Annotated in this window: 51 protein-coding genes (2 of these 51 only partly in view); 39 read left to right on the top strand and 12 right to left on the bottom strand. The window is 62.9% G+C overall.

The window, feature by feature from the left end; translation table 11 throughout:
* The 5 genes from EWH10_RS18050 to EWH10_RS18030 form a co-directional block, all read right to left on the bottom strand.
* Positions 1–846 carry the 5' portion of a copper resistance protein B gene (locus EWH10_RS18050; protein WP_030541627.1) on the bottom strand. Its footprint begins 273 nt before the window's first position, so the window shows 846 of its 1,119 coding nt (coding positions 1–846); its start codon is at positions 844–846; its stop codon lies beyond the left edge, outside the window.
* Positions 846–2,771, bottom strand: a complete 1,926-nt coding sequence (locus EWH10_RS18045; protein ID WP_007683365.1) for a copper resistance system multicopper oxidase — start codon at positions 2,769–2,771, stop codon at positions 846–848. The genes EWH10_RS18050 and EWH10_RS18045 overlap by 1 nt, the downstream gene beginning before the upstream one ends.
* Before the next feature lie 66 nt (positions 2,772–2,837).
* The gene (locus EWH10_RS18040; protein ID WP_007683367.1) at positions 2,838–3,404 is read right to left on the bottom strand and encodes an RNA polymerase sigma factor; all 567 of its coding nucleotides are present in this window, start codon (positions 3,402–3,404) and stop codon (positions 2,838–2,840) included.
* The gene (locus EWH10_RS18035; protein WP_007683368.1) at positions 3,401–3,841 is read right to left on the bottom strand and encodes a periplasmic heavy metal sensor; all 441 of its coding nucleotides are present in this window, start codon (positions 3,839–3,841) and stop codon (positions 3,401–3,403) included. The genes EWH10_RS18040 and EWH10_RS18035 overlap by 4 nt, the downstream gene beginning before the upstream one ends.
* Positions 3,841–4,113: a hypothetical protein gene (locus EWH10_RS18030; protein ID WP_007683370.1), complete on the bottom strand. Its 273-nt coding sequence runs from the start codon at positions 4,111–4,113 to the stop codon at positions 3,841–3,843. The genes EWH10_RS18035 and EWH10_RS18030 overlap by 1 nt, the downstream gene beginning before the upstream one ends.
* Positions 4,114–4,246: 133 nt before the next feature.
* On the opposite strand from EWH10_RS18030, the gene copC reads away from it, so the two are divergent.
* The 4 genes from copC to cueR all read left to right on the top strand — a co-directional run bounded on the left by copC (position 4,247) and on the right by cueR (position 8,720).
* A complete protein-coding gene (gene copC / locus EWH10_RS18025) occupies positions 4,247–4,624 on the top strand; it encodes a copper homeostasis periplasmic binding protein CopC (RefSeq protein ID WP_007683372.1) in 378 nt (125 codons plus the stop codon).
* A gap of 4 nt (positions 4,625–4,628) precedes the next feature.
* Positions 4,629–5,573, top strand: a complete 945-nt coding sequence (gene copD / locus EWH10_RS18020) for a copper homeostasis membrane protein CopD (protein WP_007683373.1) — start codon at positions 4,629–4,631, stop codon at positions 5,571–5,573.
* A gap of 394 nt (positions 5,574–5,967) precedes the next feature.
* Entirely contained in the window at positions 5,968–8,325 is a 2,358-nt protein-coding gene (locus EWH10_RS18010) for a heavy metal translocating P-type ATPase (RefSeq protein ID WP_007683374.1), read from the top strand.
* On the top strand, positions 8,322–8,720 hold the full coding sequence (cueR, locus tag EWH10_RS18005; RefSeq protein ID WP_004212744.1) for a Cu(I)-responsive transcriptional regulator: 399 nt from the start codon (positions 8,322–8,324) through the stop codon (positions 8,718–8,720). The genes EWH10_RS18010 and cueR overlap by 4 nt, the downstream gene beginning before the upstream one ends.
* A gap of 26 nt (positions 8,721–8,746) precedes the next feature.
* Here cueR and EWH10_RS18000 read toward each other — a convergent pair whose 3' ends face one another.
* From EWH10_RS18000 to EWH10_RS17980, 4 genes are all read right to left on the bottom strand, one after another.
* A complete protein-coding gene (locus EWH10_RS18000) occupies positions 8,747–9,382 on the bottom strand; it encodes a response regulator transcription factor (protein WP_007683376.1) in 636 nt (211 codons plus the stop codon).
* A 562-nt stretch (positions 9,383–9,944) separates the two neighbouring features.
* Entirely contained in the window at positions 9,945–10,853 is a 909-nt protein-coding gene (locus EWH10_RS17990) for a ribose-phosphate pyrophosphokinase (protein ID WP_009823969.1), read from the bottom strand.
* Positions 10,850–12,388, bottom strand: coding sequence for a thymidine phosphorylase family protein (locus EWH10_RS17985; protein WP_007683378.1), 1,539 nt, complete (start codon positions 12,386–12,388; stop codon positions 10,850–10,852). Before EWH10_RS17985 ends, EWH10_RS17990 begins: the two co-directional genes overlap by 4 nt.
* A complete protein-coding gene (locus EWH10_RS17980) occupies positions 12,385–13,833 on the bottom strand; it encodes an MBL fold/beta-CASP domain-containing RNA metallo-hydrolase (RefSeq protein WP_013849921.1) in 1,449 nt (482 codons plus the stop codon). Before EWH10_RS17980 ends, EWH10_RS17985 begins: the two co-directional genes overlap by 4 nt.
* 252 nt (positions 13,834–14,085) lie before the next feature.
* Between EWH10_RS17980 and EWH10_RS17975 the strand changes: the two genes are divergently transcribed.
* A complete protein-coding gene (locus EWH10_RS17975; protein WP_007683380.1) occupies positions 14,086–14,349 on the top strand; it encodes a DUF2933 domain-containing protein in 264 nt (87 codons plus the stop codon).
* Entirely contained in the window at positions 14,346–15,200 is an 855-nt protein-coding gene (locus EWH10_RS17970) for a methyltransferase family protein (RefSeq protein WP_007683381.1), read from the top strand. Before EWH10_RS17975 ends, EWH10_RS17970 begins: the two co-directional genes overlap by 4 nt.
* Here EWH10_RS17970 and EWH10_RS17965 read toward each other — a convergent pair.
* Complete coding sequence (locus EWH10_RS17965) at positions 15,135–15,704, bottom strand: hypothetical protein (protein WP_013039076.1); 570 nt, start codon at positions 15,702–15,704, stop codon at positions 15,135–15,137. The two genes, EWH10_RS17970 and EWH10_RS17965, sit on opposite strands and share 66 nt — an antisense overlap.
* Before the next feature lie 221 nt (positions 15,705–15,925).
* On the opposite strand from EWH10_RS17965, the gene EWH10_RS17960 reads away from it, so the two are divergent.
* The 33 genes from EWH10_RS17960 (at position 15,926) to dpdD (ending at position 56,054) form a co-directional block, all read left to right on the top strand.
* Positions 15,926–16,687, top strand: a complete 762-nt coding sequence (locus tag EWH10_RS17960; RefSeq protein ID WP_007683383.1) for a helix-turn-helix transcriptional regulator — start codon at positions 15,926–15,928, stop codon at positions 16,685–16,687.
* Between the two features lie 82 nt (positions 16,688–16,769).
* Entirely contained in the window at positions 16,770–17,447 is a 678-nt protein-coding gene (locus EWH10_RS17955) for a LuxR family transcriptional regulator (RefSeq protein WP_229742691.1), read from the top strand.
* 74 nt (positions 17,448–17,521) lie between these two features.
* Entirely contained in the window at positions 17,522–18,133 is a 612-nt protein-coding gene (locus tag EWH10_RS17950) for an acyl-homoserine-lactone synthase (RefSeq protein ID WP_007683387.1), read from the top strand.
* A gap of 11 nt (positions 18,134–18,144) precedes the next feature.
* Positions 18,145–19,077, top strand: a complete 933-nt coding sequence (locus EWH10_RS17945) for a phytanoyl-CoA dioxygenase family protein (RefSeq protein WP_007683389.1) — start codon at positions 18,145–18,147, stop codon at positions 19,075–19,077.
* Between the two features lie 63 nt (positions 19,078–19,140).
* Positions 19,141–19,479, top strand: coding sequence for a hypothetical protein (locus EWH10_RS17940; RefSeq protein WP_009823965.1), 339 nt, complete (start codon positions 19,141–19,143; stop codon positions 19,477–19,479).
* Entirely contained in the window at positions 19,476–20,141 is a 666-nt protein-coding gene (locus tag EWH10_RS17935) for a lytic transglycosylase domain-containing protein (RefSeq protein WP_056383899.1), read from the top strand. The genes EWH10_RS17940 and EWH10_RS17935 overlap by 4 nt, the downstream gene beginning before the upstream one ends.
* A complete protein-coding gene (locus tag EWH10_RS17930) occupies positions 20,138–20,476 on the top strand; it encodes a TrbC/VirB2 family protein (protein WP_009823963.1) in 339 nt (112 codons plus the stop codon). Before EWH10_RS17935 ends, EWH10_RS17930 begins: the two co-directional genes overlap by 4 nt.
* Positions 20,473–20,823, top strand: a complete 351-nt coding sequence (locus EWH10_RS17925) for a VirB3 family type IV secretion system protein (protein ID WP_009823962.1) — start codon at positions 20,473–20,475, stop codon at positions 20,821–20,823. The genes EWH10_RS17930 and EWH10_RS17925 overlap by 4 nt, the downstream gene beginning before the upstream one ends.
* A complete protein-coding gene (locus tag EWH10_RS17920; protein WP_371873094.1) occupies positions 20,816–23,227 on the top strand; it encodes a VirB4 family type IV secretion/conjugal transfer ATPase in 2,412 nt (803 codons plus the stop codon). Before EWH10_RS17925 ends, EWH10_RS17920 begins: the two co-directional genes overlap by 8 nt.
* A gap of 3 nt (positions 23,228–23,230) precedes the next feature.
* Positions 23,231–23,947 carry a TrbJ/VirB5 family protein gene (locus EWH10_RS17915; protein ID WP_013849915.1) on the top strand — a complete coding sequence of 239 codons (717 nt, stop codon included), beginning with the start codon at positions 23,231–23,233 and terminating at the stop codon, positions 23,945–23,947.
* Positions 23,947–24,153 carry an EexN family lipoprotein gene (locus EWH10_RS22260; protein WP_150104476.1) on the top strand — a complete coding sequence of 69 codons (207 nt, stop codon included), beginning with the start codon at positions 23,947–23,949 and terminating at the stop codon, positions 24,151–24,153. The genes EWH10_RS17915 and EWH10_RS22260 overlap by 1 nt, the downstream gene beginning before the upstream one ends.
* A gap of 17 nt (positions 24,154–24,170) precedes the next feature.
* Positions 24,171–25,115, top strand: coding sequence for a TrbL/VirB6 family protein (locus EWH10_RS17910; protein ID WP_130030144.1), 945 nt, complete (start codon positions 24,171–24,173; stop codon positions 25,113–25,115).
* Between the two features lie 340 nt (positions 25,116–25,455).
* Positions 25,456–26,154, top strand: a complete 699-nt coding sequence (locus tag EWH10_RS17900) for a VirB8 family type IV secretion system protein (protein ID WP_130030143.1) — start codon at positions 25,456–25,458, stop codon at positions 26,152–26,154.
* Positions 26,151–27,008 (top strand): P-type conjugative transfer protein VirB9, encoded by an 858-nt coding sequence (gene virB9, locus EWH10_RS17895; protein WP_013039064.1) that lies wholly within the window; start codon positions 26,151–26,153, stop codon positions 27,006–27,008. Before EWH10_RS17900 ends, virB9 begins: the two co-directional genes overlap by 4 nt.
* A 3-nt stretch (positions 27,009–27,011) precedes the next feature.
* On the top strand, positions 27,012–28,238 hold the full coding sequence (virB10, locus tag EWH10_RS17890) for a type IV secretion system protein VirB10 (protein WP_013849913.1): 1,227 nt from the start codon (positions 27,012–27,014) through the stop codon (positions 28,236–28,238).
* Positions 28,239–28,241: 3 nt separating this feature from the next.
* A complete protein-coding gene (gene virB11 / locus EWH10_RS17885) occupies positions 28,242–29,246 on the top strand; it encodes a P-type DNA transfer ATPase VirB11 (RefSeq protein WP_130030142.1) in 1,005 nt (334 codons plus the stop codon).
* Positions 29,230–31,194, top strand: a complete 1,965-nt coding sequence (locus tag EWH10_RS17880; RefSeq protein ID WP_130030141.1) for a type IV secretory system conjugative DNA transfer family protein — start codon at positions 29,230–29,232, stop codon at positions 31,192–31,194. The genes virB11 and EWH10_RS17880 overlap by 17 nt, the downstream gene beginning before the upstream one ends.
* Positions 31,184–32,068: an LPD7 domain-containing protein gene (locus tag EWH10_RS17875; protein ID WP_021224370.1), complete on the top strand. Its 885-nt coding sequence runs from the start codon at positions 31,184–31,186 to the stop codon at positions 32,066–32,068. Before EWH10_RS17880 ends, EWH10_RS17875 begins: the two co-directional genes overlap by 11 nt.
* 232 nt (positions 32,069–32,300) lie before the next feature.
* A complete protein-coding gene (locus EWH10_RS17870) occupies positions 32,301–33,221 on the top strand; it encodes a hypothetical protein (protein ID WP_130030140.1) in 921 nt (306 codons plus the stop codon).
* Positions 33,218–34,339: a DGQHR domain-containing protein DpdB gene (gene dbpB, locus EWH10_RS17865; protein WP_130030139.1), complete on the top strand. Its 1,122-nt coding sequence runs from the start codon at positions 33,218–33,220 to the stop codon at positions 34,337–34,339. The genes EWH10_RS17870 and dbpB (EWH10_RS17865) overlap by 4 nt, the downstream gene beginning before the upstream one ends.
* Positions 34,336–35,625, top strand: a complete 1,290-nt coding sequence (dpdA, locus tag EWH10_RS17860) for a tRNA-guanine transglycosylase DpdA (protein ID WP_130030138.1) — start codon at positions 34,336–34,338, stop codon at positions 35,623–35,625. Before dbpB (EWH10_RS17865) ends, dpdA begins: the two co-directional genes overlap by 4 nt.
* Entirely contained in the window at positions 35,612–36,715 is a 1,104-nt protein-coding gene (gene dbpB / locus EWH10_RS17855) for a DGQHR domain-containing protein DpdB (RefSeq protein WP_130030137.1), read from the top strand. Before dpdA ends, dbpB (EWH10_RS17855) begins: the two co-directional genes overlap by 14 nt.
* Positions 36,715–37,347, top strand: coding sequence for a 7-carboxy-7-deazaguanine synthase (gene queE, locus EWH10_RS17850; RefSeq protein WP_130030136.1), 633 nt, complete (start codon positions 36,715–36,717; stop codon positions 37,345–37,347). Before dbpB (EWH10_RS17855) ends, queE begins: the two co-directional genes overlap by 1 nt.
* A complete protein-coding gene (locus EWH10_RS17845; protein ID WP_130030135.1) occupies positions 37,347–37,721 on the top strand; it encodes a 6-pyruvoyl trahydropterin synthase family protein in 375 nt (124 codons plus the stop codon). The genes queE and EWH10_RS17845 overlap by 1 nt, the downstream gene beginning before the upstream one ends.
* On the top strand, positions 37,718–38,431 hold the full coding sequence (gene queC, locus EWH10_RS17840) for a 7-cyano-7-deazaguanine synthase QueC (RefSeq protein ID WP_130030134.1): 714 nt from the start codon (positions 37,718–37,720) through the stop codon (positions 38,429–38,431). The genes EWH10_RS17845 and queC overlap by 4 nt, the downstream gene beginning before the upstream one ends.
* A gap of 100 nt (positions 38,432–38,531) precedes the next feature.
* The gene (gene dpdE, locus EWH10_RS17835) at positions 38,532–41,666 is read left to right on the top strand and encodes a protein DpdE (RefSeq protein WP_130030133.1); all 3,135 of its coding nucleotides are present in this window, start codon (positions 38,532–38,534) and stop codon (positions 41,664–41,666) included.
* Positions 41,659–44,154, top strand: a complete 2,496-nt coding sequence (gene dpdF / locus EWH10_RS17830; RefSeq protein WP_130030132.1) for a protein DpdF — start codon at positions 41,659–41,661, stop codon at positions 44,152–44,154. The genes dpdE and dpdF overlap by 8 nt, the downstream gene beginning before the upstream one ends.
* A 35-nt stretch (positions 44,155–44,189) precedes the next feature.
* Positions 44,190–45,068, top strand: a complete 879-nt coding sequence (dpdG, locus tag EWH10_RS17825) for a protein DpdG (RefSeq protein ID WP_130030131.1) — start codon at positions 44,190–44,192, stop codon at positions 45,066–45,068.
* Positions 45,068–48,106 carry a protein DpdH gene (gene dpdH / locus EWH10_RS17820; protein ID WP_130030130.1) on the top strand — a complete coding sequence of 1,013 codons (3,039 nt, stop codon included), beginning with the start codon at positions 45,068–45,070 and terminating at the stop codon, positions 48,104–48,106. The genes dpdG and dpdH overlap by 1 nt, the downstream gene beginning before the upstream one ends.
* Positions 48,096–48,809: a hypothetical protein gene (locus EWH10_RS17815; RefSeq protein WP_130030129.1), complete on the top strand. Its 714-nt coding sequence runs from the start codon at positions 48,096–48,098 to the stop codon at positions 48,807–48,809. The genes dpdH and EWH10_RS17815 overlap by 11 nt, the downstream gene beginning before the upstream one ends.
* Before the next feature lie 8 nt (positions 48,810–48,817).
* Positions 48,818–53,398 (top strand): protein DpdJ, encoded by a 4,581-nt coding sequence (gene dpdJ, locus EWH10_RS17810; RefSeq protein ID WP_130030128.1) that lies wholly within the window; start codon positions 48,818–48,820, stop codon positions 53,396–53,398.
* Complete coding sequence (dpdK, locus tag EWH10_RS17805; protein ID WP_021224356.1) at positions 53,398–53,925, top strand: phospholipase D-like domain-containing protein DpdK; 528 nt, start codon at positions 53,398–53,400, stop codon at positions 53,923–53,925. The genes dpdJ and dpdK overlap by 1 nt, the downstream gene beginning before the upstream one ends.
* On the top strand, positions 53,922–56,054 hold the full coding sequence (gene dpdD, locus EWH10_RS17800; RefSeq protein ID WP_130030127.1) for a protein DpdD: 2,133 nt from the start codon (positions 53,922–53,924) through the stop codon (positions 56,052–56,054). The genes dpdK and dpdD overlap by 4 nt, the downstream gene beginning before the upstream one ends.
* 134 nt (positions 56,055–56,188) lie before the next feature.
* Here the strand turns inward: dpdD and EWH10_RS17795 are convergent, their stop codons facing one another.
* Together EWH10_RS17795 and EWH10_RS17790 are read right to left on the bottom strand one after the other, a co-directional pair.
* Positions 56,189–57,364, bottom strand: a complete 1,176-nt coding sequence (locus tag EWH10_RS17795; protein WP_031297237.1) for an AAA family ATPase — start codon at positions 57,362–57,364, stop codon at positions 56,189–56,191.
* Positions 57,365–57,446: 82 nt separating this feature from the next.
* Positions 57,447–57,671, bottom strand: the 3' portion of a protein-coding gene (locus EWH10_RS17790) for a DUF6088 family protein (protein WP_130030126.1). 384 nt of this gene lie beyond the right edge of the window; only the last 225 of its 609 coding nucleotides appear in the window; its start codon lies beyond the right edge, outside the window; it ends in the stop codon at positions 57,447–57,449.

The following is a 57,671-nucleotide window of genomic DNA, read 5'->3' as shown; positions in this document are numbered from 1 at the left end:
GCCCTCGACCCGGCCCAGAACATCGCCCTTGGTCGAGAGGAACAGCGCGCCTTCGACCTCGAACATGCCAGGAGCCAGGCCCTCGACGCCGATCGTCGCGTAGGTGCGGTCGGGCCCGCGGCCGAAGTCCTGGCGGATACCGCCCTGAAGATTGAAATAGGGGTCGATGGCCCGGCTGTAGAGCACCTGCACCTCGGCGCTGTCGATGCCGCGGCCGAACTCGCCTTCGCCCTCGCTCTTGAGCCAGAGCCGGTTGATGTCGCCGCCGTAAAAGCCTTCGCCATCCCAGCGATAGCCATCGCGGCCGCTATGCGCCTGATACTCGAACAGGTTGAGCAGCATTTGCCCGAAATTGTTGCCGCCGCTATCCTTCATCATGATGTCGCGCGAGCGCGCCATCTCGCCGCCGGGAAAATCACGATCGGCGAAGTGGTCGCTTGGGGGAGGCGGCGGGGGCGCATTGCCGGCCGGAAGCGCCGTGCCGGTCATTTGCATGCCGGGCATGGCGGGCATTCCCGGCATCGTTGTCTGGCCATGCTGCGAATGGTCCATACCCGGCATCTCCGGCATCGCGGGAGACGCGGGTTGCGGCTGACCGGCCGCATCTCCCTGCGGCGCAGGACTGGCCTGGTGCTGCGAATGGTCCATCGCCGAGGTGGCGTCCGGCGCTGGTGTCTGAGCGCGCGGCCTGGCGGCGGCCTTGTCCTTCTTCTTCTCCTGCGCCGGCGCCACTTCGCCCGGCGGCGCCATGCCGGGCATGCCGTGCATCGAATGATCCTGGGCAAAGGCGGGCGCGGCAGCGAAAAGGGCGATCGCGCTCACCAGCGGCGTGAGGATGCGGGTCATTACGCGTCTCCCTTCGGACGGACGCTCACGACCCGCATCATCCCTGCATGCATGTGGTAGAGGAGATGACAGTGGAAGGCCCAGTCGCCGACCGCGTCGGCGGTGAAGTCCCAGGTCACCTTGCCGCCGGGCTGGACGATCACCGTATGCTTGCGCGGCGCATGATCGCCATGCCCCGTCACCAGCTCGAAAAAATGCCCGTGAATATGGATCGGATGCCCCATCATCGTGTCGTTGATGAGATTGACGCGCACCCGCTCGCCTTCGATGAAGGGGATCGGCTCGTGATGGTCCGACATTTTTTCGCCGTCGAACGACCACATGAACCGCTCCATGTTGCCGGTGAGGTGAATGTCGATGCTGCGGCTCGGCGCGCGCACGTCCGGATTGCGATCGAGCGCCATCAGGTCCCTGTAGACAAGCACCTTGTGGCCGACGTCGGCGAGGCCCTGGCCGGGCTCGCCGGTGCGGTCGACGGGCATCGGCGAGATGGTCTGGACGCTCGGGTCGCGCTTCACCTGCGGCGCGTTCGAGAAGTCTCGCATCTTCATCGACCCCATCGCGTGCCCGCCATGGTCCATGCCCGCCATCTGGCCATCGGCGCCCATCGCGCCGTGGTCCATCCCGCTCATCGCGGAATGATCCATCCCCGAATGATCCATGCCTGCCATGGCGCTATTGTCCATGGTCGCCATCGCTGCCGCCGCGCCGGTCGCGAGGCGCGCGGACGCGTTCTTCTCGGCCGTCGGATCGACGCCCCGCATAGCGCCGCCCGACATGTCCATGCCTTCCATGCCCGGCATCGAGGACATGTCCATGCCCATGTCCTTCATGTCGGCGAGCGGCCGTTTGCGTAAGGGGGGAACCTCGCCGGCCATGCCGGCGCGCGGCGCGAGCGTGGCACGCGCCATGCCCGAGCGGTCGATCGCCTCGCCGACAAGGGTGTAGGCCTTGTCATCGCCTGGGCTGACAACGACGTCGTAGGTCTCGGCAACACCAACCTGGAACTCGTCGACGGTGACCGGCACCACATTCTGCCCGTCGGCCTGGACGATGGTCAGCGGCAGGCCGGGGATGCGGACGTTGAAGGTGGTCATCGCCGACGCATTGATGACCCGCAGCCGCACCCGTTCGCCCGGGGTGAAGAGCGCGGTCCAGTTGTCCATCGGACCATGGCCGTTGACGAGATAGGTGTAGGTGGATCCGGTCACATCGGAGATGTCGGCCGGGTCCATCCGCATCTGGCCCCAGTCGAGCCGGTCCTTGAGCGGCTGATCCTTGCCCGACAGGAGCCCGGCCAGGGTCTGGCGCTGGAAATTGAAATGGCCGGGGTTGACCTTGAGGCGCCGGAAGATCGCCTGCGGCGAGAGCGCGCTGTGATCGGCGAGCACGATGACATGCTCGCGGTCATAGGCGACCGGATCGGCACCGGCGGGATCGATGATGATCGGGCCGTAATGGCCTTCCTGTTCCTGCAGGCCTGAATGGCTGTGGTACCAGTAGGTGCCGCTTTGCACGACGGAGAACTGGTAGAGGTAGTTCGAGCCCGGCTTGATGCCCGGAAAAGACACGCCCGGCACACCGTCCATATTGGCCGGCAGGATCAGCCCGTGCCAGTGGATCGAGCTGTCCTCCTCCAGCTGATTGATGACGTTGAGCCGCACGCGCTGGCCCTCGCGCAGCCGGATCAGCGGGGCGGGGACCGTGCCGTTGAGGCCGATTGCCCGGAACTTGCGCCCGTCGATGGTCATCGACTGCCGGGCGATGGTGAGCGTAATGTCTTCGCCCGACACGGTCGGCAGCGTCGGTCGCATCCCCGGCGAGATCGTCTGCGCCCAGGCCGGCAGCCAGGCTGACAATGCTGCGCCGCCGCCGGCGAGGGCCGCGCCGCGGAGGAACTGGCGGCGGTCGAGAGCAGAAATCATTCGGTTGTCTCAGCTTTAAGAAAGAGGGCGTACCTATTGGGAATACGCAGCATGGCCTCATCCCCCTCAAACTTTCTTTAATATTTCCGAAAGGCGTGCCCTAGCTCGATAGAGGCGCGTTTCGACCGCCTTCTGGCTGATCCCGAGAATTTCGGCGGTTTCAGCTTCCGATTTCTCGTCGATCGTACGCAAAATAAGCGTGTCCTTGAGGGAAGACGGCAGGGCAGCAATCGCTTTCATTGCTTGCGCGAGCTGCTGTTCGGCCCCGATCGCCTGATCGGGCAGCGGTGCGTCGTCGGCGACGCCGTCCGCCTCGCCGAGCGGTAGGGCTAGGGCAAAGAAATTTCGAACCGCTCGCCGACGCCGCCAGTCATGGCATTTGTTGATGACAATCCGGGACATCCAGACCTGGAAGGGTCGGGTTACGTCATAGCGGTTGAGTGCGGCAAAGGCCGCGACGAAGCTCGCCTGGGTGACATCCAATGCCTCATCCATAGATCCGACATGGCTGCGCACGAGCCGGTGAACCCAACCTTGATGCCGGCGGACCAGCTCGCCATAGGCCGCTTGCCGGCCTCCAAGCGCCAGAGCCGCGAGCTCCCCGTCCGAGCAGTCGGGGAGGCACGCGGTCATTCGGATTTGGCCGTCAGCGCTTTCACCACGGCGTCGTCGAATTTGTCCGTCTGATCCGGGCGCAGCACGGCCCGCATCGCGAAGATATGCTCAAGTGTTTCTTTCTGCAGCGCGCCCATGGCCTGGTGCGAGCGATCCACCGCAGTTGCGACTTGCGGGCCATAGCCATGCTCCGCTTCGATCGCTTCCGCGAGACGCGCATTGTCGGCGCGCAATTCGGCCTCCAGCGCTTGACGCCGGATCGCGTAGTTCTTCTCGATTGTCTCGAGTCGGCTGTGTTGCGCTGAATTCAGCTTCAGATCGCGATGGAGCAGCTCGTGCAGCTCATTTTCGACCGGGCGCACTGGAACCACATAGACGCGGCCAATGACAACGCCAGCGATCGCCGCGGCGAAGGTCACCAGGACGAGGAGCAGGAGCCGGCGGCGGTCGCGCATCACTGCGAGCTCAGCAGCGTCGAGGGCGCAAGCGCGAGCCGAGCATCGAAGGGCGATAGCGGTTTGGCATCAGCAGACCGTGTCGAAACTGCCGAGCCGGCAATTCCGATGAACAGCGCGGTTGCGGCCGCGATGCCGAACGTCATAGCGCCAAGGCTTGGTATGGCCCGGATGCGCGCTATTTCCGCCATGACCCGGCTTTCCAGGCCGCCGAGCCTGGGATCGAGAGGCGCATCGCGCAACCGCGAGAGCAGGTGGTCAAGTTCATCCATGGTGCTTCTCCGTCTTCATCCATCAATACGCACGATGGTCCAGGAACCCTTGCTGTAGATTGAAAAGAATAATTGCGAGGGGTGGGGGCTCGGGCTGCGTATTGTCTCATGGGATCTACAGGAGAATGTTCCAATGCGTTTCTTTTCGCCTCTCGCAGTTATCGCCGCCGTCGGCCTGAGTGTTTCTGCTCCGGCCTACGCGCATCCCAAGCTTGTGTCCTCGACGCCCGCCGCGAACGCCAGCGTCTCGGCGCCGTCGCGTATAACGCTCACCTTCAGTGAAGGTCTGATGCCGAAGCTGTCGGGCGCCGAGATCGTGATGACCGGCATGCCCGGCATGCCCAACCACCGCATGGCGGTAACCGGCTTCAAGACGTCCGTCGAAGGCGACAAGACGCTCGTGCTGACGCTCGCCAAGCCGCTCATGGCGGGCAGCTATCAGGTCGCCTGGCACGTCGTCTCGACCGACACGCACCGCATCCAGGGCAATCTCGCCTTTACCGTCAAGTGACGCCATGAACGACGTGGCACTCGTCGCCGTCCGCTGGGCGCTCTACGTCGATCTCGGCCTGTTGTTCGGCCTGCCGCTGTTCGCGCTCTATGCGCCCGGCGGCGGCCGGATGGTACAGCGGCATCTGCCGATGGTAGCAATGGTGGCCGGTCTCGCCTGTCTCGCCCTCCTGCTGTCGGCGCTGGGGTTCGCGTTGCAGGCAGCGGCCATGACCGGGCTGCCGCTCACCCAGCCTGATCTTTCCATGGTCGCAGAGCTGTTCAACGGCACGTCCATGGGAACGGCGCTGAAGGCGCGCCTCGTCGCGCTCCTCGTTCTTCTGCTCTCCATCCCCTTCTATCGCCGGCAATCCCGTCCTGCCTTCATCGCCTCCACTCTGGCAGGCGCGGTCGCACTCGCGACCCTCGCCTGGAGCGGGCATGGCGCGGCCGGCGAAGGCGAGGCGGGCTGGCTGCAACTGGGGGCCGATCTCATCCATCTGCTCGCCGCGGGCGCCTGGGTCGGCGCGCTTGCCGCATTCCTTGCGCTGGTTCTTACCAGGCTCGCAACCGATGATCTCGCCACTGAAGACATGGACCGGGTCATGCTCGCCGAGGAAGCGCTGCGGGGCTTCTCCTTCGTCGGCACGATCATCGTCGCCCTGCTGATCCTGACCGGGACGGTGAACGGCTGGTTCCTGGTCGGCCCGGGCAACATCGCGTCTCTCGGGCAGTCGACCTACGGCCTGCTGCTCATCGCCAAGCTGCTGCTCTTCGCCGGCATGCTGGGCCTGGCCGCGCTCAACCGTTATCGCCTGACCCCGGCACTTGCGCAGGCGATCGAGGAAGAGGACGCGCCACGGGCGCAGGCGCTGCTGCGCGCGAGCCTCGTCGTCGAAGGCGGTCTTGCGATCGTCATTCTCGGGCTGGTCGCCTGGCTGGGGACACTGTCGCCACCCATGTCGATGTAGTTTATCGTTTCGAACGCCTCGCGTTGGGAGAAGCCAATGCAATCGTACACCCCGCCGCGCGGGACTGGATCGACGAAAGACTATGATCGCGCGATCCGCCTGTGGGCGCGGGAGAAGCGGTGGCGTGCCGCCATGCTTGCCATGCTGCGCCCGGATTGGCGCCTGGTAATCGCCGATTATGGCCGCCAGCACGGGTCTCATGCGGCTCGCCTTCCGCCTGACCGTGCAGCGGCTCGATGGCATCGACGATACCCAGCCCAATGCCGACGGCGTGCTCCCCGGCCTGATGGCGGCCAAGCGAACGGGCCCGCCGATTTGGCCACTTAGGCGATTACGTATTGACCCTGACACGGTGTCAGACCCTAGATCGTCAGGCGTCGAAAGGAGCGAGGCGATGAACGAGACACATGGAGCGGCGCATGGCGGCGGTTGCTGCGGCGGCCACGGCACCGCTAAAGCGGCGACCGGCGTCAAGGACCCGGTCTGCGGCATGACCGTCGACCCGGCGACCACGGCGCATCACGCCGAGCATAGCGGTGAAAGCTATCATTTCTGCAGCGCGGGCTGCCGGACCAAATTCATCGCCGATCCCGAGCGCTATCTCGGCCCGCCGACGCCGCCGGTCGCGGCGCCCGAAGGCACGATCTGGACCTGCCCGATGCATCCCGAGATCCGCCAGGACCATCCCGGGTCCTGTCCGATCTGCGGCATGGCGCTCGAACCCGCGACCGTGACCGCCGACAGCGGCCCCAGCCACGAGCTAGTCGATTTCACGCGGCGCTTCTGGGTCGGCCTCGTGCTGGCTCTCCCGGTGCTGATCCTCGAGATGGGCGCGCATGTCTTTCCCGCGATCCATCGCCTCGTGCCGATGTCTATCTCGGTATGGATCCAGTTCGTGCTGGCGACACCCGTCGTGCTGTGGGCGGGCTGGCCGTTCTTCGAGCGTGGCTGGGCCTCGCTCAAGACCCGCAACTTCAACATGTTCACCCTGATCGCGATGGGGACCGGGGTCGCCTGGATCTACAGCGTCATCGCGACGCTCGCGCCTCAGCTGTTCCCGCCGGCCTTCCGCGGCGAGGACGGCATGGTTGCCGTCTATTTCGAGGCGGCTGCGGTGATCACCGTCCTCGTGCTGCTCGGCCAGATGCTCGAACTGCGCGCGCGGGAACGCACCTCGGGCGCGATCAAGGCGCTGCTCAACCTTGCACCAAAGACCGCGCGCCGGATCGGTTCTGATGGGAACGAAGAGGAAATCAGCCTTGATCTGGTTGCGGTGGGCGACCGCCTGCGGGTGCGGCCGGGCGAGAAGGTGCCGGTCGACGGCGTAGTCGAGGACGGCCGCTCCTCGCTCGACGAGTCGATGGTCACCGGCGAATCCATGCCCGTCACCAAGGCAAAGGCCGACACAGTGATCGGCGGCACGCTCAACCAGACCGGTGCGCTGGTGATCGTCGCCGACAAGGTCGGCCGCGATACCATGCTCGCACGCATCGTCCAGATGGTCGCTGAGGCGCAGCGCTCGCGCGCGCCGATCCAGCGCATGGCCGATCAGGTGTCGGGCTGGTTTGTGCCCGTGGTCATCGCGGTCGCGGCCGTCGCGTTCATCGCCTGGGGCATCTGGGGTCCCGAGCCGCGCTTCGCCTATGGGCTGGTGGCGGCGGTCGCCGTGCTGATCATCGCCTGTCCCTGCGCACTGGGGCTGGCAACGCCGATGTCGATCATGGTCGGGGTCGGCCGCGGCGCCGGGCTCGGTGTCCTCATCAAAAATGCCGAAGCACTCGAGCATATGGAGAAGGTCGACACTCTCGTCGTCGACAAGACAGGCACGCTGACCGAAGGCCGGCCTGCCGTCACCCAGGTCGTGCCGGCGCCCGGCTTCGACGAAGCCGAGCTGCTGCGTCTTGCCGCCTCGGTCGAGCGGGCGTCCGAGCATCCGCTCGCGTTGGCAATCGTCGAGGCCGCGAAGGATCGCGGCATCGTCACGAGCGACGTCATCGACTTCGACTCGCCGACCGGGCGCGGCGCGCTCGGCACGGTCGAAGGGCGGCGCATCGTCCTCGGCAATGCGCAGTTCCTTGCCGACGAAGGGGTTGCGACCGATGCGCTCGCCAGCCAGGCCGACGCGCTGCGCCGGGATGGCGCCACCGCGATCTTCATCGGGGTCGACGGCACAGTCGGCGGCGCCTTCGCGATCGCCGATCCGGTGAAGGCCACGACACCAGAAGCGCTCGCCGCGCTCAAGGCGGAGGGCATTCGCGTGGTCATGCTGACCGGCGACAACCGCACGACCGCGGAAGCGGTCGCCCGACGCCTGGGCATCGACGAGGTCGAAGCCGAGGTGCTGCCCGATCAGAAGAGCGCCGTGGTCGCCAGGTTCAAGCGCGAGGGGCGGGTCGTCGCCATGGCCGGCGACGGTGTCAACGACGCCCCCGCGTTGGCCGCCGCCGACGTCGGCATCGCCATGGGTTCCGGCACCGACGTCGCGATCGAGAGCGCTGGCGTCACGCTGCTCAAGGGCGACCTGACTGGCATCGTCCGGGCGCGGCGGCTCAGCCAAGCGACCATGTCGAACATCCGCCAGAATCTCGTCTTCGCCTTCATCTACAATGTCGCGGGCGTGCCCGTAGCGGCGGGTGCGCTCTATCCGCTGTTCGGTATTCTGCTCTCGCCCATTATCGCGGCGGCGGCGATGGCGCTCTCTTCGGTGAGCGTGGTCACCAACGCGCTGCGCCTCAACCGGAAAGCACTGTGAACATCGGCGAGACGTCACGGCAGAGCGGCGTCTCTGAGCGGATGATCCGCCATTATGAAAAGATCGGCCTCATCCCGGCGCCGGCGCGTCGGGGTGCTGGCTATCGTGACTATGGCGAGCGCGACCTCCATCGCCTCCGGTTTATCGCCAATGCCCGCGATCTCGGCTTCCCGATCGAGGAGATCCGCACGTTGCTCAGCCTTTGGGCCAATACCGGCCGTGCCAGCGCGGAGGTGAAGCGGCTTGCCCTTGCCCGCGCCGATGAGTTTCAGCGCAAAGCCGAGGCGTTGACGGCGCTGCGCGACACGCTAATCGACCTGGCTGAGCGCTGCCAAGGCGACGAGCGGCCGGATTGTCCGATCATCGCCGAACTGGCCGCGGCCCGATCCGCATAGCATCCGGCATCGCACGGCCGAGAATTTTAGGGGTGCCCGTTTTCGGTCGATTCGTGCAGGTCGACGGCGAAAGCGATCCGCAACAGGTCGGGCAGGCTTTGCGCGTTGAGTTTGATCATCAGACTGGCCCGATGCAGCTCGACCGTGCGCGACGTGACGCCGAGTTCATCTGCGATAAGGCTATTTGGATAGCCTCGCGAAATTCCTCTCAGAACGGCCCGTTCGCGCTGCGTCAGTCTCGCGGCTTTCGAAAGAGCGTCGGCCTGTTCGGAGGCACGACGGGCTATACTCTCAAGCCAGCTGAAGCCGCGGTCGATCGCGCCGAGCAATGCGGCCTTCTCGACCGGTTTGGCGAGAAAGTCGGCAGCGCCCGCCTTCATCGCCTGTACGGCGAGCGTAGGATCGCCATTGCCCGTCAGCACCACGACGGGCATGTCGATACCGCGTCGCGTCAGCTCCGCCTGAACCTGCAGGCCGTCCATGTCGGGCATGTGCATGTCGAGAACCACGCAGCCTTTCTCGGCGTCCTCTGCGCTCAACAGAAACTCCGGCCCCGAAGCGTAGGCTTCTACGGCAAACCCTGCGGTCCGCAACGTGAAACTTAGTGCTTTTCGTATTGTCTCTTCGTCATCGACGATATGCACGACGCGCTTGTTCCCCATAGCCCCCGAGATCGATCAATACGCAGTGCCGCGAGGGCAGCGCTTCAAGGGATACTTCTCTGCACGTTGGACTATGGTCCCAGGTCAAGAGTAAAAATTTGGCGAGGCAAAACGGCGAAGGACAGCGAAACTGTGAGGGTTCGGCTACTCCGCTCACACCAATGCCGCGGTCGCTGCGGCTCATTGCCGGGTCTCTGCTCCGGACGATGCATGCGAGTTGCCCGCGCCGCCCTCGGCGCGATCGAGCCATCGCTACGCTTCCATCACATCGTCGACCGGCAGCGGGTTACTGGCGCCCGGCGGGCGAGGGGGGCGGGTTGGCCCTTGACGGCTGCGCGATCGGACGCCCAGGATAGCAGGGTGGCGCGCTTTACTTCGGGCTCAAGCTTCAGGTGCCCAGCAACGTCGAGGGGATCGATGAACGAGCGTGTGTGCGACACGACATATCCTCCTTCCCTGCCGCGATTTTCTCCGAAAGGGAGATCTCAGGAGATTGGTTCGGACTCGTTTAGGGTCAATGGATGAGGACGCGCACAGCGTTTGCCGGGCGTTCATTTCCGTCTTAGAACTGACGCGCAGCACGCCATTCAATCCGGTGGCGAACGGCCTCCGCGATCGCTGGCATGACGTCTATATCATTCGACGCATGTGCAACCGCGTTCGTGCTGACGATCCTTTCGACAAGCCCACCCAGAACCTGCGCTGCATCGCCGGCAAAAAGCGGATGCACGACCACGCAATCCGGTCGCGCGAACCCCATGCCGACCAGTTGGCGCGCCGCCTCGGTGAGGGTCCGACCGGATGAGGCGATATCGTCGACCAGCACCGGCTGGCGATCGAGAAACGCTGGGGCATTCGGAATCGAGATGGTGACGTGACGGTCGCCGGATCGGATTTTCTCGCACACGAGAAACGGAGCATCGGCATCGGCCGCCACCTGCGAGACCCACTGTTCGCTTTCCAGGTCCGGACCGATGATCAGCGGGCGAGCGACATTGCGCTTGATCCACGAGGCCAAAAACGGCGCGGCATGAACAACCTGGGTTGGGATGCGGTAGATTTCCGACAATTCATGGTAGCGATGGAGATGCGGATCGACCGTCACCAGCCAGTCGAGATGGCGAGACAGGATCGCAGCAAAGGTTCGCGACGTCACCGCCTCGCCGGCATGGAAGCGTATGTCCTGGCGCATGTAAGCGAGGTAAGGGGCGACGAGCCCGATCCTGCGAGCGCCAAGATCGCGCGCGGTGTCGGCTGCGAACAGCAGCGGCAACAGCTTGGCGTCCGGATGATCGAGACTGGACAGCAGGATGACCTCGCGGTCGCTGACGTCGTTTCCGACCCTGAGATAGGTTTCCCCGTCAGGAAACTGACGATGCTCGATCGTGCCGACCTCTGCATCGAGCGCGGCGGATAGCGGCTGTGCCAGGGCCTCGCTGCCAGACAGCGCGAACAGCACGGGACGGTTCATAGCGCTTCAATCCCGAAGATCGGCCCGTCGCTCACCGCATAGGCCGCCGCATAGTCGAGCTCGCCCGGGCTCTCGGCATGAATGCTACACAAGGGAGCCCCGGCATCCACCATCTGGTTCAGCCGACACTGCAGCGCGACGCCGGCGGCCTTGGCCATCGGCGCGCCGGCAAGCTTCGCGACCGTCGCGAGCTTGCGATTGTCGATACTCACCAGGCGGCCGCTATAGGGAGCGATCATATCCTGTTGGAACCGGGCGACCGGTGGAGCCCGCATGCCGCCCTGCGCTTCGCAGATACGTTGGAACTTGGCCCAGGCCCGGCCGCTTTCGAGGCACGCCCGCGCACGCGCATAACCTTCGCGGGCCGGGGCTGCGTCCGCGAGCTCAAGCAGTCCTCCCGCCAGCTCGCAGGCCCGGTGGGCGAGATCCTCGGCGCCCGGCTGCCCCTGGAGCACGGCAAGGATATCCTGCGCCTCGAGCGCCGGACCGATGCCCCGTCCGATCGGCTCGGCGCCGGGGCCGCGCATCACGCGCGTGCGAAGCCCGAAGGCTTGGGCGACAGAGCTCAGCGCCCGCTCGAGCGTGTCGGCGGCATCGGCGCCGCGTACCTTGGCGGTCGGCCCGACCGGGATGTCGATGACCAGATGGGTCGCACCGGCCGCGATTTTCTTGGACAGCACCGAGGCGACCATCTGCCCGACGGCATCGATATCGAGCACCCGTTCCACGCCGATGATCACATCGTCGGCAGGGCTGAGGTTGACGGCGCCGCCCCAGGCGATGCAGCCGCCTTCGCGCTCGACCACCTTGCGGATTGCGGAAACGTCGAGGTCGACAGGTGCCAGCACCTCCATCGTGTCCGCCGTGCCGGCCGGTGAGGTGATCGCCCGCGACGATGTCTTGGGCATGATCAGGCCCTCCGCGGCCATGATCGAGACGATGATCGGCGTGGTGCGATTGCCCGGCAAGCCACCGACGCTATGCTTGTCGACGATGACCGTTCCGGGCCACTGCAATCGCTCGCCGACATCGACCATCGCCCTGGTCAGGCTGATCGTTTCGTCCGTATCGAGCGGGACCGCTGAGCAGGCCGTGACGAACGCCGAGAGATGGACATCGCTATAGCGTCGCTCGGCGATGTCGGTGATGATCGCTGAAAAAGCCCCGTCACTGAGACGATTGCCATAGATGCGCCGACGCACTTCGGCGAGCGAGGCGAGAGGCTGGGCGTGCGCGATCTCGACCGGATCGCCATCGCTGACGCCGAGCCGCTGCCATGCGGATTCGGAGAGGCCGATCTCGCCGGGCGCTGGAGTCTCCGCGGAGCTGTGCAGCAGCGAGACGACGATTTCCCGCCCGCCGGCGCGCAGCGCGACCTGCGCGCGGGACGCAAGACCTTCCGAGCGGCAGACGGGACAGTCGTGGCGCATGACCGCGATCAGATCGCTTCCGGCAGCCGACAGGCCGATGCGGCGTGCCCGCAGCGTCGTCGCGACAGGCTCTGCTTCGGCGTCCTCGATGATCCCGGGCTTCACGCGAGCATGCCCCAGCTACCCAGCGCCGGTACGCTGCATGCCCAACCCAGTTCCTCCGAGACACGCTTCGCCAGGACCTGGGCGCCGGTCGGCTCGCCATGGGTGACATAGACGTGGCGCGGGGCCTCGTGCAGCGACCCGAGCCAGCGCATGAGTTCGTCGCTGTCGGCATGCGCCGAGAGCATCGTCAGGTTGGCGACCTCGGCTTCGACCGGGATATACTCGCCGTGGATCTTGATCGTCCGGGCGCCGCCGATCATGGCGGCGCCGCGGGTGCCCGCCGCCTGGAAGCCCGAGAAGAGGATGAGGTTCTTCCCATCCGGCGCGAAGCGCTTGAGATGGTGGAGCACGCGGCCGCCCGTTGCCATTCCACTGGCCGAGATGATGACCTTGGGGGTGGGGTTGGCGGTGAGTTCCTTGGATTCCTCCACTTCGCGCACATAGTGCGCGACGCTGCACGCCGCTTCGCACTCGGCGCGAGCCAGGCGATGCTCGTCCATGAAATCGCACATCAGCCCGCTCGCGTTGATCGCCATCGGGCTGTCGAGGAAGATCGGGATGTCGCGGAGGCGTCCCTGCGCGCGCAGACGCGAGAAATGATAGAGAAGCGACTGAACCCGTCCCACGGCGAAGGCCGGGATCACCACCGTCCCGCCTCTCTCGACGCATCGCTCGACATGATCTCCAAGCGTCTTTGTCGGATCGACCTGCTCGTGGCGCCGATCGCCATAGGTCGATTCCACTAGGACATAGTCGGCGCGCGCGGGCGGCTCGGGATCCTTCATCACCGCATCGCCGTAACGGCCGATATCGCCTGAGAAGAGGATTGTCCGCCCCTTCCAGTCGATCTCGATCGACGCCGCGCCGAGGATGTGGCCGGCGCGATGGTAGCGCACCCTGATGCCGTCCGTGACTGCATGCCACGCTCCGAACTCGATCGGGCGGAAGAGCTGCAATGCCAGACGCGCGTCGGCCTGGGTGTAGAGGGGCAGCGCCGGCTGGTGCCTGGAGAAGCCGTGCTGGTTGGCGAACTCCGCATCCTTTTCCTGCAGATGGCCGCTGTCGGGAAGAAGGAGCTCGCACAGGGCCGCGGTCGCCCGCGTGGCAAGGACGGTCCCGTCCCAGCCCAGGCGCGCCATGCGCGGTAGTGCGCCCGAGTGATCGAGATGGGCGTGGGTCAGCAGCACCTGGCCGACATCCGCGACTTCGGGTGGGATCGATGCCCAATTAAGGCGGCGCAGATCCCTGGGTCCCTGAAACAGGCCGGAATCGACCACGATCTGAGTTTCACCATCGTCCACCAGATAACGCGACCCTGTGACCGTTCCCGATGCGCCGAGAAAGGCAACGCCGAGACCATCGGCCGGGCGCTTGGCCAGATCGATCCTTGCTTCACGCTCGAAGATGGTCACGCGGGAATGGTGCCGTTTCTTTCTCTTTTGCATGGACGCGGGCCTGCCTCTCACGATTATGTTCGTGAGCGCAGCATTGGTTCGCGGACGCCGCACGCCTATACGCAAAATCCGCAGCACGACTGCTGCTCCCCGACAGCTGCGTCGCCCGAACGCCGATGGCCGATCCCATCGATCGCCTTACCCATGCCTGCGCGATGCCCGGGGGACTTCGGTCTCTACTTATACCTTGCTCCTTGGACTCGAGCCTATGCTGCCCGGACGTTGACCAGAAGAGGACGGCATATGGGCGAACATGACCATCGCATGCGCAAGCGCGGCAAGATCGTTCTGATCGGCTTCCTGCTCGTCGCTAGCTTCTTCCTCCTCACCGAGCATACCGCGCACTTCCTGGGTGTGCTGCCCTATCTCATCCTGCTCGCCTGCCCGCTCATGCACCTGTTCATGCACCGCGGCCATGGTGGGCATCAGCATGGCCATGAGCCCGGTCAGGCACCCGCCGGCTTACCGGCCAATCCCAACGGCCGCATCGAAGGAGAGTCGCGATGACGCACGCCGACTATGGCTATGGTCTGTGGGGGCTCGCGCTGGTTAACGCCGCCGTTTTCATCCTCTTTGCGTTCAGCTTCTTCAAGCCGGCAACTAAACGAGACTGGCGCAGTTTGGGGGCGTTCAGCGCTTTCATCATAGCGCTCTTCGCGGAAATGTATGGCTTCCCGCTCACGATCTTCGTGCTTTCGGGGTGGCTCCAGTCGTATTTCCCCGCTGTCGACTGGTGGAGCCACGATGCTGGACATCTCCTGGAGATGATGTTCGGCTGGCGAGTTAATCCCCATTACGGTCCATTCCACATCGCCAGCTTTGTGCTGATCGGCGTGGGTTACTGGCTGATCTCGGTTGCATGGACGGCCCTTCACTTGAGTCAGCGCAAACACCAATTGGCCCTTACTGGGATTTATGCCCGGATCCGGCACCCGCAATATGTCGGCTTCATTCTCGTCATGCTCGGCTTTTTGCTACAATGGCCGACCCTTTTGACCCTTGCTATGTTTCCGGTGCTCGTCGTGATGTATATTCGGCTGGCTCGGCATGAGGAAAAGGAGGCGCTAGCCAACTTCGGCGAGGTTTACCGCGATTATATGGCTCGCGTGCCCGGCTTCATTCCGAATCTGACAATCCATTCGCGTCGAAGAAGGCCATGGCGATCCTTGACGGGAATGGCTGATGTAATTGCCGGCAAGGTCAATGCTGACGTTCTGACTGGCCTTATTATTCGGACATCGTTACCCGACCTCACAGCACACTACTGCAGCAATCCCGGTTCGACTGCGCAATCATCTTGGGAGGGCAAGTTCGCCTTGCACGGGCAGATTCGGTGTGGAGCTGATGCCCGGCACTAGACGCAGAGCATCGCCGATCAAGGTATAGACGGCGTGGCGCTGGCCGCCACGGTTCCGATGGTCGACGCGATAGCCCTGATAATGTCGGCGGAGCAGGCCTGCATTCACCAGTTCGGAAACGGCGCGACTGAGATTACTCTTGCCGGCTGTGCGAATGCGTGCCCGCATTTCCTCCGCGATCACGCCGCGCCTTTTCTCCGGATCGCCGGGGAGCAGTCCGTTTCTAGCGAGGTCGCTCTCGACCCGCTCGGCCAGCGTAATGCTGCGCGGACCACGCTGGGCCATCGGGGTCAATGCGTCGCATAGCCAATCGCGCAGGGAAACGAGCCCATCGTTCCGCCTGACCCAGGGACCGGCGCTTCCATCTGGCCCCGCCACCTGGGCGATCAGGTTGAGCAGCATGAAGGCATAACGGGGCCGGCTCGATACGGTCGCCAGCGTCTCGAGCACGGCCGCGACATCACAGCCAATGGAGGGTTCAAGAGGCTTGCCTGCATGAAACATAACATGATGGAATCAAGCACAAAGCAGGATCAATGTGAATCCCAAATCGGCGGCCACAGACGGGTTGTCAGCTATGACACTTTGCCGGCGGATAAAGTGTCATAGGCGATCCATTCTAATCGTAGATTGTTGCGAATCGTTCTCAACTCATCCTGATAATCATGGCGCTCGCCGCTTAGGTGTGGACGAGCCGTCTCCTCGCGAACGAGCTTCCGTCGCCTATGGCGAACAGGATAAAAGACTGCGGCCGCCTTGATGATCTCACGCGCTTTGCGACGGACTGTCAGCGTGCTGAAACCCTTGGCGATCTGCATGGCACGATCGATGCCGCCGTGCGCGATCTTGGCTTCCGCTGGTTCACGCTGCTTCACAATATCGACCTTCGGCGCGGCGACGAGCAAAGCCTGTTCCTCACAACCTATCCGTCGGCCTGGCTCGAGGAAGTGCTCGAAGAGCGCCATTATCTCGAAGATCCCATCCATGCGGCCTGCGCACGTACGCCCTCTGGACTGGCCTGGGACCGTGTCGGCGACGTGCTGGAGCTCACGCCGCGCCAGCGAGGCATCCTTGACCGCGCCCGGGATCATGACCTTGCATCGGGCTACAGTTTGCCGATCCGGACCCCGGGCGAGCCCGAGGCGATCTTCACTGCGGCCCGATCACGCGACGAGCCGCTGAGTGCAGAAGAGGTTCTGACCGCCCGTCTGCTCGGCTCGGTCGCTTATGATCGGGCGCGCGAGCTGCTTGGCGAAAGGGCAGGGCCATTGGCCTGCGTCCCTCTCAGTCCTCGCCAGGTCGAATGCATCGCGCTCGTCGCGCAAGGCAAAAGCGACTGGGAGATCGGCCAGATCCTCGGCCTCAGCCGCGATACCGTGCACGAATATGTTGAATCGGCCCGCAGGCGTTATGGCGTGCGACGACGCACGCAGCTGGTGCTGCGCGCGGTTCGCGATGGTCATCTCAACATGGAAGCGCTGCTCTGATCTCGCCGGCCATATGATGATCGGGCTTGGGCAAGTTCAGGATTTCTGCGCTGTCGCTGGCGCGATCAAGGACGCTACGGCCTTGTCTGACCTGATGGCCGAAATCACGAAGGCCATGGGCTTTCGGCACTATGCCCTGGTCCATCATGTCGACCTGAAGCCTGCGGTTCGCTCGGTCCACATCGTCGACTATCCGCAAGACTGGGTGGAGCGCTTCCAGGCGAGACGCCTCTATGCGAGCGACCCGATCCACCGCGCCAGCCATCGCACCAATGTGGGCTTTGCCTGGTCGGCGGTTCAGTCGATCATCTCTCTGACGGCCGCCGATCGCTCGATCCTGGCAGAAGCCTACGAGGCCGGGCTGGGCGACGGCTTCACCGTTCCGGCCCATATTCCTGGCGAGCTCAATGGATCCTGTTCCTTCGCGATGGCGGCGGGCGAGATGCTCGACCATCGGCAGCTGCCGTTCGTGCAGCTCGTCGGCAGCTTCGCGTTCGAAGCGGCACGCAAGATTTCCCGGATCCACGCGCCGCAATCCGAATGCCCGAGCCTGACCGAAAGGCAGGCCGAATGCGTGGCGCTGGTCGCGCGGGGCAAGACCGATTGGGAGATCAGCCAGATCCTCGGCATCGGCCAGGAAACGGTGATCCAGCATGTGAAGGATGCGCGCGACCGCTATGGCGTCACCAAGCGCACCCTCCTCGCCATTCGCGCCTTGTTCGAAGGGCAAATCAGCTTTGCCGATGTGTTCGGCCGATGATCTCCCCAGAACTGGGGATAACGCAAAAAAGCCGCCTCTGATCGACTGACAGGCCTCACCAAAAGGAGGCTGTCATGCACATCGGGACCGGCTTTTCGCAAGCCATGGAACACCGCCTGTTTCGCTCCATGTTCGAGGAGCGCAAGCGGGTCTTCGTCGATCTTCTTCGCTGGGACGTTCCGGTCATCGCCGGTCGCTACGAGATCGATCAGTTCGACAATGATCGCGCCGTCTACATCGTTGTTACCGGGGACGACGGGGAACACCGGGCCTCCGCACGGCTTCTGCCGACCACGCACGAGCATATTCTCGGCACGATCTTCCCGGATCTTTGCGAGGAAGCGCCGCCGCGCGGCAGTGCTATCCTGGAAATCACCCGCTTTTGCCTTGCGCGAAAATTGCGCGCCCGGGAGCGTCTCGAGCTGCGCAATCAGCTGGTCACCGCGCTCGTCGAATATGCCCTCGCCAACCAGATCCACAGCTTCACCGGGGTCGCCGAGTGGCCGTGGTTCCAGCAGATCCTGGGTTTCGGCTGGACTTGCCGACCATTGGGTCTTCCCACGTCCGAGCAAGGGCGAAGTCTCGTCGCCTTGCAAATCGATGTGGACGACCGAACGCGCGAGCAGCTGCGCGCGAGCGGCATTTTCCGCCCTGTCGGCCTTGCCGATCTTCCCGCCGCAGCATGAGGAGGGCGATCATGGCCACGATCGCACGGCGCGGCGTCTCCGCCGCGACCAAAGCCGACGAAAATCTGCGGCAGCACGGCTTCTGCATCCTGCGGGATGTCGAGTCTCGGTCACGCATCGAGGAGATCAATCGATCCCTCCATCCGCGTTTTGCCGCCACGCCTTTCTGCCAGGGCGGATTCTACGGCCCTCGGACAAAACGCTTCGGTGGCCTGCTGAAGCGCGCGCCGACGGTTGAAAGTCTTGTCCAAAACCCTGCCGTCATGCGCCTCGTCCACGCTATCCTCGAGCCCTGGTGCGACACGGTCCAGCTCAACCTCACGCAAGCGCTCGAGCTGCACCCGGGGGCGCCAGCGCAATTTCCGCACCGGGATCAGGACATGTGGCGCGGTCCGACCGGCGAGCTCGAATATCTCGTCAACGTCATGTGGCCGATTTCGCCGTTCAAGGCCGAAAATGGGGCGACGCTGGTCTGGCCGGGGAGCCACAATGGGGGGCAGGGCGACGACGGCGCGGAGCCGGTCGCCATCGAAGCGGATCCGGGATCGGCGATCATATTCCTGGGATCGACCCTCCATGGCGCCGGCGCGAATCGTTCAAACGCGGTGCGCCGAGGCATCATCGTCAGCTACTGCCTCGGCTGGCTGAAGCCCTATGAGAACCAGTGGCTGACCTATCCGCCCGAGGTGGCCAGCGCATTCTATCCCGAGCTTGCCGCGCTGGTCGGCTACCAGCAGCACCGCCCCAATCTCGGCAATTATGACGGGCAGTGCCCGTCCATCCTGCTCGGCGGCGATCCGCCAGACCATCTCGCCGCAATCGATGCTCTCCGGCCCGACCAGGAAGGCGCTCTGTCCGAATTCCTGCGGCAGCAAACCGATCAACTCCCCCCCCGGCTAGGGGGATTGCCGAAATCGAGCGCGGTCGGAACAAAAGAGAGGTGAAATCCAACGGATAGCTGACGGCATTTCCCGACGCGGGAGCTGTCTCTCGCGGGGGAAGACCCGATGCAACGTGCAATATTCGGCATGGCGATGCTCGCCCTCGCCACAGCCCTTCCAAGCGCACCGGCAGCGGCGAATGACCTGGGCTGCCAGGTTCTCCTGTGTCTTTCCAATCCCGGTGGCGCGACCCAATACGCGCAATGCGTGTCGCCGATGACCAAGCTATGGCAACGCTTGGCCACCGGCGGCGCCTTTCCCGGCTGTAGCGGCGGCGTCGCCCGCACGAAGGTCTATGATCGCGATTCCACAACTCGCCGCCGGGTGGTCATCACGTTCAACGACGGCCGCAGCCAGACCTTCTCGCTGGCCGGCATCGAGCGTTTGGACGGCGGCCGCCGATGATCCTCGATGTCGCCACCCTTCTTTCGCTTGCAGGAGCTTGCGCACCGACGGTGGCGCCTGAGACGCTCATTTCGATCGTCCACACGGAGAGCCGGTTCAACAGTCTCGCAATCGGGGTCAATAGTCCCGGCGTGCGCGCGCCAAAGCCCGCGACCAAGGCGCAGGCAATCGCTGCGGCGCGCAGCCTGATTGGTCGAGGCTACAACATCGATCTCGGCCTGGGACAGATTAACAGCGCCAATCTCGGCTGGCTGGGGCTTTCGGTCGAAAATGCGTTCGAACCCTGCTCCAATTTGGCCGCCGCCGCCCGCGTCATCGCGACCAACTACCAGGCGGTCGCGCGCCTTGCCCCGAGCCGCGATCACGCGATCGCGACCGCCCTTTCGCTGTACAATACCGGCGACCGGCGGCGCGGCTTTCGCAACGGCTATGTCGCCAGGGTCTATGCCAGTGCGTCAGCCGTCATTCCGTTGATCCGGAGTACGGCGCCGGCGACCAGAAACTCGGTCGTTGCCCCAGCGGCTCCGGCCTTCGCTCCGCCACCCGACACCCCTGTTTCGCCACCGGCCGCAGCCGGGTGGAACACAGCGGCGAGGGCGAGCCAGGCCTCGCTCATGGTGTTTGGCGACGGGGCCGCATCTCAGAAAGGACAGCATCCATGACAGCAATCACCGCCCATCAGGGCGGACGGCGCCAATGGGCGCGACTTCTTCTGCGCGTCATCGGCGTGATGGCATTGGCGCTGCTTGTCTCGATGCTGCTGAGCGATCCTGCGCACGCGCAGGGGGCTGACGGCATCACGTCGATGGCGGAGAACATCAAGACCTGGCTCACCGGGACTTTCGCCAAGACCATCGCGGTGATCGCGGTCGTGATCGTCGGGTTCATGTTTTTCACCGGGCGCGCCAGCCTCGGCCTTCTGGTGACGGTCATCGTTGGCATCTTCATCGTCTTCAGTGCGCAGTGGATCGTCGACACCATCACGGGTGGCGCGTGAAGGAGAGCGCCGCCCTGGACGAGCGGCTGCGCGAGGAGACGTTGTTTCTGGCGGTCACGCGCCCGACGATGTGGCTCGGCGTGCCGCTCGAAGCCTCGTTGCCGATCGCGCTTGCCGCCTGTCTCACTTTGATCGTCAGCGGCAACCCGCTCTATGCCGGCGCCATCGGAGGCGCCTGTCTCGCCGTCGCACGGCTCATCGTGCGGCACGATGCCAACGCCTTCCGGCTGCTGTGGCTCTGGACCATGACCAAGGCGCGAAGCCGGAACCGCGTCTGGTGGGGCGGCAGTTCCTATTCGCCGCTCCCGGTCGCGGGGCTGAAACGCAAGGGCTTTGCGCGTGGCTAGCGCGGCTGCCCAGCTCCCGCCGCGCAAGACGCCGTGGCGCATATTGCGGCAAGAGGCCGAGCCGGGTCGCTATCTGCCCTATGCGCGCCACGTGACATCGGAGGTGATCGCGCTCGATAGCGGCGACCTCATGATGATGTTCCGCCTTGAAGGGCTTGCGTTCGAGACCGCGGATCCGATCCACCTCAATGACTGGCACGAGAAGCTCAACGGCACCTGGCGCAACATTGCCGACGATCGGCTCGCGCTCTGGACCCACATCGTTCGCCGCCCGGTCGATGACTATCCCGAAGGCCAATTCCGCTCGGACTTCGCGGCCGATCTGGACGAAAAATATCGCGCGCGGGTGACTGCCAAGCGCATGTTCGTCAACGAGCATTATCTGACGCTGATCATGCGACCGGCGGTCGGCTCGGCCGATCGGACCGGGCTTCTCCTCAAGCGCATCGCCAAAGCCAGGGCGGCCGATGAGGAGGTCGACCCCGACGAACTGGCCCGCTTCGAGGAGAAGGCGCGCGATATCGAAAAGCTCCTCCGGCGGTGCAGCCCCGCGCGGCTCGGCCTCTATGAGCAAAATGGCCTCCTATTCTCCAGGCCGCTCGAAGTGCTCGAGCAGGTCATGATGGGCGCAAAGGCCAAGGTGCCGCTGGTCCGAGGCCATCTTGGATCCGCACTCTACGGCGAGCGGGTGATCTTCGGACGCGAGACGGTCGAGATCCGCGCCCATGATGCGAGCCGCTGGCTGGGCATTTTCGGCATCCGGGAATATCCCGCGCTCACCCGTCCCGGTCAGATGAACGCTCTGCTCGGCCAGGATTTCTCGTTCGTCGTGTCGCAATCCTTCACCTTCATGGGGAAGGCGCGCGCGGCCGAAAGGCTGCGGCGCCGGCAGAACCAGATGGCTTCGACCGAGGACGCGGCAGCAAGCCAGGCGCTCGACCTTGAAGACGCCGCCGACGATCTTCAAAGCAATCGGTTCGTCCTTGGCGAACATCACTTCTCGCTTGGGGTGTTTGCCGAGAGCCAGAGGCGACTCGCCGATAATCTGTCGGCCGCGCGGGCCGCGCTCGCGGATGCTGGCCTGGTATCAGCGAGGGAAGGGCCGGCGCTCGAGGCGGCCTTCTGGGCTCAGCTTCCCGGAAATTTCGCGTGGCGGGCGCGGCCGGCGGCAATCACATCGCGGAATTTCGCCGCATTGGCGCCTTTTCATACCTATCCCGCGGGCCGGCCGAGCGGAAATCATTGGGGTCCGGCGATCGCGCTGATGAAAACGGCCGCGCAATCGCCCTACTATTTCAACTTCCATGTCGGGGATCTCGGCCACACGCTCATTATCGGTCCCTCGGGCGCGGGCAAAACGGTCGTTCAGAACTTCCTGATGGCGCAGCTCGAGAAGACGGGCGCGCAGCAGATCTTCATCGACAAGGATCGCGGCGCCGAGATCTACGTGCGGTCTGTTGGCGGGATCTATCTGACGCTGAAGAACGGGGAGCCAACCGGCTTCGCGCCGCTGCGGGCGCTCGAATATGGACCGCGCAACCTCGTCTTTCTCGGTCGTCTGATCCGGCAGCTGGTGACGCCGCCGGGCGGCCCGCTGGGCGTCACCCAGGAGCGCATGATCGACGAAGGCTTGGCGTCGCTCGGGCGGCTCGCACCGGAGAACCGATCCATTCTGGCCCTGCGCCAGCTGCTCGGCCAGCGCGACCCGGAAGGCATCGGCGCTCGACTTGAGAAATGGTCGCGGGGCGGATCGCTGGGTTGGGTGTTCGACAACGAGATCGATGCTTTGTCGCTCGATGCGCCGTTCCTCGGCTTCGACATGACCGACTTCCTCGACAATCCGGAAGTTCGCACGCCGATCATGATGTACATGTTCCATCGCATCGACGGCCTTCTGGATGGCCGCCGACTGGTGATCGACATCGATGAGTTCTGGAAGGCGCTGGGTGATGACGCTTTCCGCGCCTTTGCCCAGGATGGCCTGAAGACCTACCGCAAGCAGAACGCCTTCTTGGTTTTCGGCACGCAGAGCCCGGCCGATGCGCTGCGCTCGGATATCTCACACAGTATCATGGAGCAGGTCGCGACCAAGATCCTGCTGCCCAACCCCTATGGGCGTGAAACGGATTATATCGACGGGCTGGGCCTGACCCAGGCGGAATTCAAGCTCATCCGTCACGACCTGAACCCCGAATCTCGCCGCTTCCTCATCAAGCAGGGTCATGACTCGATCGTGGTGGAACTGGACCTGGGCGGCCTCACCGACGAGCTCGCGGTGCTCTCGGGCACCACGGAAACCGTGACGCTCCTCGATGCCATTCGCGCTGATGTCGGCGACGACCCGGCGAAATGGCTGCCTCTTTTTCACCAGCAGCGTCGGTCTGCATCGGCCAGGAAAGGATGAGCTATGGGTAAGGGCATATACGCAGCACTTGGCGCCATCGCCCTAGGAATGGCGGGGCCTGCAGTCGCGCAAGGCATCCCCGTCTACGACAGCTCCGGTTATCTGCAGGCGCTGGCCACGGTGAAGAACACCCTGTCGATGATCGATCAGGGGAAGGAGCAGATCGCAGAAGCGAAGCAGCTCTATGGCAGCTTCAACCAGGTCACCGACGTCAACGGCATCGCATCATCTCTTTCCACCGATGCCATGCGCCACCTTCTGCCGCGGGAGGCCCGTGACATCAGCCGGCTGATGTCGTCGGACAATGCCAGCCTGGGCTCGCTCGGGAGCTCCGCGACCCGTATCCGGGACGCCAACCGTATCGCTTTGCCGGAATTGCGACCAGGTGCGTCGGCGTATGAGCGCGCTTCCCGCGACAACCTCTTGCGGAACGGCGACCTCGCAGCGCGCGATGCCGCGATCGCGGAGGCGGCCTATGGCGTGTCGGCCCAGCGTACCGCCGGGCTCGAAGAACTGAGAACCTCGCTGGATACGGCTTCGGACGCCAAGCAGGTCATGGATATCCAGGCGAGGGTAGGGGTCGAGAATGCCCATATCCAGAACGACGCCTTGCAATTGCAGGCGCTGCGGATGCGGCAAGAGTCGCAACGTCGGCTTCGGATTCAACGTGACGACGAACAGGACCTGGCCGACCTGACGACAAGTTTGGGTGGCGAGTGATGCTCCGCACGATCGTCGCCAGCGCTATTTTGGCGTCCGCATTAGTGGGTTGCAAACAGCCGACCGGGAAGGATGAGTATCGCCGTGATACTAACCTGAGGAACGAAACCCTCCGGAACTGCGCGAACGGCACCCATCTGAGCTCCCGAGAGTGCACAAATGCGCAAGATGTAAAAGATCTTGATGACCTCAAACGGTCTCTTTGACGTCTGGCGAATTCTCGATGGCTTCTACTCTCTTCAATGATTTCTATCTGCAGGTCGACAATCAGCTCGACCTGTTCCTGAACGAGCGTCTCCAAAATGTCGTTGAGGTTGTTCGCGGCCCACTTGCGGTCGGGCTGGTCATCTACATTGCCCTGTTCGGCTACATGGTGATGCGGGGTATCATCAGCGAACCTTGGGGCGAGCTTTTCTATCGGATGGTGAAGCTCTGTCTGCTGTATGTTGCTGCGACGACGGTCGCCTATTCCGATTGGATCACGACGCCGCTCTTCCATGGGATGCCGGATGCTCTTTCTCAAGCGCTTTCCGGTAGGACGATCACAAGCGTCGGCGCTGCGTTCGACGACTATTTCAATCAAGCGGATAGTATAGTTCTCATAATCCGCGCTAAGGCCGCTACATACATCGAGATAAACCCGATGCGCTTGGTGCTAATCGCGCTAGCCGTTGGAATCTATGCGTTGGCTGGCTTGTCAGCTGCAATCGGCTTCGCAATTACCATTTTCGCAAAAATTGCCCTCGCAATCATCATTGCGTTGGGTCCGATCTTCATAGCGCTCTCATTGTTTGAGCCGACGCGTCGCTTCTTCCATGGATGGCTGGGTCAAGCCTTCAACTACATCGTCCTCATGGGCGTTATCATTGCGATCACGACGCTCATCTCGGATCTGGGCACCATCGCAATCGCCGCTGCTGAATCAAAGGCCGATGTGACGATCGGTGCGGTTCTGTTCGCAGTTTACCTCTTTCTAGGAACTATCTTCTTCTTCCAAGCGCCCGCCATCGCGACGGGAATAGCCGGGGGCGCCGCTGCAGGTGTGGGCGCTTTCGCCGGAACGGCCTGGGGCACAATGGCATCTCCCTTCCGACAGCGTCGCGTCATGCGCAACAGCCGCAACTTGGAGCGCGCCGCTCGTCGCGGCGGCACCATCGAAGCGGCGTAGTGAGGCATCATCATGACTTTCCTTTTTCCGCGAATTTCCGCCTCGAGCTTCCGCCGCAGCGTCGCTTGCCTGGTCGGTGGCTTAGCTGTGCTCGGCGTCGCGGGCTGTGCTTCCGGACCCAAGAAGCTCGCGGTTTGCAATGGTCATCGCCTGCGAGACGTGAACATCTACGGAAGCGTCCTGCCTGGCTCGCCAGTGCCTGCCACCACGGCACCAAGAGCTGCGCCGCCCATACCACCCCTGTCCCACCCACGAGACGGCGATCCGCCCCCGCCGCCCGCCGTGCCGTCGCCGTCTACCTCGGACGACAAGATCTCGTTCGCACCAAGGGGACCGCACTATGCGAGCTGCTGATGACCGCTCGGAGGCGGTGCCGGCGTCGGGGCTGCAGCGCTATTTCCGGGACGCACGAAGCTGGGATCAGGACAGGATCCGGAACGCGCTGCGCTCGACCCGCATCGCTTGGAGCATCGCGGCCATCGCCTCACTCCTGGCCGCAGCATCGATCTTTGCAGTTGTGGCTCTGACGCCTCTCAAGACTGTCGTCCCCTATGTTATTCGCGTCAACCAGACCACCGGCGCAGTAGATGTCCAGACCGCGCTCACCCAGCGGCCGATGCGCTACGATGAGGCGGTCACCAAATACTTCCTCGCCCAGTATGTGAGAACCCGCGAAAGCTGGATCCCGGCAGCGGCCGAAGAAAATTTTCGGTTCGTGACGATCCTCTCGCAACCGACTGAACAGCAGCGCTGGGCGCGTTTCTATAGCAGCAACAATGGTGCAAGTCCCCAAAATGTCTGGGGCAAGAATGCGGTCGTGCAAGCGCGCGTGCGCAACATCGCCTTCATCAATGATCGCGTCGCCAATGTGCGGTTCACGCGGACGGTCCAGACCGAGACCGACGTTCAGAACAGCGATTGGATCGCCACAATCACGTTCGCCTACGCCAACGCGCCCATGGCGGAAGGCGATCGCTACCGGAACCCGCTGGGATTCCAGGTCGAAAACTATCGTGCCGATCCGGAGGTGATCCGATGAGGGCGCTCTCCGCCGCCATCATTTGCGCGCTGGTGCCTGTAACGGCGGCGCACGCGGTCGAAGTTCCGCGAGGTGGTCCGTCCGACCCGCGCGTCAAGTTCGTCGAATATGAAGAGACCGAGGTCTATCGGATCGTCGGCACGTTCCGGACCGCAACGCAGATTGTCCTGAGCGACGATGAGACGATCCAGCACGTCGCGCTGGGCGACACCGTATCTTGGGAGGTCGCCGTCGCCGGGCACATCCTGTTCCTCAAGCCGCGTGAGCGTGCCGGACCGACCAATCTCATCGTCACCACGTCGCGCGGAGGCGAATTGCGCAGCTATGCGTTCGAGTTGACCGCTCGCAGCGGTCCGATCACGGGCCGCAACGGCCAAGCCTATTTTCAGGTGCGGTTCCGATATCCCAGGGACGACGCCGACCGCGCCGCGCGTCTCAGGGCCGCGCAGATTGCCATGCAGGCCGCTGCCCTAGAGGGCCGCGCCGTTCGCGGCGCTCTCGATCATGCGGTCGTCGAAGGGCCTCGCAACATGAACTACAAGGTGCAGGGCTCCAGCGAGCTTCAGCCGTCGGAGGTCTCCGATAACGGGCAGTTCACGGTGTTGCGTTTCCCCGCGAACCGCGAGGTGCCGGCGATATATCTGGTGCGACCGGACGGATCTGAGACGCTGGTCCCCTTCGACGTCCGCGACGAATTCGTCGTCGTCCATTTGGTGGCGCGTCAGCTGCGCCTTCGGCGAGGCGGCGAGGTGCTGTGCATCTATAATCAGGCGCCAGAACCCTATGGGGTCGATCATGGGACGAACACCGGGTCGCCCCATGTCGAGCGCACCATCACACATCCGCAGGAATGAGCCATGGCCGAAGATCCATCCTCCGTTTCGCGCCTTCTGCCGAGCGCCGATCTCACGCCGGAGAAAGACGAGATCCTGCACGAGCGCGGTATCGAGCCGATCGGGGGGATGACGCCTTCCAAGCGCAATACCGCCCTCATCTTTGCCGGCACGGCGATGGTACTGGGCATCCTGTGGGTTAATTCCGGGACGAGCCAACAGGGCTCCAATCGTGACCTCACTGCACCGGGCGGGGCGGCCCAAGAGCGGCGCGATATCGTGGCGCGGGAAACCGTCGATTACGCGGCGGTCGCTCCGCAGCCGAGACCGCTGGGCGCAGGCGGGAGCGATCCCAACGCACCTGTGCTCAATCCCGCAGCAGGGGTTCCTGGCCCCGACGGTCAGATCGTCCCTGCCATGCAGCCCGGTGCGGCGCCAGGACCGACAGGAGGGACGGGCGCCCGGCCCAACCTCGCCGACCGGGCGCGACGGTCGACACTCATCGCCTATGGCGGGCGCGATCTCGGTGGGGAGACCTCGCAAGGTCCGGCGGCGGCCTCGGGCGCGCAACCGACCGAAAATTCAGGAACGCCAGGGAGCGCTGAGGGCGGGGCGCCCAATGCGCTGGATCTTCTGCGGCAAAGTTCGGCCGTAGGCGAAGCGCGAGCCTCGATGCTCCCCAATCGCAATTTTCTGATCACTGCGGGGACATTGATTCCCTGCACCCTTCAGACGGCCATCAATTCCGCGCAGCCTGGATACACGTCCTGCATGATCCCGCGCGATGTCTACTCCGAGAATGGCCGGGTCGTGCTCATGGAAAAGGGCACGCGCGTGCTCGGCGAGTATCGCGGAGGTATCCAACAGGGTCAGAACCGCCTCTTTGTGCTTTGGACCCGGGCGGTGACGCCACAAGGCGTCCGCATCGACCTTGCCTCGCCTGGGTCAGACGCGCTCGGCCGCGCCGGGCTTGCTGGGGCAGTCGACAGCTTCTTTTGGGCACGGTTCGGCGGCGCGCTCCTGCTCTCGCTCGTCGATGACGCCGCCTATATTGCCGGGCAGGCCGCATCGAGCGGCAACGGCAATTTCAACAATGTCACGCGTGCGCCGAGCGAAGGGGCCGCGATCGCGCTCCAGAACAACATCAATATCCGGCCGGTGCTGAAAAAGAACCAGGGCGAGGAGGTCGGTATCTTCGTCGCCAAGGACTTCAACTTCGCCGATGTCTACAATCTAGAGCTGCGGCGGTAAGCCATGCGCGACACCGCCGTCCTTCGTCACTACCTCGAACCGCTTCTTCCGTTGCTGGAGCCAGATGATGTGACCGAGCTCGTCATCAACCGTCCGGGCGAGGCGGGAATCGAGGACCGGCAGGGGTGGCGATGGCATGAGCTGTCCGAACTCGACAGCGAGTGGCTTGGAACGCTCGCCGTCGCCGCGGCAAGCTTCACGCACCAGGACATCGATGGGCAGACCCCGATCTGTTCGACCGTCCTCCCAGGCGGCGAGCGCTGCCAGATCGTAATCCCGTCGGTGACGCCGAGCGGCTGCCCGTCCTTTACGATACGCAAGCCCTCGACCGTAACCCTGCCGATCGACCAGCTCGCACGCGCTGGCCTCTTTGACACGACGCGCGCGAGCGCCCGGGGCCTTACCGAAACCGACGCCGAGTTGGTGGCACTTCGCGATGCGGGCGACTGGCCGGCCTTCTTCAAGGTCGCGGTCGCCGCGCGCAAGAATATCCTGGTCAGCGGTGCAACCGGGTCCGGCAAGACGACCTTGGCGAAAGCGCTCATCCAGCTCATCCCGCCCGACGAGCGACTGCTTACGATCGAGGACACACGCGAACTCATCGTGCCCCATCGCAATGTCGTTCATATGGTCTATTCGAGCGAGGGGCAGGGCCTTGCAAAGGTCGGTCCCAAGCAACTTCTCGAGAGCGCGCTGCGCATGCGCCCGGATCGGATCCTGCTGCAGGAGCTGCGCGACGGCACCGCGTTCTTCTACCTGCGCAATGTCAATTCGGGGCACCCTGGGTCGATCACCACGGTGCATGCCGGCTCTGCGGCGGGTGCCTTCGAGCAGCTGACGCTACTGGTCAAGGAATCCGAGGGCGGCCGAGATCTCGCGCGCGATGATATCCGCGGACTTTTGCGAATGCTCATCGATGTGGTCGTCCAGACCCGGCGCCATGGCGGCCGCTTCGAGGTCGAAGAGGTCTACTTCAACCCGAAGGTGGGCGATGCCGGTGCAGCGTAGCTTCTGGATGATCGGCCTGTCCGTTGCCGGCGGCACCTTATTGTGCTGCGCCATCGCCGTGCTGGTTGCCCTCTTTGGGCTGGGCCAGATCGGCTCTCACACCGACCTCACGGCCTTGCCCGCATGGCTGTGGTACTATCGGGCGGACCCACTGCTTATTCTTTGGCTAAAGCGCGGGGCGCTGGCGGGCGCAGTTGTGGTCGGGCTCCTCGCGATTGGGATTCTGCGCCGCGGGCCGGCATTGCACGGCACCGCCCGGTTTGCGCGCGAAGGCGAGATCCGGCGGGAGGGCCTTCGCGCCGCGTCCGGCATCGTTGTCGGCCGCAAGGCTGGACGTTTCCTGATATTCGGCGGGAGCGAGCATGTTCTGCTCGAGGCACCCACACGAGCGGGCAAGGGCGTGGGCGTCGTCATTCCCAATCTGCTGACCTGGCCAGATTCGGTGGTCGTGCTCGACGTGAAACGGGAGAACTGGGGCGCAAGCGCGGGGTATCGTGCACGGGCCGGCCAGGCCGTGCATCTGTTCGATCCGCTCGACGCGGAGGGGCGGACGGCGCGGTACAACCCCCTGGCGCACATCAGACGGACTGATGACATAGAGGTCGTCAACGAGCTGCAGAAGATCGCGGGCATGCTTTTCCCCGCGCCCGAGCGATCCGATCCCTTCTGGGCGGAGGCCGCGCGAGCGGCCTTTGTCGGCGTCGGCGCCCTGGTCGCATCCAACCCGGGCCTGCCCTTCACCATCGGCGAGATATACCGCCGCCTCACGAGCGGGGATCCCAAGAGCGACCTTCCCGCAACGCTTCAGGAAGCCCGCAGGGTGGGCCAGCGCCTCAGCCAAGCCTGCGTGTCCGCGATCCAGGATTTCACCTCGGCCTCGGACAACACCTTTTCCGGGATCAAGCAGACCATCACCGCGCGGCTCAATCTCTGGCTCAACCCCATGGTGGATGCCGCCACCTCGGAAAGCGACTTCGACCTGCGCGAGGTGCGGCGTCGGCGTATGTCGATTTACCTTGGCGTGTCGCCCGACAATATCGACCGCATCGCGCCGATCTACAGCCTGTTCCTACAGCAACTCGTGGATCTCAACACCCGCGATCTTCCTGAGGGCGCGACCAATGTCCCGGTCCTGGTCCTGCTCGACGAGTTCGCCAGGCTCGGCAAAGCCTCGGTGATTGCGAGCGGCTTCTCCTATGTCGCCGGCTATGGCCTACGCCTGGTCCCGGTCATTCAGAGCCGATCCCAGCTTCGCGCAATCTATGGTCCCGATGTCACCGACGAGATCATCGCCAATTGCGGCCTTGAGGTGGTCTTCACGCCCAAGGAGCTAAAGGTCGCGAACGAACTTTCCGAACGGCTCGGTTTTTTCACGATGAACGTGAAATCCCGCAGCCGTACCATCCACGGGCTGCTGGCGAACCGGAGCATCTCGGAATCTGATCAGCGCCGCGCGCTCCTGCTGCCACAAGAGCTCATGCAGCTGCCGAAGAACGAACTCCTGCTCCTTCGCGCCGGCATCCCACCAATTCGAGGGCGCAAGATCGCCTACTACCGGATGCCACGCTTCACGCGACGGGTGGTTGCTCCGCCTGTGCTGTCCGCCCGTCCAATCGCGGCAATGCTTTCCCCACCTACGTCGGCTTCAGCGCTGTGGGGCGCTGGCACATCCGGTCTGAGCGGCGCCCCACAGCAACCGGTGACAAGCTCGGGCGGGACCATACAGGAGGAAATTGCGATGCGGGAAATGACCGACGCCGAGCTGGCAGGTGCGGCCAAGATCACGGATGACATGCTGGTTCTGGGCGACCTGGCCGACCTGCCGCCCCCGGGCGACGAGGCCGCCGCGATCGCCTTCGTGTCGGCGATGGTCGAGCGGGCACTTTTGCCACCGGTCGGGCAGCCATCCACATCCATTATCCAGGAAAGGACAGCTCATGTCCGCTGAGAAGCCCGAGAATTCGCGGGGCGCCAGGAAGCGCGCCAATGCCATTTCGATTGGTGAAGGTCAGTCCGTACCGCGTTCTGGGAAAGACACGCGTGACGACATTCCCAAGGATCCCGGCACCTCTAACAAAGGCAAGGAGCGGGCGGGGGTTCAGCCACGATCAATTTCTGCCGGCGACATACCGGAGCCCCTGCAAAAGCGCTACTTTTCGTCGACCGGCAAATGGTCGGGGGAACCGGCTTACTTCACGACGGCCCAGGCGAAGGAGCCTGCATTTCGGGACCAAGGACGGCGTCTTGTCACCTCGAGCGAAAGTGAGGAGGTCGTGCGCGATCTCGTTGCCATCGCTCGCTACCGCGGGTGGTCGCACGTTCATGTCACGGGCAGCGAGACGTTCCGAAGGGCCGCGTGGCTCGAAGCCGGTCGCCAGGGTTTGGAAGTACGGGGATATCGGCCGAGCGAACGGGATTTGCAGGAGCTGGACCGCATCCGGCGCGAGGCTAGCCGCAACAGCATCGCGCCCACCGTCACTGCGCCGGCCTCGCGCGAACCCGATCGCAGCCGCCGTCAGGCGCCGGAAGGATTGAGGCGACCGTCTTCAGCACAAGCCCGTGAGAAGAATTCGCGCGCGGCCCAGAGCCAGCTCCGTGTGATCGAGGCAGTGGTGCGCACGGCGCTGTTCGACAATCCGGAAGCGGTCGCCAGGGTCATGAAGGTCGCGAACGACAAGGTACAAACGCATCTGCAGGCGGGGCGGCAGTTTCAGGCCGCGAAAGTGCGGGACACATCCGTCCGGACAGTTGAGCCATCCGGCCGCAAGCGGCAGGACGTAGGCAAGGAACGGCCGCCGCTGCAACGATCGCGCGGCCGCTGATCGAGAAGCACCGAGCCTGGCAATGCGCAGCGCGGCGTGCCGCATAAACGGCATCGCCTAACCGGGTGCAACGACCTTATATGCTCGCCTTTGTGGCCATGTAGGGCCATAAACAGATATTCATTTGCCCCGCAGGTTCATCATTTATTGCCATTTATTCGGCAGTGACTGGTGAATTAAATGTGGAAAAGATCTCCTCGCTGATATAGCGATAAATGCGAAGGAGACGCGCGTGGCTGTGGCCGTGATCATCACCACTTGTACGAACCGGAAACGAAAAGAGGTCGCTCCCGACCTCCGCGTGTGTGCGCTGGAATCAGCATCGCTTCCGGAAGTGGTCGGGCAATGGGCAAAGCGACTGGCGGCGGCGGAAGAGTGCTATTTGCCTGCCGCGATCTACGGCGGAAGAGGCTTCCAAGAGGCTCGGAGTGTCGCTGGCGTGCTCGATGCGCGTCTGCTTATCGTTTCGGCTGGCCTTGGATTGGTGGACGCCGCGACGAAGGTGCCTCCCTATGCTTGCACGATCGCACCTGGCTCGGCCGATAGTGTAGCATCGAGAGTGCGCGGGGCGTTTTCCTCACCACAGTGGTGGTCTGCGCTCAGCAAGGTCTCGCCGTTCGGGACGAGCCTTCCTGAGGCTCTGCGAGATACCAAGGGCCTTATTCTTGCGGCTCTCTCGGACGCCTATATCGAGATGATCGCGGACGACATGTTGGCGTTACCCGAAGCGGTTCGCGATCGCGTCCGGTTGTTTACGCGCGCTCCGTTAGACCGGATAAACCCAGGCCTTCGCGCGTCAGTAATGCCTTACGATGAGAGATTGGACGGCCCAGACAGTTCGATCCCCGGCACAATAAGCGACTTCTCTAGCCGCGCCGCGCGGCATTTCGCGGACGTAATTTTATTGCCGAACGACACCCGTTCGCTGGCGGAGCATGCGCGCGAGGTGCGGAATGCCGTCGCCTCTTGGCGAAAACCCGAACGTCCAGCGCGCTTGCGCCTGGAAGATACTGCGATCCTCGAAATCCTGCGGGCCCATTGGAACGACGCCAAGGGGATGTCTCTTCGCCGACTTCGGGGTGAATTCAATGTCGCATGCGAGCAAGGCCGCTATGCCGGCCTGGCTCGCATCATTCGGAGTGAGCGAGCATGACTGCCCGCGAATATCTCAAAGTTCGAGCCGTGAAGGCGGAGCAGGGTCAGGGTACGGGCATCTTCGCGTTCTTCCTCTATGGCGCCGATATAGACCGCATCGCGGATATCAGCCGTGTTCGTCGAGAAGATCAGGAGTTAAAGGGGTTTCAACGCCGCGAGATCCGCGAGCACGTCAAGGAAATCACGAGCTTCCTCGACAGCGGCCCGGTCCTGTTCCCCAACGCCATCATCCTAGCCCTTTCGCGAGAAGTCGATTTCGCGTCAGCGCGTGGTCGTGCGCCGGGGAACATGTGCGAAGTTGGCGACGCTGGCACACTCAGCATCCCCCTTTATCCCGAGGGAAGCAGGGCGGCCTGGATTGTCGATGGGCAACAGCGCTCGCTTGCTCTGGCTGCGGCCAAGAACCGGCAGATTGCCGTGCCGGTTATCGGCTTCGTCTCGGATGAGGTTGCCACGCAACGAGAGCAGTTCATCCTCGTCAATAAGTCGAAGAAACTGCCCACGGGCCTCATCGACGAATTGCTGCCAGAGGTCTCGGTTCAGCTTCCCAGAAATCTCGCGGCACGCCAACTCCCGAGCGAGCTCTGCAATGCGTTGAACAGCGATCCGAAGTCGCCGTTCCATGGCCTCATCAAGCGGGAATCCGATCCCAAGAATGGCACAGGGATCGTGAGCGATAACGCTCTGATCGAGGCGATGAAGGCAAGCCTGCGCACGACCGCCGGCGCTTTGGGCCAGTTCAAGCAGAATGGTGACGGCAACGACACAACCGCCATGTACGAAACGCTTATCACGTTCTGGACGGCGGTTCGGGACACCTTCCCCGATGCATGGGGTAAGCCACCAAAAGAGAGTCGTCTCATGCACTCCGTGGGAATCAGGGCAATGGGGGCCTTGATGGACATGATCATGTTTCGCGCCGACGGCATTGCTGACAAGGCGTCCGTTGTGCGGGACATCCTCGGGCGCCTTGCGCCGCAATGCCGCTGGACTGCAGGGCGCTGGGAGGGCCTCGGCCTTGCGTGGAATGAATTGCAGTCCACACCGCAGCATATCAACAAACTGAGCGAGCATCTCATCCGGATGGAGCGGGAATTGGCGAGGATGCCGGCATGAAGTTTATCTTCGCCGACAGCCTGGACTATGTTGACCCAGCGTTCGACTTTATCGCCGACCGTAGCCCAGCCGAGCGTCAACCCTATTGGGATGACGCATATCCCCATGAGATCCTGGGTTATGCGCCATATGACGGGGTTCTCGTGTCCCGTGGCATCGTGGGCGATCATCGCGTGAAGGGGAAGTACACAGCGAGCCAGGCTCGGCGTTTTCATCTGGTCGGCGTTCGGAAATTTTTGCGCCTAGATAAGCCAGAGTTTGCCCATCTCGATATATTCGGTGACTGCGGCGCATTCACCTATGTTCAGGAAGAGCGACCACCCTATTCGCCGGCTGAAATGGTTGAGTTTTATGATGAGTGCGGCTTCACGCACGGCTGCTCCGTCGACCATATCATTTTCGATTTCGATCCGGCCGGGAAGGCGCGCGAGGGTGGCTCCGATCATGCCAAGACCCGGTTCGATATCACCCTTGAGAACGCGGATGCCTTCTTTCGCGAGGCGAGGGCAATCGATGCTGGCTTCACCCCGCTTGGCGTGATTCAGGGATGGTCTCCTGGAAGCATGGCAGAAGCAGCTAGGCGCCTTGTCGCAATGGGCTACGATTACCTAGCGCTAGGTGGCATGGTGCCGCTCAAATCGCCGGAGATCAAACTCTGCCTAGAGGCAATTCGAGCAGCCGTGCCTTCGGCCACCCGCCTGCATATCCTAGGCTTCGCGAAGGCGGACGATATCGATAGCTTCCACGGCTATGATATTGCCAGTTTCGATACAACTTCTCCGTTGATACGTGCTTTCAAGGACGCCAAGCAAAACTATTATCTGCCCGGCGAGGGCCTGGGCCTGCGCTACTTCACTTCGATCCGGGTGCCGCAGGCGATCGAGAATCCAAAATTACAGCGGGGCGTGAAGAAGGGCATGTTCCGGGCGGAAGAACTCATTCGCCTCGAGGCTCTGGCGCTGGACTCGTTGCGGGCTTTCGACCGGGGCGAAGCGGAACTCGAAGACACGTTGCACAATGTCCTCGTCTACAGCGCTCCTCTCGTAGAGGAGAAGCCCTACGAGGACTGCAAGGGCAGCGTATCGTTAACACGGCTTGCCCAGCGTTACCGCGCGACCCTCGCCGAGCAGCCGTGGAAGCAATGCTCCTGCAAGATCTGTCGGGACGCTGCGATCGACGTGATCATCTTCCGCGGTAGCAACCGCAACAAGCGGCGGGGAATCCATAACCTCGCTGTCTATCAGGACCACATTGAACGATTGGATCTAAAGCGTGCCGTCGACTGACTCTCTTTCCTTCTTCGCAGTCCAGGCAAAGCAAAGCAGCGAGCACACCGTGCTGACGTTCGCGGCCCGAGCGGCTGACGTCTTGCGCTTTGCATTGATCGATCGTATCGGTCGCGATGCCCAGGGTGAACTGAGCGGCTTCCAGCGGCCGCAGGTCGCGGCGCATATCCGTGAAATCCGGGACTATCTCGAAAAGCCTGACGCGGTGCTCCCAAACCCCATCGTGGTGGCTTTCACCGAACAAACGAAGGTCGAGGACCTCGGGAACGGGACGGTACGCCTGACGATCGACATGAGCCAAGGTGTCCCCGGCCTTGTGGTTGACGGCCAGCAACGTCTCACCGCTCTGTCGGAGGTCGATCGGGATTTCCAGGTCTTCGTCTCGGCCCTTATTTGCCGCGACGAAGCTGAACTCCGGCGGCAGTTCGTTCTGATAAACAACACCAAACCGTTGCCGAAGTCGCTCATTTACGAGCTCCTGCCGTCGGTCAATGATCTGCCCCCGCGGCTGAGCCGCAGGTCGGTTGCCGCCGACTTAACTGCTCGTCTGAACTTTGAGCACACAGCGCTGCAGGGCTACATCAAGCAGCATACCCAGCCGGACGGCATTATCGCCGACACCGTCGTGCAAAAGATTATCATGGAATCGCTGACCAATGGGGTGATGCGCGAACTCATCGACACGCCACGCGGTCGCGATCGGTGTGTTCGGCTGGTCTCGAACTTCTTCGAGGCCGTGAAGAAGGTGTTCCCCGAAGCGTGGCACGGGCAGAAGCCCGCTACCTCGCGCCTTCTCCATGGGGCGGGCATCCAGGCGATGGGCGATGTTATGGAAGTGCTTGCCGCTCGCATGGACGCAAAGTCGGTGGAGGATTTCCGTGAAGGTCTCGAGTGCCTGAAGGGACGAACGGCCTGGACCGGCGGCGAGTGGGAGATCGGCGGCGAGATTCGCCGTTGGAATAGCTTGCAGAACGTCAATCGCGATATCGCGTTGCTGAAGCACTATCTCGTTTCGATCGTGAAAGCGGACCTACGGAAGCGCGCGCGCATCGCCCCCACACCTCTGTTCGAACAAGCGGAGGGAGCTTGATGGCCTACGCCGTCAAGGAGATATTCAAAACGCTTCAAGGGGAGGGGGCGCAGTCCGGCCGCGCGGCGGTCTTCTGCCGCTTCGCTGGCTGCAACCTTTGGTCGGGACGCAAAGAGGACCGGGCGGGTGCCGCTTGCAATTTCTGCGACACTGACTTCGTCGGAATGGACGGGATGGGCGGCGGGCGATTTGCTGACGCGGAGGCGCTTGCGGCAGCAATCGAACGAGAGTGGGCTGGCCCCGCTCACAGGCGGTATGTCGTGTTGACGGGTGGGGAACCTCTTTTGCAGGTCGATGACGCCCTCGTTGCCGCGCTTCATGGGCGTAGTTTCCAGATCGGCGTCGAGACCAACGGCACGCAACCCGCGCCCGAAGGGATCGATTGGATTTGTGTCAGCCCAAAAGGGCGGGCTGAACTTGTTCTGCGGACGGGTCATGAGCTGAAGCTGGTTTATCCTCAGGCCGAGGCGAGGCCCGAGCACTTTGCTGGCCTCGAATTCGAGCATTTTTTTCTTCAGCCCATGGATTCACCGATGGCATCGGCCAACCTCGAAGCCGCCATCGGCTTCTGCACCGAAAACCCACAATGGCGCCTCTCCATCCAGTCTCACAAGATGATCGGAATTCGCTGATGTTCGAACTGAGCAAGCAGTTTCGCTTCGACGCGGCCCATACGCTCGACCGCGTGATCGAGACCGAGACCAGCCGGCGGATCCATGGCCACAGCTATCGGGCGGAGGTGTTTGTAAGGGGGCTGCCCGACCCGACGACAGGCATGGTCGTGGACCTGGGCCTACTTCAGCGGACGATGGAGGGCGCACGCGACGCTCTTGATCATCGCTTCCTGGACGAGATCAACGACCTTGGTCCGGCGACCATGGAGAATCTTAGCCGGTGGATCTGGAATCGACTGTCGCCGGTGATCGGCAACCTCCACAAGGTCACTGTCTATCGCGACAGCAGCGGGGAGGCATGTTCCTACTGGGGTGAGGAGGTGGTAGCATGAGCAGTGCAGACGGCAGCGCACTGGTCTTGTTCTCCGGCGGGCAGGACAGCGCTACGTGTTTGGCTTGGGCCCTCGACCGCTTCAACCACGTCGAAACAATCGGCTTTGACTACGGCCAGCGCCACCGTGTCGAACTCGAAGTCCGAGACCGGTTGCGCGCGGGTATGATGGAGCTACAGGCTGACTGGCGAACCAAGCTCGGGACCGATCACATGATCGCACTCGCTGCGCTTGGGCAGATCAGCGACACTTCACTCACGACCGGCGTCGAGATTGCAATGGCAGCGAGCGGTCTGCCGAACACCTTCGTTCCTGGCCGAAACCTGCTGTTCCTTACATTTGCGGCTGCGGTCGCATATCGCCGCGGCATCAAGCACATCGTCACAGGGGTCTGCGAAACCGACTACTCTGGGTATCCGGATTGCCGCGATGATACGATCAAGGCTCTCCAAGTGGCTCTCAACCTGGGCATGGAACAGCGTTTCGTGCTTCATACGCCGCTCATGTGGATCGACAAGGCGGCGACTTGGTCGCTTGCCCACGCGCTGGGTGGACCGGACTTGGTCAATCTTGTGCGTGTAGAATCGCACACCTGCTATCTCGGCGATCGGGGAACGACGCATGAGTGGGGTGCGGGCTGCGGCCACTGCCCGGCTTGCGAATTACGGCGGGCTGGTTGGCAGGAATTTTCCGCCAGATTGGACACTTAGGACGGCAGATTTGAGCTTGGCAGCCAGTGCGACCTTATTAGAGTAACCTCGAGAGCGATAAGGGGGATTCGCTCACGGGGGATCTAATCTGTTTCAGGGGATGTTAGTAGGGCTACCTGGGCACAAGGGTGTCGGGAAATTAGAAGCGGCGACTGATGGTTGCTGCTCCATCTCTGTTTTCTACTCGCTCAATCGAAGAGAAACGATCGAATGCTATGCTTCTGAGATAGGACGTGCTTACCTAAGTCCGCAAACCCGAGCCTATGTCCTTGATGGCGATCACATGCGGGTTGGTCGCGTCAGGGATTATCTCCAGCATGAAAACGGGCTCGTCACCTATGAAATCCGCTTTCCCAACGGAAAGCAGGATGATTTCAGTGAACTCGATTTGTTCGTCCGCCCATGGAATGCCCCCGAAGATCCAGCTGAGATGCTGGCGGCGGGCGGCGCTGAAAGCCAGTTTCTTCACGACCGGCGCCAAGCGGCGTTGACGCCGCTGCGCGGGTTGACCAGCGCTGCACAAGGCCTGACCGCACTGCTGTCAGCCGGGATCGACTTCGTACCACACCAAGTTGCTGCCGTTCGCCGTGTCTTAAGCGACCCTGTGCAGCGTTATCTGCTAGCTGATGAGGTAGGGCTTGGCAAAACGATCGAGGCCGGCCTGATCATCCGACAGCATCTTATCGACAATCCCGATACGGAAGTGCTCATCGCTACCCCGTCGGCGCTATGTGAGCAGTGGCGGCATGAACTTTCCGATAAGCTCCGCCTCGATCAGTTCGGCGAACCCTTCGAATGCTGCTCGCATGCCGATATCGCGCAGATCTCGCGGACACCCGATGTTCTGGTAATCGATGAAGCGCATCACCTGGTCGGACTTGACGATGGCCCGCTGGCTGCTTCGGCGGCACGGCTGCGTGAACTCGCCCGCGATGTGCCAGTGCTGCTGCTGCTGTCCGCCACGCCGCCGCTGGGGGAAGAGGCCCGGTTGTTAGCGCTGCTCAACCTGCTCGATCCGCTGACCCATCCGCTCGACGACCTCGACGGATTCCGCCTGAAACTCGAGCAGCGCCGTGCGATCGGCCGCTTGCTGCTCAGTCTAGATCCCGACGCTTCCGGGATCGTTCTGCGCCAGCGCGGTGCCGAGCTTGTCCGCAGCTTTCCCGACGATCCCGTCGTCCAGGACCTGGCGCCACAGATGATTGCTGCGACGCGAGAAGCTCCCGACCGACTTGTCGACCTGTGCGGCGCGCTCAAAGAGCACGTCGCCGACAGCTATCGCATTCACCAGCGCCTGATCCGTTCACGCCGGGCTGATGCCCAGGGATGGGAGTTTCGACCGCGCGGCCCCGATGGCGGCGCCATGTCCCACGTGCGCACCGAAGGCGATCCGAGCGACGACCTGGCGGTGCTGCTCGGCACGCTCGAGGATTGGCGATCGGCCGCCGTCGATTCACTGGTCGATGGCGGTGACGGGGCGCCACTGCTCTCAACGCGCTACCGTGACCTGCTGGGCGCGTTGTCCGAAGGTGCCGACGCGTTTCGTGCCTGGCTGGCAGCCGCCACGCCGATCTTTGCCGGCGAAGCCGAAATCCTCAATGCGCTGCGCGACCAGGCAGAGGAGTATGACGATGCCGATCGCATCGAGACCATGGTCGAAAGCGTGCGGCGACTGATCAAGACGCTGCGGACCGACGTCGATCATCCCAAAATCGTGGTGTTCGCGACCACGACTGCGCTGGCGGTCGCGTTTCACGAAGCCCTCGAAAACGGGCTCAATGACACGCCGTGTCTGCTGCTCGTCGAAGGCGGCAAAGCAGGGGAGGATGACGAAGACGGCCTCGGGGCGTTCGCGCAAACGCCCGATACAGCCGTTCTCATCGTTGATCGTTCGGCCGAAGAGGGCCTCAACCTCAGCTTCGCCGACGCGATCGTGCATCTCGATCTCCCGATGAGCGCTGCTCGGATCGAACAACGTATCGGCCGTCTCGATCGCTATGGCCGACGGCAGGGGATCATCCGTCACCGGATCCTGCTGCCCTCGGACGAAGACGAAAGCCCCTTTGCCGCGTGGCAAACCTTGCTTGCTGATGGTCTTTCGATCTTCCACCGCTCGATAAGCGATGTGCAGTTCCTCCTTGAGGATTTCGAGACCCGCGCACTCCATGCGCTACTGTTGACCGGACCCCATGCATTGGTCTCGTTGGCCGAGGAAATCCGCAGCCAGATCGCCGACGAACGCAAGTCGCAGGACGAACAATATGCGCTTGATCGGATCGCGCTCGCGGAGGAACCCGTCGAGACCTTCATCCAGGCGTTAGACGACGCCGAAGCCGATGAGGCGGCCCTCGAAGCCGGCGTCGACCAATGGCTGATTGGCACGCTACAACTCAAGAAGCGGCCCTTCGCCTGGCCGGTAGAAGATCCGTTCAAACTCGCCATCACCAAAGAGACCTTGATCCCGCGCTTGCCGTGGCAGCAGCAACTCGAACTGGACGATAGCCAGCCGCTGAGTTGGAAACGCCGGATCGCGACACGACGCACCGCTGTAACTTTGCTGCGTCCGGGCACGCCGCTTATCGACGTGCTGACGCGATTCACCCGCTGGGACGATCGCGGGACCGCCTTTGTTACTTATCGCCCCGTTTCAGACTGGCAGGGCGATGCGTGGATCGGGTTCAAGCTCTGCTTTACGATCGAGCCCAGTCTCGACATGGCCGATCTGCTCGCGCCGTCACGCGCCGAGCTTGCCGCGTCACGCCGCGCACAGCGCTATTTCGCGCAAAGCGAGCAGACCTTGTTCCTCGACATCAATGGCGAGGCGGTCACCGATCCTGCCCTGCTCGCCGTGCTGTCCAAACCCTATAACAGCCATGGGAAAGGCCCGAGCGCCGACATCAATCTAGGGAGTCGGCCGCACATCCTCGCCGACTACATCGATCCCTCTGTGTTCCCAGTGGTATGCCGCCGCGTGCGGGACGGTGCACGGCAAACCCTATCCGAGCAACCCGCGGTACTTGACGCGATCACCGCGGCCACGACCCTTGCCGCAAGCGACCTGCAGCGACGCCGGAACCGCCTCCAGCGCCGCCAATCGGCCGGTGATACGATGGCCCGCGAGGATATCGCGCTAATTGAATCGATCCTACCCAGCATCGAATCCCCCACGATCCGGCTCGACGCCATGGGATGTTTCATCCTCGGTCCGGCAATCACCAGGACCGTTCATGGCTGACCGGGATGGCCATGATGCCTTTGTAGCACTGGGCCATTTGCTCGACCGCACCGATAGCGGGGCAGACTGGCGAGCCCGGTCACCTGCGATCGAACGGTTGCGCAAAGCGCTGGTCGACCCTGCTCGCCAGGCGAGTGGTCTCGATCTGGCAGTCCTGCTCCGTCAGGCAATGAGCCACGAGCATGTTCGACGAGGCGCGATGGTGTCGCCTGCGGTGCCCGTGTCGCACCTGCGCTTCGACGGGTTTGCCGGATGGGATGCCGTTGGACTGCGCAGCACCGCCACCGGTGAAGCGCGTTTGGTAACGCTCCAGCCTTGGAAACCGACATGGCTCTCCGGCATTAGCGACAGCGTCGATGCTTTTGCCGCTTCTGAGACAACGCGCCGCGAGTTCAATAGCGCCGACTGCCAAGGGGATCCATTGCTCGCCGCTGTTGGGCGGACCTCCTATCGTAGCCGCGGGCAGCGCGCCGCCGTGCGTGCCGCACTCTCGACCCCCGCCGGCGGTAGCCTCGTCGTTGCTTTGCCCACCGGCGAGGGCAAGAGCATGATCTTCCAGTTGATCCAGACGGTCGGCTTTGTCGGGGCCGATCAAGCGGAAAACCGCGGCGTCACCCTGGTGATTGTTCCGACTGTCGCGCTCGGGGTCAATCACGAACGCGAAGCGGTCGATGTTTGCGGTCTATCGCCACCGCTCGCGTTCCAGGGCGGCAACGACGTCCAAAACAATATCATTGCCGAGCGGATCGCCGACGGCACCCAGGGCCTGTGCTTTGTGTCGCCCGAGGCAGCGTGCAATCGTCTGCGCGATCCCTTGCGCCGCGCGGCAGAAGCCGGCCTGCTGCGCGCGCTGGTGATCGACGAAGCTCATCTCGTCGACCAATGGGGCACGGGCTTCCGGACCGAGTTCCAGGAATTGAGCGGCCTGCGGCGCGAACTGCTGTCAGCGGCTCCCCCCGGCCAAGCGCTGCGCACCATCATGTTGTCGGCGACGCTTACCGATTCCTCGCTCGAAACCTTGCGCTCGCTGTTCGGCGCTGAAAGCAATTTCGAAAGCCTTGCGGCGGTCCAGCTGCGGCCCGAACCGGACTATTGGATCGCGCCGTCAACCAACGAGGCCAACCGCGTTGCCCAGGTTCTCGAGGCGCTTCATCACGTGCCCCGGCCGGCGGTACTTTATGTCACCGAAGTTGCAGCCGCCAACGCCTGGTATGCGCGACTAATCGAGGCGGGATTTCGCCGGGTGCGCAAGCTTCACGGCAAAACCGGCCGCGCCGAGCGCGAAGAGATTGTCGCCCAATGGCGCGACGGCGCACTTGATATCGTCGTCGGAACCTCGGCGTTTGGGCTTGGCATCGATTATGGCCATGCCCGCAGCGTGATCCATGCCTGTGTCCCCGAGACGCTCGATCGCTTCTATCAAGAGGTCGGGCGCGGCGGACGTGACGGCAAGGCCGCGCTTTCACTGATCGTTCCGACAGGCAAGGACATGGCGATCGCCGAACGCATCAACGCCCAGCAGGTCATCAGCATCGATCGCGGCTACCATCGCTGGTCCACGATGTTCGCCCGCAAGACCAGTCTTGGTAACGGGCGCTTTGCCGTGCGGATTGATGGCCGGCCCGGCACTGATGAACACGACATTGACATGTTCGGCGATGCCAATACCGACTGGAACTTGCGCACCGTCGCCCTGATGGCGCGTGCCGGCATTTTGCGGTTACTCGGCACACCCTATCCACGGATCGAACAGGAGGGGGACTGGCTCGAGATCGAGATCATCGACGACCACCATCTCGACTTGGAGCTCTGGCGGTCGCGTGTCGAACCCGTGCGCCAGGTCGGTTGGCTTGCCGCCAAGCGTAATCTCGACCTCATGCGCGAGTATCTGCGCGACGATCGCTGTCCGGCCGCGATCCTTGAGGAGCTCTATGGCGCGAACAGGGTCGGACGAACCTGCAGCCGATGCAGTCGATGCCGTTCTGACGACACGTGCCGCCTCAATAGCGTGGCGGTCGGCGAGCCGCGGGGACCCTGGACCGAGGACCTTCATCCGCTAGTCGCGAACCTTCTCGACCGCGATCTCCGGCTGCTGGTTAGCTACGATCCAGGCGACCTGGCCCGCAATGCGTCGCGCCGTCTCGGCGACACACTGCAACGTTTGGCACAAGCGCGTCTCGCCAAACTGATCACGATGGGCCCGCAACCGTTCGACATGGGTCGAGTGCTCAAATTCGCGGAAAAGTGCGCATTCTTCGTCAGTGATCTATCGTCGCTTGCGTTGTCGCGCCTGCCGCGCGGTCCCGAACTTGTAATGGTCGGTGACAAGCAAATACTGGAGCCGCAGAACCTTGCGCCGCGCGCCGACAATCCCCGTATCTTCCTGGCACCGATCGACCAGCCGGCTCCGGATGGACGCAGGTTGAAAGATGTATTTGGTGGTCGAACGCTGACGCTCGACGAGTTTAATGCAAGAGTAGCGCAATGAGTATAGTTACAACTGCCCAAGCTGTTCCAAGCCGATTGTTCGCGATCTACGCGGCCTTGTTCGACAGCGAGAATGGCGAAGTCAAAGACCGGATCGAGGCCTGGGCAACGCCGCCGTCGCTCAGCGGCCGCGGCGGCGATGATGATGGCGAGTCAACCACGACATTGTTCAGCAACACGCTTGCCGAAGCACGGCGGATCGGTCTGGTCGAAGAGATTGAGGACAAGTTGCGTTTGACTACCGATGCGCGCGGCGGCGGGAAAAAGGGCAAGGGCAGCGAGATGTTCTTCTTGGCGTTCATGCGACGCACCCTATTCGATCCGACGCGAGCCGCCGAAACCCAACAAGCCGGCTTCATGGTTGCCCTGTCCTGGTTTCTGAGTTCGAGTCCGCTGCGACCAATGAATTTCTCCGAGCCGCCGCAAAACAGTCTGAAAGCGCAGATCGGCGACCACGCATCGAAAACGGAATTGACCTCGCTAAATCGCTACCAGAACTTCCTGTACTGGGCCCGCTATCTCGGCTTCGCGACCATCGTCGGTGGCGGTAGCGATGCCGAGGACCTCACCTCGCGCCGCGTGATTCCCGATCCGGTCAAGGCCATCGAAAGCGCGCTCCCAGCCATCTTTTCCGAAGGCAATGACATGCCGATCGAGCAATTCATGACGCGATTGGCAGCAATCTTTCCAGTCTTCGAAACCGGCAGCGTTCGCCAGGACTATGAAGCTATGCGGCTCACCCGGCTGGCGGATAGCGATAAGCGACTGTCGATCACCACTAGCCTGGCGCTGCAGCGGCTTGTTGACCGCCAGCGCCTGACCATGACGACCGTCGCTGACGCTCCCGGCCGCATTCTCGATTTTGGACCGCGCGAAGGTCGTGTCAGCCGTATCGCGCTGCGAGAGGCCGCATAATGCGCAACGTTCTCTGCTGGGATCCCGGTGCCGTCCGCCAGGTGATCAATCCGTTTGCCGAACATATCAGCGATAGCCTGTTCCGCGCGGTGCATAGCGACTGGGATCTCAAGGTCAGCCCGCAGGTCGGCAAGTCGTTCCAGGAGATCGGCGAGGCCTCGTGGGCCGATATGACCCCCCCGGCGTTTCTCTCGGATTTCCTGCGCGAGGACCGACCGCATGCCCTGGCGGCGATCCTTGGCGAGACTGGCTCGGGCAAATCGCATCTCGTTCACTGGATGCGGCTCAACATCAAGCCGACGAAGGATCGCGTCGTCCTAGTGGTGCGCAAGTCGGGCACCTCTCTGCGCAACATCGTCAAAATGATCATCGCCGAATTGCCCACCGAACAGCAAGCGAGTTTTCTCGAAACGCTGCAATCGGCGGGCGATGGCACTCAGAGCAGGGCAGACCAAAAGCAGCAATTGCTCAACGACCTTGCGCAGGTTATCCGCGAGGAGGTTCTGCCGACTGACGCCGACGAGATCGAGGAAGGGCTCGCAAGCAGCCTGCCCGACCTGTTCCAAGATCCGCATATGCGCAAAGAGCATTTCCTGGGTGACAACACCGTCATCGCCGAGATTGTCGATCACATCTTCGCGCCGTCCAACGCCAAGGATCGTCCCGATAAGCGCCGCGTGTTCGTCGAGGGCGACTTGCCACTTGGCGGCATGGACTTCGCGCACGCCTCGCGCCTCGCGCGCGATGCGATCGACCTCATCGAACTGGACCCAGCGGTTCACCTTCCACTCGCGATACGGATTATCAACCGCAATCTCGATCGCGCCGTAGCGCGCACCTTGAGTTTCTCTGGCGACCGGATCGAGGAGTTGATGACCCGCCTGCGCACTTATCTTAAGTCGCAGGGTCAGGAACTCGTCCTGCTCGTCGAGGAATTCGCACGTTTGCAGGGCATCGACCGAGCACTGTTGCAGGCGATTACCTCGCAGGGCGACGAGCGCCAGTGTAAGATGCGCACGGCAATCGCGGTCACCACGGGCTTTTTCCAGAGCGTGGCCGAGACCGCCTATATGCGCACGACCCATATCGTCGATATGGATCGGTCCGCCGGCAGGGCCGAGGGCCGGTCGGTCACCAAGGCCTCGCTCAATCAGTTCACCGCGCGCTACCTCAACGCTGTACGACTTGGCCGTGACGGCATCATCCAGTGGAGCGATGCCGCAGCGCCCGGCGACAGTCCACTCTCCAAATGCGACACCTGCATCCACCAGACCGAGTGCCACGCCATATTCGGCGAGGTCGACGGCTATGGCTTGTATCCGTTCACCTCGCAGGCCTTGTGGAACGCAGCGTCGCGCGCCGATGCTTCGATGCCGGAACGGCTCAACCCCCGCGTCCTTCAGAACGATCTCCTAGTCGAAGTGCTCGATAACTTCGGGCCGGAGGTCGCGACCGGCACATTTCCGCCGTTCAAGCTGCTTGAGAAACTCGGCGGCATCACGGCGCTGCCCGCCGTCGCTCAAGCCGAACTGCGCAACCGTAATCCCCAAAATTACCAGCGTTGGGCAACTTTTCTCGAACTCTATGACGGCACCGGCACGATCGCTAATCTCGACGAGCGCCTTCGCGCGGCGTTCGAGGTCCCGGAGATACCGGGTGCCGACGCGGCAAAACCGAGCGAGCCAACCGCCGATACGCCGACGCCCGAAGCGCCGCCGCGTAACGCCGCCAGCAAGGAAGATCTCCTGATCGAGCAGTGGATCGGCGGTCAGGGCCTCGACCAATCCGTTGCAAACAATCTCAGGTTGCTGGTCTTTTCGGCCGTCTCCAATGCCATCGATTGGGACATGGTCGGGCTGGCCAAGGCGAGTTTCGTCGGTCGAACCGGTAAAGCGTTCCAGACAGCCAGCATCAGTTTCGATCGGCAAACGACGCAAGTGCGCAGCGACCTGCAGGTCAAACTCGTCATCCCAGGCAACCTAGTGCAGCCTGAAACAGCAGCAGCGGCCCTCCAGGGCGTATTGCGCGCCAGCAAAGATCAGTTCCGCTGGGAGTTCCCCAACGGCGAGAAGATGTTGGGCGCTTTCCTCGATTGCGTCGAGATCTGGGCAAAGGACGTCGAGGCGCAATTGCGCGACATCTGCCAGCCAACGCCACAGTGGAACCAAGCGGCCGCCGCCGTCGAACTCCTCTGTGTTGGCGCCGCGATCGGCGGCAAGATCAAGCCCGACGCGAAGATCGCCGACATGATCGACGCAGCGTTCAGCCCACAATGGGCAAGCGAGTGCGCAAGCACGGCGCCCGAGATGAAGGCGCTGTACGACAAGCTGATAAGGCAACGCGAAAAGCTGGTGGGGATCGCGCAATCTCAAATGTCGAGCATGAAGGGCGGCCGCGCCGGTGCGATGCTCAATCCCGGCCGCATCATCGGACCTATCCGCGAATTTCGTCAGGCGAAATGGCAGTTGCGCTTGGAGCCCCCCGATGGTGAGGCTCAAGAGCCCGCCAAACTCTATCGGGAGGTCAGGGCTGCGCTCCCCACGGCAGCAAGCTCGGAGATGGCGGTCCGCAAATCGTGGCTCGATACGATGCAAGATGTGTTCGGCGTGAACGCCACGCGCGCCACTATCGTAACGGCGCTTGATGCAGCGCGGCAGGCCGTAGCTGACGCTGGTATTGGAACCAGTTCCACGGGACGCATTTTGGCCGAAGCGCTCGACCGCTTCAGGACCGTCTATTTCGATGACTCGCTAGCTGCCGCACGGGCACTTGGCAGCGAAGGCGATGCGGTTGCCGCGCTTCCCCACTTTGGTCGAGGTCGACGCGGCGCGGTCGACGCGGGGACCGCTCTGGTCGCCGCGGCACAGGCCTTTCTCGATACCGTTGACGACAATATCGGCGCGACCAGTCAGAGTCTGGATGCCAAGCAGGGTGCAGTGGCGACCAGTCTCGATCAGATCGAAAGTTCGCTGACCGCGATCGAAGCTGATTTGATCGCGATGGCGACAACTGATGGGGAGCAAGCCGATGCTGCTTGACCGCGCCGCCACGCTCGCGACCAAGATCAACACCTATCAGAAGCTCAAGAACAGCGCTGCCGAAGCCGAACAGTTCGCTACGCGCGCGAAGCAGTTCGAGACCGCATCGCTGCTAATAGCTGGACTGCGCGAGACACTGACCGCCCTAGCGGAAGCCGGTGTCCCGGTCGATTTCGAACCAAGCGACGGTCTCGGCTATGCCGACAAGGCGCGCACATTGCGCGAAGCGATCAAGGAGGATCCGGCAAAGGTCAACGATCCGCCGTTCGACATCAAACACGCCTTTACCGACCGCCTCAACGGTATCGCCAGCGCGGGTCACAAGGCCGCGAGCGCTGCGTGGAAAACCTATGTCGACAAGCGCGCTGCCTTTGGCGCCGATGATGTCTTGAGCGCTCTCGGCCAGGTTCCGCAGTTCCGGGTGAGCGTCGCCAAGATACGGCAGATTCGAAGCCAGGTAGCAGCCTCTGGTGCTAGCCTGCCCGCGGACCCCAAGGCGGCGATTACCAGTCTCGACGCGCTCGTCAGTCAGCACGAGGCGGCATGGAACACCCTGGCGGCGTCCGATATCCCCTCAAGCGTCGTCGCTTTCATTCGCTCCGCAGCCAATAGCGAGGCTCTCTTAAGTGCTTATACGTCCGAAGTGCAGACGTGGCTCGAAAGCCGCAATTTGCTGGGCGCGTTCCGCATCAAGCTGAGGTAGGCACAAACATGCCCGTGTCTAACCACGCCCTCGCGGTGCTCGACCGCATCGAAGCCATTGAAATGCGCTCCCTCGAATGGGGATTCACCGATGGCTCGCTGAGCGAGGATGAAGCCTTCGAACTCGGCGATCAGGTATGCGCTGCGGCAGGAGTCAGTAGCACTGACGGGCAGGACCTCGTCGAGGAACTCATCGATGCCAAGCTGATCTTCGAGATGGCCAGCGTCGGCGGCGACGTCCGGATCCGGTCGCGCTTTGCCGAAATGATGCGGCTCCTGGCTGCCAACCGTCAACTCTTCCCCAACAAGCCCTGGCAAGGTGCGCCGTCGCTCGTCGCCGACTTTCGAGTCGACTGCCGACCGCGACGCTTCCCCAAACGACAGCGTTTGCCCGCCGATATCCTCGCCGAGCATGCGTCGGTACTGGGCGGGTCACAACTGCGCCTGGACCTATGGCGGGCATTGACCTCGCGCGACGGCATGAAACTCGCAGGCTTTCAGGAGCGCGCCGCGCTGCGTCTGTCGGCCGCAACCGACGATGGCGGCACGATCGTCACCGCGGGCACCGGCAGCGGCAAGACCATCGCCTTCTACCTGCCCGGCATGATCCGTATCGGCGAAGCGATCGGCGCCGATCACTGGGTCAAGGCGATCGCGATCTACCCGCGAATCGAACTGCTCAAGGACCAGTTCGCTGAAGCGTTTCGCATGGCGCGAACAATCGATCAGACACTTGCCGCGCATGGGCGCCGGCCGCTGATCATCGGCGCTTTGTTCGGAAAGACACCGACCCGTGCGACCCGCCAGGAATTGACAGAAAAGAGTTGGGTTCGACGCGGTGAGGACTTCGTCTGCCCGTGGATGCGCTGTCCGCGCTGCGAGGGCGAGCTCGTCTGGCGCGGTGCCGATATCGCGTCGGGCACCGAACGGCTTGCCTGCGTCCAACCAAGCTGCGGCCAGACCATCGGCGACGATCTGATCGTGCTGACCCGGACCCGGCTACAGCGCAATCCGCCCGACATCCTGTTCACCACGACCGAGATCTTGAACCAACGCCTGTCCGATCACTGGATGCGCGGCCTGTTCGGTGTCGGGCTGGCGGCGACGCGCAAGCCCTTGCTTGCCCTGCTCGACGAGGTGCACACCTATGAGGGCGGAACAGGCGCGCAAGCTGCGCTCACCCTACGCCGGTGGCGGCACTTGCTGGCGGCGCCGATCTCCTGGGTAGGCCTTTCAGCCACGCTCGGCGATGCCGCGCGCTTCTTCTCGGATCTCACCGGTGCAGCGCTCGACGATGTGGTCGAGATCACGCCAACGATCGAGGAGTTCGAAGAACAAGGCGCTGAATATCAGATCCTGCTCCGCGGTGATCCGGCGTCGCGCGCGTCGCTACTCTCGACCACGATCCAGACCTCGATGCTACTGCCCCGGCTGCTCGATCCGCCCGGCGCGAGCAACGCGTCCGGCACCTTCGGCCGACGCGCCTTCCTGTTCACCGACGACCTCGATGTCACCAATCGCCTCTATGACGATCTGCGCGACGCCGAGGCCTTCACGATTTTTGGTCGGCCCGATGCGGCGCGCACGCCGCTGGCGAATATTCGTCGTGCCGGGCCCGATGCCGCGGTTCGCGATGTCGAAGGCCAGCGATGGCGGATCTGCGAGGATATCGGCCATCCGCTCGATCGCCGCCTGATCGTTGGTCGTACCACCTCGCAGGATGCCGGCGTCAATCAATCTGCCAATATCGTGGTTGCGACCGCGGCGCTTGAGGTCGGGTTCAACGATCCGCTCGTCGGTGCGGTCATCCAGCACAAGGCACCGCGCGGCATGGCATCGTTCCTGCAACGCAAGGGACGTGCCGGCCGCGACCGCGCGATGCGCCCGATCACGCTGACCGTCCTGTCGGACTATGGCCGCGACCGCGCCTTCTACCAGGCGTTCGAGCACCTGTTCGATCCATCGCTCGAGCCGCAATATCTCCCGATCCGCAATCCCTATGTGATGAAGATTCAGGCAGTGTTCGCGCTCTTCGACTGGCTCGCGGCGACCACCGCCGGCTATGAAAAGGCCTGGCAGTGGAATTTGCTGAGCCGCCCGTTGCCGCACGCAAGCCCCGCCGAGCGCGCCGTCCTCGACCGCACCCGAGCCAAGCTAACCCAACTGGTGCAGGGCGACGCCGCGATCATCGACGACCTGCGCAACTACCTCATGGGCGCGCTCGGGATCGATCATTCGGCGGCTGAGACATTGTTGTGGGAAGCCCCGCGCTCGCTTCTGCTCGAGGCGGTGCCGACCTTAGTCCGGCGGCTGTTCCGGGGCTGGCAACTTGCAATTCCCAACGCCGGCGCGCCACTCGATCGGCAGGTCGATCATCACCCGCTGCCAGACTTCGTGCCACGCAACCTGTTCAGCGACTTGAGTCTACCCGAAGTGCGGGTCATCATTCCGCCTGCGACGGTAAATCACGAGGAACGGGTCGAGCAAATGCCGATCCTCCAAGCGCTTAATCAGTTCGTGCCTGGGCGCGTGACCCGCCGGTTCGCGCATGAACGTGGCGCGCTGTCGCACTGGATTCCGGTCGATCCGGCTCTTCCGGAGCAGGACCGTCGTATCAGCGACTATGCGCTCGAGCATGAGTTCGTCGGCGTCTTTTCCGGCAGCCTCAATGATCATGTCGGCGGACCGCCGCTGCTTGTCTTTCGACCTTGGGCCGTTCGCCTTGAGCGCGCCGCCCGAACCGAAGCGCTACCGAGCAGCAATGCCCGACTCCTCTGGCAATCCGACATCGTCGCAAATGGCGATGCGCTGGGCGTGCCGGTCCCGACGCGATCGGAGTGGCGCCACTACGTCCGCGCGATCGACTTTCATCTGCACCGGTTTCGCTCGAGCGTCAGCGTGCGCCGCTTTGCAGGGATCGCTCAGGCGAATATCCGAACGCTGCAGGACGATTTTCCCGTCACGCTGGCATTCACTAGCGACGACGATCGACCTGCCGCAGTCGGGTTCGAACTCGAGGTTGACGGTTTCCGGCTCGATCTCGCCCTGCCGCATGCAGAAATGCTGAGCGGCGACCGCTTGCCTCCCGATGTCCTAGCCGCCAACAGGCTGGCTTATATTCGCGATCAGATCCGACTCGACCCGGAACTGCCCGACGACCTGAACCAGTTTCAGCGTGAGTGGCTGGTCCAGTTCCTGTTGTCGGCGTTGCTGGCTGATGCCGCGGCCCACGATCGGCCGCTTGCCGAGACGATTGCCGATCTGCTCGACGACGACCGGATCGAAGGCGTGTTCCGTGCTGTCATGGACGAGGTGTTCGGTGCGATGCCCCCGACGCAGCCCGATAGCGATGATACCCAAGACAGCGATGCCGACGACGTTGCCGATGGCGGGTACCCTTCCGGGGGGCCGGTTGGCGCGGGTGGTGCAACCGGGGGAGGGCGCTTGCAGCAAGCGCTGCTCCAGCAGATCGGCCGTCCAATCGTCCGGGACCGATTGCGCGCACTCGCCGCGCAACTGGTCGCGGTGGATCCCGCGATGTTCAGCCTGTGGCTTCGGCGCCTGATCCTTGAAACGCTCGGTGAGGCGATGCTGCAGGCATGCATTGCAGCGGCACCGAAGCAAGCGACCGTCGAGACGCTCCTCGTTGATATCCGCGATGATGCGACTTCCGATGTTGCAAGCGTCTGGATCAGCGAAACGACGCTAGGCGGCGCTGGTGTGCTCGAAGCCTTTGCCGACCGCTTTGCTTCCGAACCACGCCTGTTTTTTTCCGCCCTCGATGCGGCGTTGGCGCCCAGCGACCTCGAACTCGTCGACAGTAGTTTGCGCGAGATCCTGGCGCTCAGCATCAACGATGTCGCGATCGGTGACCAAGTCGCGCTACTGCGTGCGACAAGCTCGCACAGCGAGCGTGCGGCCCTATGGCGGGCACTGTCGCACAGCCTCGCACAGCGCGGCGGCATCGATCTGAGCCACGCGCTTTCAGTTTCACTCAACAATCGCTTGCTTCGCGCCGGTTCCGGCCCCCAACTCGATCAGTTGCTGCTCGACCTGCAGACTCATTGGGACGCGACCCAGGGCCGGTTCGGCATCGCCATCGGATTGCGCGAATATGCCTATATCGCGAGTTGCGACGCAACTTTGTCCAGCGCCGTTCGCGCGTTCCTTGCCGCGACGCTACCTGCGGCCGCGATCGCGCATGTGACAGTCCTGTCGGCGATTACCAGCCTGATGTGGCCCCGCGCCAACGAAGTACGCCAACGCGTCCTTCAGTCTTACAATCCGTTCCGCCAGACACGCTCGACCGATCCTGCGGTCGTGCGTCATCTACTGCTTTGCCGGGCAATTGCGACAATTGCCTTTGGCGATCCCGATTGGGAAAGGCAGCTTGCGACCGCGTTTGAAGCCCAGGGGACAGCCCGGCTTGTCGCCGATGCCGGCGAGGCACGACTGTTCCGCGCGGCACTCGTCAGGCTTTCGGCGGCACCCGTTAGTGTCGGCGTCCTCCAATTTTTTCCCGCCATCGAGCGCGTCGAACGCGCCGACGGCAGAATCTTCGCTACGCTGACACTGAGGGAGCAGGTCTGATGCATTATCCCTCACGCGATCTTCATGGTCCAGCGCAGTCGCGCGCGGTCCGCGACCTGTTTCAGAGTCTGTTCGTTGCCGAACTCATCCATCCCAGTCCGAAGCTGTGGCTTTTCTTTGCCTGGATCAGCGATGTCGAGATCATCGACAATTCGGCGCGAGAGTTCGCGGCACTCGAACCCGACTGGCCGGCCGCGCCGATCCGCTTGTCTCAAGCCTTGCGTGCCCTACTCGCGCGCGGTGTCGAGATTCGGCTGGTGATCCGCGCGGATGGCCACAACGACTATTTTATCGCCCGCCTTCAGATGCTTAAGGCGCGCTACGGCGACCAGATCAAATGGACCGTTGAGAAGAGCTTCCACGCTAAGGGTCTGCTCGGCGCCGACTATTTCCTAAGCGGTTCGATGAACCTCACCCTCAATGGCATCTCGATCAATGGCGAGCATCTTGTGTTGAGGACGGACCCGGCAGCGATCGCCGAGCAATCGATCGAACTCGAGACGCGCTGGGAAGGCCAGATGGCATGATCGGCACGGACCTTGATGCGGCGCGGACCGTGCTTGAAGATCTGACCGCGCTTCGGCCATGCGCGGGCGTGCCTTCGGACATTGCGGCGCTTTGCGCGGATGTATCCCAGTCAGTGATATCCGAGACGTTCCCCGGTGCATTGGTTCCCGTCATCGATAGCGCCGGGGCAATGCAGATTGACGTTGCGGCGGCGACCATGTCGGACTGGCGCCGGCTTAAGCCAGTCCTGCTGGCCTTTGCCGGGCCGACGCTCACCGGGTTCGACGGCTTGCCGGAATCGTTTGCCGCCTCCGATCCCGTAGGTGCCCGTCTTCAACTTGCCGCGCCAGCCGTCACCGCAATCATGCGCCTGCCGGGCGATGACCGTGCTCGCGTTGCGGCCTTGCGTGCCGTCTTACGCGCACGCGATACGCTGGCCCGTGCTCCCGAATTACAGCGCTCAGCCCCAGTCCCTACCTCTTGGCTGCTGGCACGGTTCCAAGATTTTCTCAATGTCGGACGCCGCGACGGTGCCACCGGGATACTCGAACGGCTGCGCAGCGAACTCCGACTTGATGCGCTCAACGTTAAATTCCTCGAAGTCCAATTGCTCGCGGCGTTCGAGGATTGGAGGTCGATCGTCGCACTTCCTGAATTTCCGAGTTTATGCGTCGCACGGCGCACCCCAGCGATCACAGCGATACTCCTCGAGGCGCTGTATCGAACTTACATTGCTGGTCCATTCGACAATGGAGATGCCACAGGTACGCGCTCGTCATATACGCGAGACGTTCAGGGCTTCGTACAGTCGATGGGAATTACTGCGCCGCCACCAGCGTTGGGGGCGGGGGGATGGCGCCTGCTTGGTCTGGAGATCCTTGACGATCCCGGCCGTCAGGACTGGCGCGCCGCCTTATCAGACCAGGCGCCGGACCTTGGCTGGATAGCAGACCTTCTGCCGGTTCAAGCCTCCATCGAGCCGCAACAGGTAGAGGTCGCGGCGCCGATCGATGTCGCTCGAGGCGCGTTGATCCAAGCGGGGGCGGTCGACAGCGTCGACCTTCTGGCGGATGCAATGGCGGCGATGGCGCGCCTCAGTCCTGAAGAACTTGAGCTTCTACGCGAAACGATGCCGTTCCGGCCAATCGTGCAGGTAACCGACAACCTGGCCAGCATCGCGCCGCCAACTTCTTGGGTGGCGTGGCTCGACCGCACGGCCGAACCGGCGTTCGCTGATGCACTCGAGATCGCGCGGCGCGGAAAGGACGAATGGGCGATCGGGGCTTCGACGGCTGACCCGGTCGCGGTACACACCCTCGTCGCAGCACTCGAGAAAGTGCAAGGCGATCCGCTCGCCGCAGAGCGCACGACCCAAGCCCTGCCATACCTTGTCGCTTGGCTGCAGCGCGACAAGGACTTCCCATGCGCTGCGCTGTCACCGATCTATGGCGAATTGCTAACCCTGTTTGCGCTTGGCAGCGCGCGAGGCGCGACCGTCTATGAATCGAGCCAGGTGCTGGTCGGAGCGCTTCTCGCGGGTGGACTTGACCAAAAGGCCTATCGTGACCTGATTGCCGACACCGACGAGATCGCGGGCGACGGCTTCGGCGTTGACATGATCTATTGGGTCCTAGAACTCGTCGAGAACTTCATGAATTCCGCGACGCCTGATGCGGACGCGCGCGAGGCATTCCTTCACCGTATCCTAGCCCGCATCGCGCCCATAATCGGGCGTTTGACCCGCCTGCAGCGGATCGCCGTCACCCTGTTGTCGCGCGAGCTTGGCTGGGAATTGCCGGTATCGCCGACAAGCGATGTCGCGCCGACGGACGATGGTCTCGCGAGTCGATTGGCTGGCATGCGCATAACTATTTATTCGCTGACAGAGTCTTCGAGCCGACAGGCCAAGGCAGCGCTCGAGGAAATCTCGTCGTCCGTGACGGTCGATATCAATGCCGACCATAGCGGCAGCGCCCGATTGCGTGCGCTTGCGGAAAACAGCGATCTGTTTGTGATGACATGGTTGTCGGCGAAGCACGCCGCCACCGATTTCATACGCACGCATCGCGGCAATCGGCCATTGATCTACTCACAGGGTAAAGGCTTCTCGAGCATGCTTCGAGCAATTGAGGATTTTCTCCGCTCGTGATGAGCGCCCGCGCTGACAACCCAGAGTTCATATCACTTACGATTTAACATAATCTTTATTATCAGATTTTTATCGTTGTATAACAATCACTTATGGCCGCACCTCCACAAGCAGGTAGCCATCATCTGCCAAGACTAAGCTTCAGGCATCACTCTTTTCATGTAGGTATCGAATAACGGCACTGTGAACGCCGTGTCCCCATGAGCAGGACTATAGAGCATCCCCTTTGCAATCAGACTGTTGCGGGTCGGTGCGACGCTCGAGACTTTCACCCCCATAGCTTCAGCGACATCGCCTGATCGATGCGGACCAGGACCCAAGCTTGCCATGGCGCGAAGATATCGCTTTTCTGCCGGCGTCAGCCTGTCAAATCGCACACGGAAGAAGCTCGCGTCCAGTTCAGCCAGTGCGCTTTTTGTAGCAACTGCGATATCGGCGGCGGTGATCGGTGAAGCATCAGCAACATCCCACCCATGCTTTCCCCACTCCTGAAGGAAATACGGATACCCCTGGGTTTGCGCCAAAATTGCATCCAAAGCCGCATTTTCGATGGACTCCTTTTCGCGCGCGATTGGCAGACGGATGGCGTCCCGCGCCGCCTCGTCATCCAGCGGACCTACGGCGATGAATTCAAACAGACGCTCTGCATAGGATTTTGCTCGCCCCATTTGCCCCAGAAGCTGAGGCAAGCCAGCTGCCAGCATGGTTACCGGTAGCTGTCTCTGACTGGCTCGATGGAGCGCGCTAATCAATGCCGCGAGCTGTTCCTCTGGCACATATTGCAATTCGTCGATCACCAGGACGACCGCAGTTTTTCGTTCCTGGGCGGCCTCTCCCACGGCGACAATCAGATCGGCCAAGTCCGCCTCGAGGTCGCCACTATCCGCAAGGCCCGGCTCGGGTTCGAAATCCAGCGCGACCTCAAGGTCATCATATTTGACCTTGAGCTTCGCGAATCCCGCCAGCGCCTGCAGAGCGCGCTTCACGCCGGCCGAAGCTTGTTTTAACCGATCGAGGCGCAGCAGCGCCGCCCGTAACGCAGGAACCAATATCCCCGGCAACGATCGGTTTTCAGGAGCTTCTATCGCGACTACGGCCATCCCTTCGCGCTCCGCAGCATCCCGCATGGTGGCGAGAAGAACGGTTTTTCCTACCCCTCGCAAACCGTACAGGATGCTCGGTCGGGCTGCGCGCGCCATGCGGATCCGGTCAAGAGCTACGGCGTTGCGTTCCAGCAATGCACCGCGTCCCGCGAGTTCAGGCGGCGGCGTGCCTGCGCCTGGCGCGAAGGGGTTCCTACGAGCGTCCATAGCGAGGTTATGGCAGTTTATGTTTTTTCTGTAAACTTACTAATCTCTCTTGATATCTTCCTCGGCCGGTCTGCGCGCGAACTCATCCATGACGGGCAGCACCGATCTTTAAGACGACGTCGCCCATCCATCCGGGCATCTCGGCCCGGGCCTGGGCGAGCATCCGCATGTCGCGATCATCGAGGCGGGCGGCGAAGTGCCGGATCTTGTCGCTGTCGATATTGTCCTTCCCCAGATGCGCGAGCGCCTGCAGAACCGCGTTGACCGAGTCAGGCGCATTGTCGAGCACCGGTGCGCGGCTGTGCTT

The organism is Sphingobium fuliginis, from assembly GCF_004152845.1.
Taxonomy (GTDB): Bacteria; Pseudomonadota; Alphaproteobacteria; order Sphingomonadales; family Sphingomonadaceae; genus Sphingobium; species Sphingobium fuliginis.
Note: the sequence above shows the minus strand (reverse complement) of the source record. Positions and strands in the feature narration are given on the sequence as shown.

Bases quoted from the DNA above. Each gene is read 5' to 3' on its own strand.
- EWH10_RS17950 (WP_007683387.1), top strand. From the start codon at position 17,522: ATGCACATCGGGACCGGCTTTTCGCAAGCCATGGAACACCGCCTGTTT.
- dpdJ (WP_130030128.1), top strand. From the start codon at position 48,818: ATGCCCGTGTCTAACCACGCCCTCGCGGTGCTCGACCGCATCGAAGCC.
- EWH10_RS18010 (WP_007683374.1), top strand. From the start codon at position 5,968: ATGAACGAGACACATGGAGCGGCGCATGGCGGCGGTTGCTGCGGCGGC.
- queC (WP_130030134.1), top strand. From the start codon at position 37,718: ATGAGCAGTGCAGACGGCAGCGCACTGGTCTTGTTCTCCGGCGGGCAG.
- copD (WP_007683373.1), top strand. From the start codon at position 4,629: ATGAACGACGTGGCACTCGTCGCCGTCCGCTGGGCGCTCTACGTCGAT.
- dpdK (WP_021224356.1), top strand. From the start codon at position 53,398: ATGCATTATCCCTCACGCGATCTTCATGGTCCAGCGCAGTCGCGCGCG.
- EWH10_RS18040 (WP_007683367.1), bottom strand. From the start codon at position 3,404: ATGACCGCGTGCCTCCCCGACTGCTCGGACGGGGAGCTCGCGGCTCTG.
- EWH10_RS17945 (WP_007683389.1), top strand. From the start codon at position 18,145: ATGGCCACGATCGCACGGCGCGGCGTCTCCGCCGCGACCAAAGCCGAC.
- EWH10_RS17875 (WP_021224370.1), top strand. From the start codon at position 31,184: ATGTCCGCTGAGAAGCCCGAGAATTCGCGGGGCGCCAGGAAGCGCGCC.
- copC (WP_007683372.1), top strand. From the start codon at position 4,247: ATGCGTTTCTTTTCGCCTCTCGCAGTTATCGCCGCCGTCGGCCTGAGT.
- EWH10_RS22260 (WP_150104476.1), top strand. From the start codon at position 23,947: ATGCTCCGCACGATCGTCGCCAGCGCTATTTTGGCGTCCGCATTAGTG.
- dpdF (WP_130030132.1), top strand. From the start codon at position 41,659: ATGGCTGACCGGGATGGCCATGATGCCTTTGTAGCACTGGGCCATTTG.
- EWH10_RS17975 (WP_007683380.1), top strand. From the start codon at position 14,086: ATGGGCGAACATGACCATCGCATGCGCAAGCGCGGCAAGATCGTTCTG.
- EWH10_RS17880 (WP_130030141.1), top strand. From the start codon at position 29,230: ATGCCGGTGCAGCGTAGCTTCTGGATGATCGGCCTGTCCGTTGCCGGC.
- EWH10_RS18030 (WP_007683370.1), bottom strand. From the start codon at position 4,113: ATGGATGAACTTGACCACCTGCTCTCGCGGTTGCGCGATGCGCCTCTC.
- EWH10_RS18035 (WP_007683368.1), bottom strand. From the start codon at position 3,841: ATGCGCGACCGCCGCCGGCTCCTGCTCCTCGTCCTGGTGACCTTCGCC.
- virB10 (WP_013849913.1), top strand. From the start codon at position 27,012: ATGGCCGAAGATCCATCCTCCGTTTCGCGCCTTCTGCCGAGCGCCGAT.
- EWH10_RS17845 (WP_130030135.1), top strand. From the start codon at position 37,347: ATGTTCGAACTGAGCAAGCAGTTTCGCTTCGACGCGGCCCATACGCTC.
- dbpB (WP_130030139.1), top strand. From the start codon at position 33,218: ATGACTGCCCGCGAATATCTCAAAGTTCGAGCCGTGAAGGCGGAGCAG.
- EWH10_RS17980 (WP_013849921.1), bottom strand. From the start codon at position 13,833: ATGCAAAAGAGAAAGAAACGGCACCATTCCCGCGTGACCATCTTCGAG.
- virB9 (WP_013039064.1), top strand. From the start codon at position 26,151: ATGAGGGCGCTCTCCGCCGCCATCATTTGCGCGCTGGTGCCTGTAACG.
- EWH10_RS17795 (WP_031297237.1), bottom strand. From the start codon at position 57,364: ATGGACGCTCGTAGGAACCCCTTCGCGCCAGGCGCAGGCACGCCGCCG.
- virB11 (WP_130030142.1), top strand. From the start codon at position 28,242: ATGCGCGACACCGCCGTCCTTCGTCACTACCTCGAACCGCTTCTTCCG.
- EWH10_RS17965 (WP_013039076.1), bottom strand. From the start codon at position 15,704: ATGTTTCATGCAGGCAAGCCTCTTGAACCCTCCATTGGCTGTGATGTC.
- dpdH (WP_130030130.1), top strand. From the start codon at position 45,068: ATGCGCAACGTTCTCTGCTGGGATCCCGGTGCCGTCCGCCAGGTGATC.
- EWH10_RS18000 (WP_007683376.1), bottom strand. From the start codon at position 9,382: ATGGGGAACAAGCGCGTCGTGCATATCGTCGATGACGAAGAGACAATA.
- EWH10_RS17970 (WP_007683381.1), top strand. From the start codon at position 14,346: ATGACGCACGCCGACTATGGCTATGGTCTGTGGGGGCTCGCGCTGGTT.
- EWH10_RS17910 (WP_130030144.1), top strand. From the start codon at position 24,171: ATGGCTTCTACTCTCTTCAATGATTTCTATCTGCAGGTCGACAATCAG.
- EWH10_RS17915 (WP_013849915.1), top strand. From the start codon at position 23,231: ATGGGTAAGGGCATATACGCAGCACTTGGCGCCATCGCCCTAGGAATG.
- EWH10_RS17815 (WP_130030129.1), top strand. From the start codon at position 48,096: ATGCTGCTTGACCGCGCCGCCACGCTCGCGACCAAGATCAACACCTAT.
- EWH10_RS17935 (WP_056383899.1), top strand. From the start codon at position 19,476: ATGATCCTCGATGTCGCCACCCTTCTTTCGCTTGCAGGAGCTTGCGCA.
- EWH10_RS17940 (WP_009823965.1), top strand. From the start codon at position 19,141: ATGCAACGTGCAATATTCGGCATGGCGATGCTCGCCCTCGCCACAGCC.
- EWH10_RS17930 (WP_009823963.1), top strand. From the start codon at position 20,138: ATGACAGCAATCACCGCCCATCAGGGCGGACGGCGCCAATGGGCGCGA.
- dpdA (WP_130030138.1), top strand. From the start codon at position 34,336: ATGAAGTTTATCTTCGCCGACAGCCTGGACTATGTTGACCCAGCGTTC.
- EWH10_RS17960 (WP_007683383.1), top strand. From the start codon at position 15,926: ATGGCGAACAGGATAAAAGACTGCGGCCGCCTTGATGATCTCACGCGC.
- dpdD (WP_130030127.1), top strand. From the start codon at position 53,922: ATGATCGGCACGGACCTTGATGCGGCGCGGACCGTGCTTGAAGATCTG.
- queE (WP_130030136.1), top strand. From the start codon at position 36,715: ATGGCCTACGCCGTCAAGGAGATATTCAAAACGCTTCAAGGGGAGGGG.
- EWH10_RS17990 (WP_009823969.1), bottom strand. From the start codon at position 10,853: ATGAACCGTCCCGTGCTGTTCGCGCTGTCTGGCAGCGAGGCCCTGGCA.
- EWH10_RS18045 (WP_007683365.1), bottom strand. From the start codon at position 2,771: ATGATTTCTGCTCTCGACCGCCGCCAGTTCCTCCGCGGCGCGGCCCTC.
- dpdE (WP_130030133.1), top strand. From the start codon at position 38,532: ATGTTAGTAGGGCTACCTGGGCACAAGGGTGTCGGGAAATTAGAAGCG.
- EWH10_RS17900 (WP_130030143.1), top strand. From the start codon at position 25,456: ATGCGAGCTGCTGATGACCGCTCGGAGGCGGTGCCGGCGTCGGGGCTG.